The following is a 57,671-nucleotide window of genomic DNA, read 5'->3' as shown; positions in this document are numbered from 1 at the left end:
TAATGCTTTTGATAGAGGCTTTCGTAAAATTTTGATAAGATAGAGATAAATAATTCGCGACACTTCTGCGGGACAGTGAGCCAAGCAAGAAACAACAGATGGTAAAACTCTGTTAAGCTTGAAGAGCGCCCGCAGTGAGGGAGCGAATTTTTTTCTTGAATTCTCTCGTGTCTTTGAGACGAATTAGAAGAGGAGGCTTAACAACCTACCTCTTTCTGAAAGTAGGTGTCGTTAGATTGGAACAGCAACAAGAGGCAAGAATGAGACTTCGAATGCTCTTGCAACAATTAGAATTAACAGATGATGTGTACATGTCATTTTTTGAGGAAGGTGAATTATCACGCCTAACAGTCCATAAAAAGGTTAGACTTTGGCATTTCACCATTAAATTACAAGATATACTGCCGTTTCCGTTATATCAGCTTTTCCGTACACATTTAACGGAGAAATTTTCAGCAATTGCACAAATTAATACTACCTTTGAAACGGTAGAGAAAAATGTGACAGAGGAACTGGTGCAAGCTTACTGGTTAAGTGTTGTGGAACAAATTGATGAGATGGCACCGACGCTTAAAAGCTGTCTCATCTCTCAAGTGCCAATGTGGAATGGCCAAAAAATTACTTTGTCCTGCATGCAGGAAATGGAATTTATGATGCTGAAAACAAAGTATGCTGACAAGCTTTCCGAAAGCTATGGTCAATTCGGCTTCCCCCATATGGTAATCGACTTTGTACTACAAGAAGAGACGGAAGAAATGATCGCGGCACAAGAGGCGTTTATGGAGCAGAAACGTATGGAAGAAGTGGCCCTAGCGCAGCAAGCGATGCAAGATTTCCAAAAACGTGAGCAAGAGAAAAAGGATAACCCGGCATTGGCGAATCTTGGTGACCGTCCATTCCAGCTTGGAATGCATATTAAAGATGATGAAATAGTGGAAATTAAACGGATTGTCGAGGAAGAACGCCGTGTCATTATTGAAGGGTTTGTTTTTGATACGGAGATTAAAGAGCTAAAAAGTGGACGCTCCTTATTACAAATTAAAATTACCGACTATACAGATTCCATCATCGTTAAAATGTTCTCTCGTGATAATGATGATGCAGAATTAATGCAGCATCTGAAAAAGGGCATGTGGGTTAAAGTGCGAGGCTCTGTTCAAACGGATACATTCATCCGTGATTTAATTGTCATGGCGAATGATATTAATGAAATCAAAAAAGAAACACGACAAGATTTAGCACCAGAGGGCGAAAAACGTGTTGAGTTACATTTGCACACACCGATGAGTCAAATGGACGCAGTTACACCTGTTGACCGGCTTGTTGCACAGGCCGCAAAATGGGGGCATCCAGCAATAGCTATTACGGATCATGCTGTTGTGCAATCCTTCCCTGAAGCATATGCAGCAGGAAAAAAACATGGGATCAAGGTCATTTATGGTCTAGAAGCAAATTTAGTAGATGATGGTGTACCGATTGCCTATGCTCCTGAACATCGTTTATTAGCAGACACAACGTATGTTGTCTTTGACGTAGAAACAACAGGGCTATCTACGGCTTACGATACGATTATTGAATTGGCCGCAGTAAAAATTAAAGACGGGCATGTCATAGATAAATACGAAAGCTTTGCCAATCCACATCATCCACTTTCGGCTACTACCATTGAACTAACAGGAATTACAGATGATATGGTTCGAAATGCACCTGAAGTGGAGCAAGTGATTAAAGAATTTCATGCCTTTATTGGTGACGCAATAGTTGTTGCTCATAACGCATCATTTGATATAGGTTTCTTATATACAGGCTATAAGAAATTTGGTCTTGAAGGAACAACCCATCCGGTCATTGATACATTAGAGCTTGCAAGATTGCTTTATCCTACTATGAAAAATCATCGTTTAAACACACTGTGTAAAAAATTCAATATTGAATTAACACAACATCACCGAGCGATTTACGATACAGAGGCGACAGGCTATCTACTATTACATTTATTAAAAGATGCAGATGAGCTAGCGATTAATTACCATGACGACTTCAATAAGCATATTGGTGGTGGCGATGCCTATAAAAAAGGTCGACCAATGCATTGTACGATTTTAGCCGTTGATAATGTGGGCTTAAAAAACTTATTTAAAATCGTCTCACATTCTCATACGAAAACATTCTATCGTGTTCCTCGAGTGACACGGGCTGTACTCGAGCAGTATCGCGAAGGTTTATTAGTAGGTTCAGGCTGCAGTAATGGTGAACTCTTCGAAACGATGATGAATAAGTCACCTGAGGAAGCAGAGCAAGTTGCTCGATTCTATGATTATATCGAGGTACAACCGAAAGCTGTGTATGCGCCACTAATTGAACGCAATGTTGTACGTGATGAATGGACGTTAGAGGATATTATTCGTAAGCTTGTTAAGCTTGGGAAGAAGATAGATAAACCTGTTGTTGCCACTGGAAATGTCCACTATTTAGATCCAACAGATGCCATGTTTAGGCAAATACTTATTGGTTCACAGGGTGGAGCTAATATTTTAAATCGATCCAAGCTACCTGAGGTTCATTTTAGAACAACGGATGAAATGCTCAAGGAATTTGATTTTTTAGGACCAGATCTTGCAAAAGAAGTGGTTGTAACGAATGCGCAAAAAATTGCAGAGAGTATTGGTGATGTAAAACCGATTAAGGATGACCTCTATACACCAAAAATTGAAGGCTCCGATGATGAGGTAACCAATTTAACGTACGAAATGGCCCATCGTATTTATGGTGAGGAGTTACCAGAAATCGTGAAAGCTCGAATTGAAAAAGAATTAAAATCGATTTTGGGACACGGCTTTGGTGTTATTTATTTAATTTCAGCCAAACTGGTGAAAAAGTCATTAGCTGATGGCTATTTAGTTGGTTCACGTGGTTCGGTTGGTTCTTCATTAGTCGCAACTTTCATGGAAATTACAGAGGTTAACCCATTACCTCCTCATTATATTTGTCCTAATTGTAAGCATTCTGAGTTTTTTGATGATGGTTCGGTCAGCTCAGGCTTTGACTTGCCAAATAAAGACTGTACGGAATGCGGCACACCTTATAAAAAAGATGGACAAGATATACCATTTGAAACCTTCCTTGGTTTTAAAGGTGACAAGGTACCCGATATCGATTTGAATTTTTCTGGTGAATACCAACCACAAGCTCATAACTATACGAAGGTGCTATTTGGAGAGGATTATGTTTATCGTGCTGGAACTATTGGTACAGTGGCAGAGAAAACAGCATATGGCTATGTAAAGGGCTATGCAAATGATCATAATTTACATTTCCGAGGTGCGGAAGTCGACCGTTTAGTGCAAGGCTGTACAGGAGTAAAACGTACATCTGGGCAACACCCTGGGGGAATTATCGTTGTACCTGATTACATGGATATTTATGACTTTTCTCCAGTGCAGTTCCCTGCAGATGCACAGGATGCAGAATGGCGGACAACCCATTTTGACTTCCACTCTATTCATGACAATATTTTAAAGCTTGATATACTTGGACACGATGATCCGACGGTTATCAGGATGTTGCAGGATTTATCTGGAATAGATCCAAAAACAATCCCAACCGATGATCCTGTCGTAATGAAAATTTTTAGTTCTCCAGAAACGTTAGGAGTCACAGAAAAGCAAATTGGCTGTAAGACAGGAACATTGGGTATCCCGGAATTTGGTACACGTTTCGTACGTCAAATGCTTGAAGATACAAAGCCTTCCACATTCTCAGAGCTTGTCCAAATTTCTGGACTTTCCCACGGAACCGACGTATGGCTAGGCAACGCACAGGAATTAATTCAAAACGGTACATGTGTGCTGAAAGAAGTAATTGGTTGTCGTGATGATATTATGGTGTATTTAATTTATCAAGGTCTAGAACCATCACTGGCCTTTAAAATCATGGAATCTGTACGTAAAGGGAAAGGCTTATCTGAGGAGTTTGAAGCTGAGATGCTCGCCAATAAAGTCCCAGGCTGGTATATCGAATCTTGTAAAAAGATAAAATATATGTTCCCGAAAGCCCATGCGGCAGCATATGTGCTAATGGCTGTACGTATTGCTTGGTTCAAGGTACATTTCCCAATCCTCTATTACGCAGCGTATTTCACAGTTCGTGCAGATGACTTTGATTTAATTGCGATGGTTCAAGGGTCGCAAATGATTCGAGCACGTATTGATGAAATCAATATGAAAGGTTTAGATGCATCCACTAAAGAGAAGAACTTATTAACGGTGATGGAGCTTGCATTGGAAATGTGTGAACGAGGCATGAGTTTCCAGAAAGTTGACTTATACCGTTCTCAAGCAAGTGAATTTGTCATTGATGGCAATTCATTAATTCCTCCGTTCGATGCGATTCCAGGACTTGGAACCAACGTTGCCAAAACGATTGTAGCCGCTCGGGAAGAGGGAGAGTTTTTATCCAAGGAAGATTTACAGCAACGTGGGCGTGTATCGAAAACACTTATCGAATACATGGACCAACTTGGTTGCTTAGAAGGCATGCCTGATGCCAATCAGTTATCACTTTTTTAGTAAGTGATTTGTGTCGTGGCGAAAGGTCACTGTAGAATTTCAAAATCCTGACACAATATGGTTAACTGTCATGAAGGAAATTTGCATTGTGCCGAGAACTGTGCTATCCTTATGGTAATAATTTGTTGATATTTTTCCAGCAAAAGAGTGGGGCATACCCGCTCTTTTCTGTTGTTATACCGTAGCAAAACAAATTTTGACTAACAGCAGGTAAGACCGTAAAATTTCACCAAAGCAACTGGTGGAATTTCTGTTTTATTATGATTCATTACTGCATTAACTTACAGTGATGAACAATTCATACGCTAGAATTTGATAAATACAGGAGGCAACAATGAGCAAAGTACCATCTTTAATTGAAGAGCTCGCTAAACCAATTGTGGATGAGTTAAATCTTGAGCTAGTGGATATTGAGTACGTCAAAGAAGGACGTAACTGGTTTTTACGTGTTTATGTCGATACGCCTGAGGGTGACATTGACATTGACCAATGTGCTCAAGTTAGTGAACGACTAAGCCTGTTATTGGATGAAAAAGATCCAATTACACAAAACTATTATTTAGAAGTTTCTTCACCTGGAGCAGAGCGCCCCTTAAAAAAAGATACGGATTTTGAAAAAGCAATTGGCAAATTTATTTATGTAAAAACCTATGAACCCATTAAGGACATGAAGGAATTCCAAGGCTACTTAACGTCATACGATGAACATACATTAGTGGTGGAAGTACGTATTAAAACACGTAAAATGACAGTAACAATTGAACAAGAAAAAATCGCATTGGCACGACTTGCCATTGATTTTTCAGCATAATGCATATTTAGGAGTGAAAACAAAATGAGTAGTGATTTGTTAGATGCGTTGAATGCGCTAGAAGAACAAAAAGGAATTTCAAGAGATGTGTTAATTGAAGCCATTGAAGCGGCATTAGTTACAGCTTACAAACGCAACTTTAATCAAGCACAAAATGTTCGAGTGGACTTAAATTTAGATAAGGGCTCTATTCGTGTATTTTCACGTAAAGATGTTGTGGAAGAGGTAGAAGATGATCGTTTGCAAATTTCTTTAGAAGATGCAAAAGTCATTAATCCAGCTTATCAGCTAGAAGATATCGTGGAACAGGAAGTAACACCACGCAACTTCGGACGTATTGCCGCACAAACAGCAAAACAAGTTGTCACACAACGTGTACGTGAAGCGGAGCGAGGATTAATCTATGAGCAATATGTAGACCGTGAAGATGATATCGTAACAGGTGTCGTGGAACGTTTGGATGCTCGAAATATCTATGTAGGTTTAGGGAAAGTAGAAGCTGCATTGCCAATTAATGAACAAATTCAAGGCGAATCTTATCATCCACATGATCGTATCAAAGTATATATTACAAAGGTTGAGCGTACGACACGTGGACCACAAGTGATTGTGTCTCGTACACATCCTGGTTTATTACGTCGATTATTTGAGATGGAAGTACCTGAAATTTATGAAGGTATTGTAGAAATTAAATCAATTGCTCGTGAAGCTGGAGATCGCTCTAAAATTTCTGTCCATGCACATAATGAAGAAGTAGATCCAGTAGGTTCATGTGTTGGAGCTAAAGGTGCTCGTGTACAAACGATTGTCAATGAACTAAATGGTGAAAAAATTGATATTGTAGAATGGTCTGAAGATCCAATTGTATTCGTAGCCAATGCATTAAGCCCATCGAAAGTATTAGATGTTCAAGTGAACGAGGAAGAAAAATCAACTACGGTTGTCGTACCAGACTATCAATTATCATTAGCAATTGGTAAACGTGGGCAAAATGCACGTCTAGCTGCAAAGCTTACTGGTTGGAAAATTGATATTAAGAGTGAAACAGATGCTCGTGAATTAGGTATTTATCCTTCTGCTACAAGCACTTTCATCCCTGCTGAAGATGAAGAAAGTGATTTTGATGACGTGGCAGTTGACTTATATCAAGACGACGAAGAATAAGTAAGAAAGCCCGTGTGACGAGTTAGCTGACAGTATTCAGTGGGCCCCCTACGCCGACTGAATACTGTCAGAGCGTCAAGTAGAGCATGACTTGTCCACCTCTTACGACAAGCTTCAGAGAGGAATGGTGATTCTTATGGCTGTAAACAAAAAGGTACCTCTTCGTAAATGTGTAGCAACTGGAGAAATGCTACCAAAGAAAGAGATGGTACGTGTTGTTCGTTCAAAAGAGGGCGAAGTAAGTGTAGATATCTCCGGAAAAAAGCCTGGGCGTGGTGCATATGTATCTAAATCAGAGAATGCAATCGACATCGCGCGCAAAAAAAATGTATTAGGGCACCAGCTTGATGTTAAAATTCCTGAAGAAATTTATGAGGAACTTATTTTGCTGATTCGTAGGGAGTCAATTTTATGATAAATCAAGCAATATTTAATTTGCTTGGGATCGCAGCAAGAGCACGTAAAGTGATTTCAGGAGAAGAGTTAGTAGTAAAGGAAGTTCGGAATGGCAATGCTAAGCTAGTATTGCTTGCAAACGATGCCTCTAAAAACTCTAGTAAGAAAATTCAAGATAAGTGCACGTACTACAACGTTGAGTATCATGTAATTGGAGATCGCTATGATCTAGGACATGCTACAGGTAAGGAGGCCCGAGTGGCTTTAGCTATTACCGATAAAGGTTTTGCACGTAAATTGTCTAGTCTACTCAACGAAAACTAATCGGGGGTGAGCAGATGACCAAAATCAGAGTTCATGAATATGCGAAGCAAGTGAATAAAACGAGTAAAGAGGTTATTGAAGCACTAAGTAAATTAAATGTGAGTGTAACAAACCATATGTCGATGTTGGAAAAAGATATTGTGGCAAAGTTAAACCAATCATTTAAAGCAACACCTGAGAAAAATGTAGCAGCAAAAAAAACCATTCAAAATATGGGGCAAAGACCTCAATCGAATGGACAGCAAAAACCACAGCATTCGGTGAAAATGCAAGAAGGACAAAGGCAGCAATCTGCTACTTCTAAGCCTAAAGCAAACAATCAGCAACACACACAGCAAAACTCAAATTCGTCTAACGAAAAATCTAAGAATACAAAAGGTAATCAAAATAGAAATATGACACAAAATAATAATAATAACAATAATAATAATAATCGTAGAGGTGGCGGTGGTTACAACCAACGTCCAAAACCAGGCATTCATGGAGGCAAACGTCGCCATCCAAAAACGCATCAACCGTCTATACCAGTAAAACAAAAGGAACTGCCAGAAAAAATTACTTTTGTTGAATCATTATCAGTAGCGGAATTAGCAAAAAAATTACACCGTGAGCCATCTGAAATCATTAAGAAATTATTTATGCTTGGTGTAATGGCAACAATTAACCAAGAATTAGATAAGGATGCAATTGAATTAATCTGCGCAGACTACGGTGTAGAAGTGGAAGAAGAAATTCGTGTAGATATTACGGATTTAGAAACACACTTCGAGCAAACAGAAGAAGTGAACGAAGCAGTATTATCAGAACGTCCACCAGTTGTAACAATCATGGGTCACGTTGACCACGGTAAAACAACATTATTGGATTCTATTCGTAATACGAAAGTGACAGCAGGAGAAGCCGGTGGTATCACACAACATATTGGGGCATACCAAGTAACGGAAGGCGACAAGAAAATTACTTTCCTTGATACACCAGGACACGCTGCTTTCACAACAATGCGAGCACGTGGAGCAAAAGTAACTGACTTAACCATTTTAGTAGTTGCTGCTGACGATGGTGTCATGCCGCAAACAGTAGAAGCGATTAATCACGCTAAAGCAGCCGAAGTACCAATTATTGTAGCTGTGAATAAAATGGATAAACCATCAGCAAATCCTGATCGTGTCATGCAAGAATTAACAGAGCATGGCTTAGTTCCTGAAGCATGGGGCGGCGAAACAATTTTCGTACCGATTTCTGCATTAAAAGGTGAAGGCATTGATACATTGTTAGAAATGATTTTACTTGTAGCCGAGGTTGGTGAGCTTAAAGCGAACCCGGATCGTTTAGCGCTTGGTACAGTTATTGAAGCACAGCTTGATAAAGGACGTGGCTCTGTTGCTACGCTATTAGTACAAGATGGAACATTAAAAGTAGGAGATCCAATTGTTGTAGGTCATACGTATGGTCGTGTACGTGCGATGGTGAATGACAAAGGTCGTCGTGTAAAAGAAGCTGGCCCATCGACACCAGTAGAAATTACAGGTTTAAACGATGTACCTCAAGCTGGTGACCGCTTCGTAGTCTTTGAAGACGAGAAAACAGCACGCCAAGTTGGTGAAACTCGTGCTATGTCAGCAATTCAAGCACAGCGTTCAGAAAAACAACGTGTTACGTTGGATAACTTATTTGAACAAATGAGCCAAGGCGAAATGAAAGAGCTTAACTTAATTGTGAAAGCTGACGTTCAAGGTACTGTTGAAGCAATGGCTGCCTCATTAATGAAAATTGATGTAGAAGGCGTAAATGTGAAAATTATTCACACAGGTGCGGGTGCTATTACAGAATCTGATATTTCTCTTGCAGCAGCTTCCAATGCGATTGTTATTGGATTTAACGTACGTCCAGATGTTAACGCAAAACGTGCTGCAGAAGAAGAGGGTGTAGATATTCGCTTACACCGCATCATCTATAAAGTAATTGAAGAGATTGAACAAGCGATGAAAGGTATGCTTGATCCTGAGTTTGAAGAAAAAATTATTGGTCAAGCAGAAGTTCGTCAAACAATTAAAGTATCAAAAGTTGGTACAATTGCTGGTTCATATATAACAGAAGGAAAAGTAACGCGTGATTCAGGTGTACGTGTAATCCGCGATAATGTGGTTATATTTGAAGGTGAGCTAGATACGCTTAAACGCTTCAAAGATGAAGTGAAAGAAGTAGCAAGAGGATACGAATGTGGTATTACGATTACAAACTTCAACGATATTAGAGAAGGCGATATTATTGAAGCCTATATTATGGAAGAAGTTAAACGCGTCTAATGATCGTTTATGCAGAGGTTGAATTCATCATTCAAACTGCCCATTCGTTAAAGGAAAAACGCGCTGTCTTACAGCGTATGATTACCCGCACAAAGCAGAAATTTAATGTTTCTATTGCGGAAATTGACCATCAAAATGTATGGCAGCGTACGAAATTAGGACTTGTTGCTGTTTCTTCATCAAAAGATGCAGCTGAACGGGAAATAAATCATGCGCTCCATTATTTGCAGTCAAATCCATCATGGGAACAGCTTGATGTGTGGCGAGATTATTTATAAGCAATAGTAGATAGCTGTAAGCTTGATACAGCAATGAAATGCACAGCTATCTGTACATCGAAATAGAGGTGACAAATTATGTCTCTACGTTCAAACCGTGTTGCTGAGCAAATGAAAAAAGAGCTTGGCGATATTATTGGCCGTAAAATAAAAGATCCGCGTGTTGGTTTTGTGACTGTTACAGGTGTTGATGTAACGGGTGATTTACAGCAAGCGACAATTTATATTACATCTTTAGGCAATGAGCGTGAACGTGAAGAAACGCTTAAAGCTTTAGTAAAAGCTTCTGGCTTCATTCGATCAGAAATCGGATCACGCATTCGTTTACGACGTACACCAGAACTACTCTTTGAATTTGATTCATCGATTGAATATGGTAACCGTATTGATTCATTGTTAAGAGGTTTACACAAAGAATAAGCTAAAAAAGTCTGCCACATGCATGTTAATGCAGGCAGACTTTTATCTTTATGGAAAAAGATTATGTCAATACGTAGTCGATGATAGAGAAGGTAACTGGGAGGCACTAATATGAACGGTATTTTACCACTTTGGAAAGAAAGAGGCATGACGAGCCATGATTGTGTCTTTAAATTACGGAAAATTTTGCGCACAAAAAAAGTTGGGCATACAGGGACACTAGACCCGGGGGTAGAGGGTGTGCTACCTATTTGTATTGGCCAAGCAACGCGTATTGCTGAATATTTAACCGATGCAGGAAAGGTCTATGAAGCTATCATTTCAATCGGCCGTACTACAACAACAGAGGATGCAGAAGGCGAAACGGTTGCACAAGATCAGACCACAAAAAGCTTTTCTCGTGAGCAGCTGTTAGGGGTGTTAGCTACATTAACAGGTATTATTGAACAAACGCCACCAATGTTTTCAGCCGTAAAAGTAAATGGAAAACGTCTCTACGAGTATGCCAGAAAAGGTGAAACGGTTGAAAGACCAACACGTCAAGTAACGATTTATGCTTTAGAGCTGCTTGATGAGATTGAACAATATGAGGGGCAAGAGATTACATTTCCGGTCCGTATTGCTTGCAGTAAAGGGACCTATATTCGTACACTAGCTGTGCAAATTGGTGAAGCTCTTGGCTATCCTGCACATATGAAGGAGCTCGTACGCACAGCCTCAGGCACCTTTACTCGTGATAACTGCTTTACATTAGCGCAGGTTGCTGAGCTAATGGATGCAGAGCAAGCAGCTACCTGTATTTTACCTGTCGAGTATGCATTAGCAGACTATCCATATATTGAGATTACTGCCGCCAATGAAAAAGAAATTTTCAATGGACAAGTGCTTCCAGCAGATGCATTATTAAAGAGTCATGATAAAATTGTGTTTGGAATCAATGGAAAGGCAGTGGCGGTTTATCAGGCTCACCCTACGAAGGATGGTTTGATGAAGCCACACAAGATGTTTCCGACGATAGAGTAGGAGGATTTTTCAATGGAGGTCATTCATTTAAAATACCCACATCAATTACAGCAACGAGAAAGCATGCAGCCATATTCGCTTGCTCTTGGCTTTTTCGATGGTGTACATAGAGGGCATCAGGCAGTTATCAAGACAGCGAAGGAAGAGGGAAATAAGCGGCAAATTCCGACTGCAGTGATGACATTTGATCCACATCCTTCATTAGTTCTTGGTGGACGTAATGAAAAAGTTTTTTATATTACACTCTTACAACAGAAATTACAGCTCTTTGAAGAACAGGGTGTGGATACGGTGTTTGTTGTCCATTTCACCTCTGATTTTGCTAAGCTTTCACCAGCAGCATTTATTGATACTTTTATTCGTGGATTAAATATTCAACATGTTACAGCTGGCTTTGATTATTCGTTTGGGGCATTCGGAAAAGGAACTATGGACGATATGCGTGCATTAAGTAATGGTGAGTATGGTGTAACCATTGTGGAGAAGAAAACAGACGATGTTGAGAAAATCAGCTCTACCCGTATCCGGAAGCTACTACAAGAGGGCGATATGGAAGAAGCTACAACACTATTAGGCAGACCATTTGAAATCAATGGGATTGTTGTACACGGTGATAAACGCGGACGTACTATTGGCTTCCCTACAGCAAATGTCCAAGCTTTAGAAGGCACTTTCATTCCAGCAAGTGGTGTTTATGCTGTTCGTTTACTCGTGCAAAATAACTGGTATGATGGTGTTTGTAATGTGGGCTACAAACCAACTTTCAAAGATCCAAATGATAAGCAATTATCGATTGAGGTCCATATTTTAAACTTTGATAAAAATATTTATGGTGAAGAAGTACATGTAGCTTGGTACAAACGGATTCGAAGCGAACGAAAATTCGATGGGATTGAGGCGTTGAAAGCGCAAATCGAAAAGGATAAACAAGAAGCTATCCGATACTTTAACGATTTGTAAGCGTCACAGCATGATGAGATGACAACATTCAAGCCGACGTTTTACTTGCTTGATCAAATGATTTATGGTAACATTCATAAGTGCATAAATGCTTAACCTTAGCTCGGTATATCGATGACTCCAACGTTTACTGTGCTAATGGGGATTCATTATATTTTAGGAGGTCCATTCAAATGGCTATTACAAAAGAACGTAAAAACGAAATTATCGCTGAGTACCGTACTCACGAAAGTGACACTGGTTCACCAGAAGTACAAGTTGCAGTATTAACAGAGGAAATCAACGCTCTAAATGCTCACTTACGTACACACAAAAAAGATTTCCACTCTGAGCGTGGTCTTCTTAAAATGGTAGGTCGTCGTCGTCACTTATTAAAATATCTTCGTGAAACAGACGTACAACGTTACCGTGAACTAATCAACCGTTTAGGCTTACGTCGCTAATTCAAAGCGCAAGTATAGCTGTATTAGACTGTAGACAAATTTTAGTTTGTCTACAGTCTTTTTTTATGGTTGAAACTTGCGACATATATGCAGCGTATTGTTCATAATGCAGGTTTATTCTCGTCTATTATTTTATGTTGTTCAACAATAAGCCATAACTTTATTACACAACGATGAACGAATCACCAAAACAATTTAGTATGGTTGAAAAGGATGGTATATTCTAATCACATTTCGCAACCAAATTCAAAAACTATGCGATAGTCTATCTTTGTTGCTGCTCAATGCATTGAACGAATTGAATAGTGGTTGTTTTTTCGTTTACGAATGAATAGTCATTTATAAAATGTTCACAATCTACGAAGGACAACAGGGTGCAAGTGTGGAGAATAGCTGATCTCTATAGATTTATTGAAGACCGTTGTGAAAAGTAAAAAATAGAGAGTAGGGATTGGTTAATGTTTAATACATTTTTAAGAGAGAATAACATTGTTGCTGCTATTCTAACAGCCGTGCGTATTTACTTGGGCTGGCATTGGCTGACAGCAGGTTGGAGTAAATTGACGAATGGATTTGATGCCTCAGGGTTTTTAACATTTGCATCAGAGAATCCTGTCATGAGTGGAGAAAAAGTGGTATATCCTACATATGTAAAATTTATAGAGTCATTTGCCTTACCAAATGCTGAAATATTTAATGTGGTCATTCCTTGGGGAGAATTCCTTGTCGGTCTTGGCTTAATACTAGGGTGCTTAACTACATATGCAGCATTTTTTGGAATGGTTATGAATTTTGCCTTCTTGCTAGCTGGTACGATTTCTAGTAATCCATTTGATATTCTACTGGCGATCTTTATCGTTGTGGCAGGCTATAATGCTGGGAAATTTGGACTTGATCGCTTCGTAATGCCTATCATAAGCAAAAAAATGAAGCTAGAAAAAAATACAATGCACTCCATGACGAAAACTACATAACTTACGATTTCATAAAATCAAATACCCTGTAGCAAATCGTTACAGGGTATTTGATTATGTTGTTGAAAAAAGGTGATAGCAATAGCAGAAAAAGAACCTTTAGCAAGGCGAGGGGTTGATTTCCGTTCCGCCAGCGTCCTTTCCAGGGGGCGTCCGATGAGCCGCTTCACTCACTACGTTCGCTCCGGGTCTCAGCTATGACGCTAAATCCCTTAGGAGTGACGCTGGCTCCACTCCAATCAACCATTCTACAAAAGTGTCTTTTCCTGAACAAAATTGCCCTTCATTTATATTATTAGAGAGAATAGGCTCTTATTTTCAATGTAGAGAAGTGATGAGTGACAACACCTCTCTGTAAAATGAGTAGTGAACATCTTCACTCGAACCTTCGCTAAAAAGTGAACATTTTTATGGATTGGAGTGGAGGAAGCGACTTGGCGCTCGCCTACAGGAAAGCAAGTAGCCTGCAATGGAAATCTACTTTCACCTTTCACAAAAATGCTCTAGATGGTTTTGTTTTTCAACACTAAGATCAAATACCCTGTAGCAAATCGTTACAGGGTATGATTGATAGTACCTCTATTTTTGTTTTAGCTTTACTTGCTATGTGACTTTCTTTATACTGATAAGATGTTGTATGATGAGCGCAATGTTATCATAAATTGATATTTAAGCTTGTACCTTTTGGTAGGAATCCATTGAAAATCCGTATACCAATGTAAAAAATGCTTTTTCAATAAAATATAGAAATAAATCTTAAATAAATTGGCAATAACTGAATTTAAATGTATGATTATTTCATGAAATATTATTTAGCATAGAACAAGCATTTTTGGTACACTTACTATTAGTACATACAGACGAAGTAAGTGTTTTTATAATAGAGAGGGGTTCATTGAATGAACGAAAAGAAAGTCTATTCCTATGAATGGGCTGGCCGTCCACTTGTAATTGAAGTTGGACAGTTAGCAAAACAAGCAAACGGAGCCGCATTAGTACGCTATGGCGATACTTCTGTACTTGCCACAGCAACAATGTCAAAATCACCAAAACCACTTGATTTCTTCCCATTAACAGTTAACTATGAAGAACGTCTATATGCTGCAGGTAAAATTCCTGGCGGCTTTATTAAGCGTGAAGGGCGTCCATCTGAAAAGGCGATTTTAGCAAGCCGTTTAATCGACCGTCCAATTCGTCCGATGTTCCCAGATGGTTTCCGTAACGAGGTACAAGTCATTTCGATGGTTATGTCCAATGATCCTGACTGTACATCTGAAATGGCAGCGATGGTAGGTTCATCATTAGCGTTAGCTATTTCTGATATTCCATTTGATGGACCAATAGCTGGTGTACAAGTAGGTTATATTGACGGAGAATTCATCGTTAACCCGACAGTGGAGCAATCGAAACACTCAACAATTCATTTATCTGTAGCAGGCAACAAAGATGCCATCAACATGGTTGAAGCGGGCGCACTTGAAGTGCCAGAAGAAATCATGTTAGAAGCTATTATGTTCGGTCATGAAGAAATCAAAAAAATCATTGCTTTCCAAGAACAAATTGTGGCAGAGGTAGGTAAAGAAAAGTTACCAGTGACATTATTTGAGATTGACGAAGCGATTCAAGCCGATATAAAAGCAGCTTGTGAGACTGATATGCATGATGCGATTCAAACTGCGGAGAAGCATGCGCGTGATGAGGCCATTCAAGCTGTAAAAGATCGTGTTATCGCTTCCTATGAAGAGCAAGAAGCCGACGATGAAACAATGAAACAAGTGTATAACATTCTTGATAAAATGGTAAAAGAAGAAGTGCGTCGTCAAATCACGGAAGATAAGATTCGCCCAGATGGTCGTAAGCTCGACGAAATTCGACCACTTTCTTCTGAAACAGGCTTATTACAACGTACACACGGTTCTGGTCTATTTACACGTGGACAAACACAAGCCCTATCTATTTGTACACTAGGGGCGCTAGGTGATGTACAAATTATTGATGGCTTAGGTGTAGAAGAATCAAAACGCTTTATGCACCATTACAACTTCCCTCAATTCTCTGTAGGGGAAACTGGTCCAATTCGTGGTCCAGGCCGTCGTGAAATTGGTCATGGTGCGTTAGGTGAGCGTGCGCTTGAAGCTGTTATTCCAGATGAATCGGCTTTCCCATATACAATTCGTTGTGTATCTGAAGTACTTGAATCAAACGGATCCACTTCACAAGCTTCTATCTGTGCATCTACATTAGCCATGATGGATGCAGGTGTACCATTAAAAGCACCAGTTGCAGGTATTGCAATGGGTCTTATCAAAAAAGGCGAGCACTATTCCATTTTAACGGATATTCAAGGGATGGAAGACCATTTAGGTGATATGGACTTTAAAGTTGCTGGTACAGCTAAAGGTGTAACAGCACTACAAATGGATATTAAAATCGACGGTTTATCTCGCAATATTTTAGAAGAAGCACTGACACAAGCGAAAGTTGGTCGTATGCATATTCTAGAGTCAATGCTTGCAACACTTGCTGAACCTCGTGAAAAATTGTCTGAATTTGCACCGAAAATTGTCATCGTGAAAATTAATCCAGATAAAATTCGTGATGTGATTGGACCTGGTGGTAAACAAATTAACAAAATTATTGAAGAGACAGGCGTTAAGATTGATACAGAACAAGATGGTACAATCTACATTTCTTCTGCAAATGAGGAAATGAATGCTCGTGCAAAACAAATTATTGAAGATATCGTACGGGAAGCAAAAGTAGGGGAATATTACTTATCGACTGTGAAACGTATTGAAAAATTCGGTGCATTTTGTGAGATCTTCCCAGGAAAAGATGGTTTGCTACACATTTCCGAAATTCAAGAGGAACGTACAAAGCAAGTGGAAGATGTCTTAAAACTTGGCGATCAATTACTTGTGAAGGTTATTGAAATTGACAAGCAAGGTCGTGTGAATTTATCTCGTAAAGTAGTAATACAAGAGGAAAAAGAACGCGCTGAACAAGAAAAATAATAATGATTCCAAAGGCTGCGTATGATTGCGCAGCCTTTTTAAATAGTAGCAAAAAGACTAGTAGAGAATTTTTATAATTGGGGGAGATTTTTTGGTTCAAGTACATACATGTCAAAATGGTGTTCGGCTAGTATCAGAGCATATAGATCATGTGAGGTCTGTTGCATTAGGTATTTTTGTGAATGCAGGTTCTCGCTATGAGCTACCAGAAGAAAATGGCATCACACATTTTATTGAACATATGTTGTTTAAAGGAACAACAACTCGCTCAGCCCGTCAAATTGCTGAAGAATTTGATCGAATTGGCGGAGAGTTAAATGCCTTCACATCGAAAGAAAATACATGTTATTATGCAAAAGTTTTAGATCATCATGCAGAGCTTGCTGTCACAATACTAGCAGATATGTTTTTTCATTCTACGTTTGCGGAAGAAGAATTAGAAAAAGAGCGACAAGTGGTATTAGAAGAAATATTAATGAGTGAGGATGCGCCTGATGATGATGTTCATGAAAAACTGTGGAGTGTCATGTATCCGAATGATGCACTTGGTCGTCCGATATTAGGAACTGCTGAGACATTAAAGACTTTTACGGCTGACGCCATACGACATTATATGGACAAACATTATGGTCCAGAATCTGTTGTTATATCCATTGCAGGGAATATTTCAGCTCAGCTTATGCAAACGATTGAAGATTTATTTGGACACTACCAACCTTCTCCACAAGCGATTGCGCCTGTACTGACAAATCCTGCATTTTATCCAGGAGAAATGACGAAAATTCGTGATACCGAGCAAGCACATCTTGCGATTTCATATCCAGCAATTGGTGTGAAAGATCCAGATATGTATAGTTTTATTGCACTGAATAGTATTATTGGGGGCAATATGAGTTCTCGATTATTTCAAGAAGTACGAGAGGAACGTGGGTTAGCTTATTCTATCTTTTCCTACCAATCCTGTTATGCCGATGTTGGCGCGTTTACGATTTATGGTAGTACTAGTCGCCAGCAATTAGCTCAGCTTCAGCATACCATTGATGCTACTTTACTGGACATTGTCGCTGGTGGCATCACAGCAGAAGAGCTTGATAATGCAAAAGAGCAGCTGAAAGGTAGCTTTGTCCTTGGTTTAGAAGGCACGGGGGCCCGTATGAATCGCAATGGGACAAGTGAGCTGGTGCATCGTAAGCATCGTACTGTAGACGAGGTACTTGCATCTATAGATGCTGTATCCATGGAGTCAGTAGATCGACTAATTGCCAAAATTTTAAAAGCCGAACCAGCTATCTCGATTATTGGCCCAAGCGAATAAAAGAGCTTAAAATGATACTAATTATCCAAGTTATAACAATTTATTCATTATAGTAAAAAGGAGAACTTTGAATATTTCCAAGGTTCTCCTTTTAGTGTTGAAAAACAAAACAGTCAATTGAAAGGTAGAAATGGATTTCCGTTGCAGGCTACTTGCTTTCCTATGGGCGAGCGCCCCGAGCCGCTTCCTCCGCTATCGCTCCGTTTAGAGGCTCGCCTGTCTCGTTATCCCACGGGAGTCAAGTAGCCTCCACTCCAACCTACAAAAGTGTTACCTTTTTAGCAAAAGTTTTCAAATAAAGCGAAGGTCTTCACTACTCTTTATGGAGAGGTGTTGTCACGCATCACCTCTCCATATTGAAAATAAGAGCTTATTCCCTCTAAAAATAATGGGCTATTTAATCGCTATATTACTATGAAAAAAAGTAAAGACACTTTGCAGAATGGTTGATTGGAGTGGAGCCAGCGTCACTCCTAGGGGATTAGCGTCACAGATGAGACCCTGGAGCGAGCGTAAGTGAGTGAAGCGGCTCATCGGACGCCCCCTGGAAAGGGCGCTGGCGGAACAGAAATCAACCTCTCACCTTGCAAAGTTGCTTTTTCTGCCTTTGACATGATCTTTTTTCAACAACATGAGGAGAACTTTGAATATTTTCAAAGTTCTCCTTTTTTAATGTTTATTTTCTTCTCAATTAAGCATTGAAATTCTCAATTAACTTTGATAGTATGAATGATATTGAAAATCATTCGCATTTAAATTGGAGGATATTTATCTTATGAAAAAATGGCTTGCTGTCAGTACCCTGACATTATCACTAGCGCTAGCTGGTTGTGCAGATCAGGAAGAAAAGAGTACTGACAAAGAAATAAAAGAAGAAGCAACAACACAACAAGAAACAGCAGATACAGCTGATGTGCAAGAGGATGCATTTCAAGATGGTGTCGATGAGGAAGCATTCCAAAAGGCATTAGCAAGCTTCCCAACAACAGCACCAGAAAAAATTGTCACGACATCGGTGCCTTTAACAGAAATGTTACATCTTTTGGACATCACACCAGTAGGAGTGCCAACATCGACAAACCCTATCCCAGCAGACTTTGATTCTATTACAAAAATCGGCTCGCCAATGTCGCCCGATTTAGAGGTTATTTCAAGCTTACAAACAGACTTAATCCTTGGGGCATCATCATTACAAAGCTCACTTGATCAAGCACTACAGGGAATGAATTTACCGACAGCTTATTTACCAACGGATTCATATGAAGACTTAAAATTAAGCTTTAAAGTGCTCGGTACGTACTTTGGTAAAGAAGAAAAAATGAATGAGGTTTTACAAAATCTCGTAGCAAAAGAAAAAGAATTGGAAGAGAAAGCACAAGGAAAAGAATTACCATCTGTGATGCTTGTCATCGGTACATCTGATTCCTTTATGGTAATGAACGACCAATCCTACTTAGGAAGCTTAGTAGAACGATTAGGTGCAGACAATATTGCGAAATCGGTACTAAAAGCAGAATCAACGTATTCGCCAATGAATTTAGAAGATATTGTTGTAGCTGATCCAGACATCGTTTTTGTTTTAGCATCAGGTGATCATGGAGCAAATGAAGATAAATTTAAACAAGAGATTAAAAAGAATAGTGCATGGCAACAATTATCAGCCTATAAAAATGACAAAATCTATATGCTTGATTATAGTACATTCGGTGTCACATCCATTACAAATGCTGAGAAAGCACTAACAACAATTGCAGATTATTTTTATAAATAAGTTCGTGAGGTAGAGGTATGATTCATACAGCAAGAAGTCGCATGATTATTATCACGACCTTTGTGGTAACGATTTTAGCAGCCATTGTAGCGATCGGGTTAGGCAGTGTTCATATTTCCATACCTGATATTTTATCTACCCTGATCAATGGACGTGATCAAGAGGGTGTTTATACAACCATCATCTGGGATATTCGCCTACCGCGCGTGCTGCTCGCATTAATTATTGGTGCTAGTATCGCCATTTCGGGTGCCTTATTGCAGGCAGTTATGGGCAATCCATTAGCCGATCCTGGGTTAACAGGGGTAACGAGTGGGGCAGCGGCCTTTGTGTTACTTATTCTTTTAGCTAATCCAGAGCTAACGCATTTGATTCCGCTTGCAGCTTTTGTTGGTGGCTTAATTGCAGCAGCCATAGTATATGCTCTTGCATGGAGACGTACAGGCATTACACCCATCACCATTATTTTATCAGGGGTAGCCGTAAATGCATTGTGTGGTGGAGTCATTGGATTCTTATCCATTCTTTACAGTGATCGTTTACCATCAGCTGTGCAATGGATGAATGGTAGTCTTGCAGCAAAAGGAAATGCATCACTGCATATGATTTATGTGTATGCCATTATCGGCTGGATTCTATCCATTTTTGCCATTCGAAAAGCTAATATTATTCGTTTAGGCGATCAGGTCGCAACCAATTTAGGAGAAAGTGTGACCCGTATTCGTATTATGTTATCTATTTTAGCTGTTTTTCTAGCAGCAATTTCGGTTGCAGCAGTTGGCATGATTGGCTTTGTTGGATTAATCGTCCCGCATATGGCTAGGCTACTAGTTGGCTCCGATTATAAGTACATGTTGCCTATGAGTATGGCTATGGGAGCTATTGTCTTATTGATTGCCGATACGGGTGGACGGACATTATTTGCACCACTTGATATTCCAGCAGGTATTTTAATGGCTGTTCTCGGTGGACCTTACTTCTTATATTTAATGAGAAAGAGGGCGTTCTAATGTTAACAATTGATCAGCTATCCATCAGCTATGAACAAAAGGAAGTTGTCCATAATTTTTCATTTGAAGTGAAACAGGGCGAAATTTTATCCATTATTGGACCGAATGGCTCCGGTAAGTCAACGATTTTAAAGGCGATCGCACGGATGCAGCCGTATCATGCAGGAACCATCCTATTTGATGGTGTAAATATGCGTCAATTATCCTCAAAGGAAATCGCACGCAAAATGTGTATGCTGAGTCAACAAAATCAAGCACCGAGCGATATTTCCGTCAAAAATTTAGTCGCCTATGGTCGTTATCCACATAAAAAATGGTTTGAGCGTCTCAATGCAGAGGACGAGGCCATAATTGATTGGGCATTGGAAAAAACCTACCTCTCACATTATAAAGAAAAGCCTATTGCCGCTTTATCTGGTGGGGAGGCGCAACGTGCGTGGATTGCAATGGCATTGGCACAACGGCCCCAAGTGCTATTATTGGATGAGCCCACGACCTTCTTAGATATTGCCCATCAGCATGAAGTGCTAGAATTAGTGCGAGAGCTTAATCGTGATATGGGCATGACTGTTGTGATGGTGCTCCATGATTTAAACCAAGCCTCTAGCTATAGCGATCAAATCGTTGTTGTAAAGGACGGCTTACGAGCACAAATGGGTACACCGGATGAGGTCATGACGGAGCAAATGATCCAACAAATTTATCGTATGGAAGCAGAAATTCAATATGTCACATGGGATAATGCCCCACGGATTCAATTAAAAAATACGGTCAAAGTATAGGAGGAAACAGCATGCCAAAAGCAATTGATATTGAACAAGTAAAACAAAACTATGAAGCATTTATTCAAGGTAAAAAAAATTGTGTATTAAGCTTTGTAGATGGGGAAGGCAAGCCTTTTAGTAGTACAACGCCTTTTATACGTTTGAATGGGAAATTTTATGTGTATATTAGTCGTATTGCCGAACATTACCAGTTAATGGAGCAGTCAGAAGTAGTCGATTTAATTTGTGTAGCAGATGAAGCTGTGACAGCCAATCCATTTGCCACAGAGCGAGCACGCTGGCAATGTCAGCCTAAAAATTTAGGAAATGAAGGTCATGAGGAGATTTTTGCTGCCTTCGATCAACTATTTAATGCAAAAATGATGGAAATGTTACGTTCACTCGATTTCTCATTATTTGAATTAACACCTCTAGACGGACGCTATGTAGTTGGATTTGGCAAAGCCTTTACGATTGATATTGCCAATGACACATTAATCCATGTTGTAATTGATAAAAAATAGGTTGCCAATTGGCAGCCTATTTTTTGATGGAATGATTAGCAAATTTCTCGCGTCGTATATAAATGAAGCCATTTAAGGTTTTTCAAGCCTGAAAGCCTCATTTCCTTCATGTTTAAGTGCTAAAGCCTCGATTCCAAACGCTCCCTGACGTCTTCTCACAATCGCATGCTCTGGCAAATCCCTTACTTCCTCACTATTCCCTTTGAAAATCCCATAATCATAAGAGGGCATCCTTACTTTCGCTCAATAAAATTTCACCTTTATGAATCAACTTAATATAGTCAGCATTTTTTTCTAAATCGCTTGTAATATAGGAAGAAAATAAAATGCTATGTGTTTCATCCTGCATCAATGCTAAAAATAAATCCAAAATTTCAGCCCGAATGATAGGATCGAATCCACTTGTTGGTTCATCTAAAATCAATAATTTTGGATGATGTGACAATGCTAATGCAATTGACAGCTTCATCCTCATACCTCTTGATAGTTCCTTGATCTTCTTCCTCTTTGGGACATTAAATTGAGCTAATCGTTCAAAATAATAGCCTGAATCCCACGTTTGGAATACTTTTCTCATGATTTTGTCGAGTTGCGTCGCATTTAGCGTTTCTGGTACGTGTAAATCGTCAAATACGACTCCGTTGTCGTTTTTTATCGATAGTTCATGTTCGACATGATCTTTATTAAAAAGCAATATTTCGCCATATTCTTTTTTTAGTAAGTTCAGCATGCATTTAATGGTTGTGGATTTTCCAGCTCCATTTTCTCAGATAAAGCCTACACGGTTCCTTGAGGGACTGAAAAGCTTACATCTTTTAAAGAAAAGCCTTCAAAGACCTTATGTAAATCATGAATCTCAATGGCATTCCTCTTAATTGTCCACCTCTACTGTTAAAGATAGGAGTTCCTGCAATTTTTCATTAGAAAGACCGGCTGTTTTCGCTATTTTTACGGCCTTTTGCAAATGCTCCTCAAGCTGTCGCAGAAGTTCCTTGCGTAGAAAATCTTGATTGCGCTCTGTAACAAAGCTCCCTTTGCCTGCAACTGTTTTGATGAAGCCGTCTCGCTCTATATCGGTGTATGCACGTTTGGTCGTCATGACACTGACCTTTAAATCCTTTGCTAGAGCACGGATAGATGATAGTGCATTACCTGCATGTAATTTATTCGCTAGAATGCCCTCTTTGAGCTGTATCGTGAGGTTTATCACTGGCATTACTTAAATGGATATGCACAAATCCTCACCCGTTATAACGGTGTATATACACTATGTACAGATGTCGATGGGAATGCAACACATTCCTACTTTTGGTAGGGGGCACGATTTGCAAAAACTCGCATATATTGAGGTAATGGCACAAGGAGGGAGATGAGGCATGCTACTATCTGAGATGGTGGATAAGGAGTTAATTCAAATTGAGGGTGGCGTACATTTTGGCATCTTGGCACATACAGAATGCCTATTAGATGTGCAAACAGGGAAAATACATGGCTTTGAAATTGTGAAAGATAAACTACCATTCCAAAAAAAGAAAATGAAAGTTAGTGAAATGATACCTTGGCACGAAATTATCTTAATTGGTGAAGATCGGATTTTATTTAATAAAACATCTTCAGTACAGTCAGAATATTTACAGTGAGGTGAGCTTTTGGAAAACGAAAAATGGCTTGTTATCGGTGAGGACTCACGATTAAAGGAATTAGCGACAATGCTAAGAAGTCCATCGAGAACAGTGTTTTATAAAAGAACGACCGTTTGGAACGAGGAGTTAAATAAACTGGTTTTAGAATACCAACCAAATAAAATTATCCTACCAATTCTTCCATTAAAAATAGAAGTTGAGCAGCTCTATGGAATATCACAAGTTAAATTTTATACAGGCCGATTAACGATGCATTGGAAGCAATTACTAGAGAAAAATGAATCCATTTGCTATTTGCAGCAAGAATCGTTTATATGGCAAAATGCTCGGTTAACAGCGGAGGGATTTATCGCCACGTTTTACGGACTCGAGCAAAAATGTATTTACGGACAAAATTTTACAATCGCAGGCTTTGGACGCATCGCCAAAATGCTCGCCTCTTTACTAGTTAAGATGGGGGCGAACGTCCACATTGTTGCACGTTCTGTTGTACAAGTGAGCGAGGCAAAAGCATATGGCTATAAAGCTACGAATTTAGATGATCGTCGATGGTCTATTACGGATGATATTTTCATCAATACAATTCCAGCAAAATGGATTACAGAATCATTTATAGAGCATGTTCCAGCAGTTTTATATGATTTGGCCTCAGAGCCAGGCTGTTTAGATATAGATGCGGAGCAATTACAAACGTATGTACTATTGCCATCATTGCCTGGGAAATACTTTGCACATGACGCTGCTACAATCTTGTGCAAGGCAATAGAGGAGGAAGAAGATTGTTAACGGGGAAACGAATTGGGCTAGGTATTACAGCCTCACATTGTACGTATGAAGATGTCATACCTAAAATTCAAAATTTTATTGATGTCGGAGCAACGGTTGTGCCAATTATTACTCACTCCGTTTTACATGCAGCTACTCGCTTTGGTACTGGAGAGGAGTGGATTGCCAAAATAGAAGCATTAACAGGAGAAAAGGTTATTTCTTCTATAAAAGAGGCGGAACCATTTGGTCCATCCAATCCATTAGATGCAATGGTGATTGCGCCAATGACGGGCAATAGCATAAGTAAGTTTGCGAATGCAGCAACAGATAGTCCCGTATTAATGGCAGCGAAGGCAACATTGCGTAATGGATCACCTGTTGTATTAGGTATTTCAACAAATGATGCACTTGGTTTAAATGGTATAAACATTATGAAGCTGTTGAATGCCAAAAATATTTATTTTATTCCTTTTGGTCAGGATGCCCCCCTCTCCAAACCGAATTCTTTAATTGCTGATTTTGATCAAATGGTGGATACTGTTCATGCAGCAATTACGCAGAAAAAGCAATTACAACCGCTGTTGATACAATATTTCAAATAAATCATAGATTACACACAATTTTCAGTATTTTTGTGATACAATAGCACACATTATGGAACATGTATTCAAGGAGAGATGACAGATGACAAAGCAGTTAACAGTTGCGGTTGTTGGGGCAACAGGAGCAGTAGGTTCGAAAATGATGGAGCAATTAATTAAACGTAAATTTCCGATTGGGCATATTAAATTTCTAGCCTCTGCTCGTTCAGCGGGAAAATCAATCGAATTTAATGGTCAAACATATACAATTGAAGAAGCGACACCTGAAGCTTTCGAAGGCGTCAATGTCGCTTTATTCTCAGCTGGTGGGTCAGTATCAGCTGTGCTTGCACCAGAGGCAGCTAAGCGTGGTGCAGTAGTTATTGATAATACGAGCCATTTCCGTATGGATCCAGAGGTACCGCTTGTCGTACCTGAAGTGAATCGAGGCGACTTAGCGAAGCATAAAGGGATTATTGCGAATCCGAACTGCTCTACAATTCAAATGGTGGCTGCACTTGAGCCAATTCGTAAAGCATTTGGTTTAACGAAAGTAATCGTTTCAACATATCAAGCCGTTTCAGGAGCGGGTATTTCTGCTATTCAAGAATTAAAGGCACAGAGCGCAAATTGGGAAGCAGGTAAAGATGTAGAAGCAACTATTTTGCCGTCTGGTAGTGATAAACGTCATTACCCAATAGCACGCAATGTCATTCCACAAATCGATAAATTCACAGATAATGGATTTACATACGAAGAAATGAAAATGATTAATGAGACGAAAAAAATCATGCATGCACCAGAGCTCAAAGTAGCTGCTACTTGCGTTCGTGTTCCAGTCGTTTCAGGTCACTCTGAATCTGTTTATATTGAGGTAGAGAAAGAAGCGTCAATCCAAGAGATTTTTGACGTATTACGCAATGCACCAGGTGTAGTATTACAAGATGATATTGCAACACAAACTTACCCAATGCCTATTTATGCAGAAGGGGAAGACGCTACTTTTGTAGGACGTATCCGTCAAGATTTAGACAACAATAAAGGATTCCATCTATGGATCGTTTCTGACAATTTATTAAAAGGCGCCGCATTAAACTCTATCCAAATTGCAGAAGCAATGCTTGAGGATAACTTACTATAAGAGGGGTGTAAGGATGAATTTAGGTCGAATTGGGACGGCTATGATTACGCCGTTCAAAGATGATGGCACGATTAATTATCCAGAACTAGAACGTATTATTAATCATTTGATAGACAACGGTACAGACTGTATCGTTGCCTGTGGTACGACTTCTGAAAACCCAACAATGTCTACTGAGGAAAAAATCGAAGTTGTGCGCTTTACAGTAGAGAAAGTAGCAGGACGCGTACCGGTTATTGCAGGTACAGGGGACAATGAAACAGCCTACTCGATAGCGATGACTCATAAAGCAGAAGAAAATGGAGCAGACGGTATTATGCTTGTAGCTCCATATTATAATAAGCCGAATCAACGTGGTATTTTCGCTCACTTTGAAACCATCGCTAAACAAACAAGTCTACCTGTTATGCTCTATAATGTCCCTGGGCGTACAGGTGTCAATGTTGCCTATGAAACTTCTGTTGCTTTAAGCAAGATTCCAAACATTGCTTGGATTAAAGAAGCGAGCGGTAACTTAGATCAGATGGGAGATGTTATAGAGAACATTGATCCAGATGATGACTTCTTAGTGTATAGTGGGGATGATGGTTTAACATTACCGTTAATGGCCATAGGCGGAGCAGGCGTTATTTCTGTAGCAGCCCATGTTGTAGGCAATGATATGCAATTAATGATTAAAGCGTTTGAAGAAGGAAATCATAAGCTAGCAGCCAAAATTCACCGAGCATTATTACCTTTAGTACGTGCGCTGTTCGCTCAACCGAACCCATCGCCTATTAAATATGCGATGACAAAGTTAGGCTTTGATACACTCAATGTACGTCTGCCAATGATGGAAATGACAGATGAAGAAAAAGAGAACTTTGACCGAATTTGGGATACGTACCAAGAAAAAGCGAAAAATTTTCGATAATGAGCAACGAGGCTGATAACTCTATCGGCCTCGTTTTTGTATGCTATAAACATCCATTCATCACTTCTCATCCTTAAAAATACTTGATTAACTCTATTCGTACAAGGTATCCAATATTTGTTTTTCCATCTACTAGCAATCAGCAAATCAAAAGAAAATCTATTTCCTACGTGAAACATGTATTTTTAATTTGTGCAAAAGCTTTGCAAACCGTATAATAAATGTTAAGTGGTTGCTGTTCGGGATATTTTTTAGGAGGAAATAAATTGACAAAAAAGAAAAATGAATTGATTCGTATCATCCCTCTTGGGGGTGTAGGCGAAATTGGGAAAGCAATGTACGTAGTAGAAATTGATGAAGAGCTATTTGTAGTGGATAGCGGCTTAATGTTCCCAGAAGATGAGATGCTAGGTATAGATATCGTGATTCCTGACATTACGTACTTAGAAGAAAATAAAGAACGTGTGAAAGGTATTTTCTTAACACATGGTCATGAAGATGCGATCGGCTCTATTGCCTATGTTTTACAAAAAATAAAGGCACCTGTGTACGGATCGAAATTAACCATTGCATTAGCAAAGGAACATTTAAAAGAATTACCTGCACCACATCAGGTGAAATTTTTCGAAGTAACAAACCGTAGTCGTATGAATTTTAACTCAACGTATGTAACATTCTTCCACACAACACATAGTATTCCCGATTCGTTAGGGGTAGTGTTCCATACATCTGAAGGCGCGATTGTTCATACAGGAGAGTTTAAATTCGATCAGTCAGCGACAGGTAAATTTAAACCTGATTTAGCAAAAATGGCACAGTTAGGGGAAGACGGCGTCTTTATTCTATTATCTGAGTCTTGCGAAGCTGAACGACCAGGCTATACGACATCGGAAATTGTGATTGAAGAGCAATTATCAAAAACATTCCACTCAGCACCAGGTCGTATTTTAGTAGCTGTCTATGCATCGAATTTTATTCGTATTCAGCAAGTTTTTGCCCAAGCCCAAAAATCATTCCGTAAAGTTGTGATTGTTGGTAAGCCATTGGAAAAAGCTGTTGATTTAGGTGTACAGCTTGGTTATTTAACAGTTGAAGAAGAGACAATTATTCCAATTTCAGAAATGCAAAAATATCAAGATGATGAAATTATCATTATTACAACTGGCAATAGAGGAGAGCCTCTAGATGCATTAGAAAAAATTGTCCGTAAGCACCATCGTGACATTAAAATTAAACAAGGTGATACGGTGTTAATTACATTTACACCTTCTCCTGGTATGGAAGTACAAATGGCTAATACGATGAACTCTATGTCAAAAGCAGGCGCTGAAATTTTGACTTCTAGTAAAAATGTCCACGTATCAGGACATGGTAGTCAGGAAGATTTGAAGCTGATGCTGAATTTAATGCAGCCAAAGTATTTTATTCCTGTTCAAGGTGAATATCGTATGCTCATTGCTCACTCGAAGTTAGCGCAACAGCTCGGTATGCAAAAATCACAAATCTTTATCGCCGATAAAGGGGATATCGTAGAATACAAAAATAATAAAATGCGCATGAGTGGTCGTGTACAAGCTGGTAACGTATTAATTGACGGTATCGGTGTAGGCGATGTAGGAAATATTGTACTTCGTGATCGTAAATTATTATCGCAGGATGGTATTTTCATTGTAGTCGTGACATTAAATCGAGCACAAAAGAAAATTGCCTCTGGCCCAGAAATTTTATCACGAGGCTTTGTCTATGTACGAGAATCAGAGGAATTAATGATTGAGGCATCTGACATTGCAAAAAATGTGATTGAAAAATATGTTGGGAAAGATACATTTGAATGGACGAATATTAAACAAGAAATTCGAGATACACTCAATACGTATTTATTCCAAAAAACAAAACGTCGTCCAATGATTATTCCAATTATTATGGAATATTAATTGAACGAGCTCATCGTAAAGGTTTTGAGGAAAAAGTAGATGAAAAGGATTTTCTCCCAATTGCGGTGGAAAATCCTTTTTTTGAAATATTCGAGTTCTACATGTTATGATTCGCTACATATATAAAATGGATCGCAGAAGAAGGTGAAATAGATGGCAGTTAGTAAAAGAAAAAAAGTGACTAAAAGTAAAGCGACAACTGAAAAAAAAGATATGCATCCGCTTATGTATGAAATTTTAGGACTGCTTTTAATCGCATTAGCAGTCATTATGATTTTTGAATTTGGCATGATTGGTCGGATTCTAGAAAACATCGCAATGTTCCTTTTAGGTAATTTACATTTTGCTGTTCCATTTATGCTTATATTTGTTGCATTGTTAATGATGATTGGTCGTAAAAAAGTCAGTATGAAGGATCGATTAATACTTGGCATGGTACTCATTATTATGAGCTTAACGATTTTTAGTCATGGCATATTATTTGAACAGTTATCAAAATCAGGTGGTCTATTATCTGATTCTGTGCTGCGTGAATCGTGGCGAATATTAATCAATACAGATGGCATTATTCACCGCAGCAATGCTCTGGGCGGTGGGATGATTGGCGCCCTTTTATTTAGTGGGCTTCATGTATTATTTGAAGCCTCGGGGGCAAAAGTTGTTGCTTGGGTCATCTTCTTTATTGGGCTCATACTTGTCACTGGCAAAGCATTAGTGCCTTATTTAGCAGAAAAAACACCAGATCTATTTGGCAAATGGAAAAAAAAGCATCATGATAAAAAGAAAAATAAACCGAAAAAACCAAACAATCGCCGCTCAAGGGTAGAAAGTGGAGATGAGGTTGCGGCTGTAAATCAAATTACGGATGTGCCTGAACAAGAGGAAGAAATACCTCATGAGCCGATTATCTCTGCTTTTACGCAAAATGTCTCGCAGGAAAGAGCTGTGTTTGATACGCCTGCTATGGTGGAAAATGAAGTAGAAGAAGCAACGGATGAGGTTCATATTCAAGGTACAGATGCAGTGGAAAATGCAGACTATCAGCTACCGTCTTATAGCCTATTACAACTACCACCTCAACATGATCAAAGTGGTGAATATTCAGTTATCCAGGCGAATGCCAAAAAGCTTGAGCAAACATTACAAAGCTTTGGTGTAAAGGCAAAGGTAACACAAGTGCATTTAGGACCAGCTGTCACAAAATATGAAATTTTGCCAGATATAGGTGTGAAAGTAAGTAAAATTGTCAATCTGCAAGATGACCTTGCATTAGCACTTGCAGCTAAAGATATTCGGATGGAGGCCCCAATCCCTGGAAAATCTGCGATAGGTATTGAAGTGCCAAATAGCGAAGTGGCTATTGTAACACTTCGTGAGGTATTGGAATCGAAGGACGGTGCGAAGCCAGAAGCATTATTACAAGTAGCCTTCGGGCGTGATATTACAGGACAAGCTGTACTAGCCGAACTCAATAAAATGCCACATTTACTTGTAGCTGGTTCAACAGGCAGTGGGAAAAGTGTTTGTATAAATGGCATCGTTGTATCCATACTAATGCGTACAAAACCGCATGAAGTAAAACTTATGATGATCGACCCAAAAATGGTGGAGCTCAACGTTTATAATGGCATTCCTCATTTATTGGCTCCTGTCGTAACAGATGCACGTAAAGCTTCGCAAGCACTGAAAAAAGTGGTATCTGAAATGGAACGTCGCTATGACTTGTTCTCTCATACAGGTACACGAAATATTGAGGGCTACAATGCACATGTTCAAAAAGTGAATGAACAAACAGAGGAAAAAAATCCAAAGCTACCTTATATTGTAGTCATAGTGGATGAGTTAGCAGATTTGATGATGGTCGCATCAAGTGATGTTGAGGATTCTATTACACGATTAGCTCAAATGGCACGTGCAGCAGGAATTCATTTGATTATTGCAACACAACGACCAAGTGTAGACGTTTTGACAGGTGTTATTAAAGCGAATATTCCATCGAGAATTGCTTTTGCCGTTTCGTCAGCCATCGATTCAAGAACGATTTTAGATATGGGTGGAGCTGAGCGCCTACTTGGACGGGGTGATATGTTATTTTTACCTGCGGGCGCTTCCAAACCGAAAAGGGTGCAAGGTGCCTTTTTATCGGATCAAGAAGTAGAAGCAGTCGTTCATTTTGTTATAGAACAGCAAAAAGCGCAGTATCAGGAGGAGATGATTCCTACCGAAGAAGAAACCATTTTAGAGGAAACGGATGAATTATATGATGAAGCTGTCCAATTAGTTGTCAATATGCAAACAGCATCCGTTTCCATGCTGCAACGTCGCTTCCGTATTGGCTATTCAAGGGCTGCACGAATTGTCGATCAAATGGAGCAACGTGGGGTTGTAGGGCCACCAGAGGGCAGTAAGCCTCGTCAAGTACTTGTTCACCAATATGATAACTAAGCAAAAAAGCTAGATGTCGAAATGGTGAGAACTACTGTATATTTGTCCAAATATTTGCAAAGAAAATGAAGAAAGAATGAATTCTATAACAGATTTTATTCAAAACTGTTTATTTCATTCTGCAAAAATGTTATATTTATGAACGATTAGTAGGAATGTTGTACATCAGATGTCTGATCTCTGATTTGGTGGTGATATATGTGACTATTAAAGCAGATCATCGTCATCTCTATCTTCAAGTTATCGATCGTTTAAAATCTGACATTGAGGCTGGCATTTTTAAAGAAAATGAAAAGCTGCCTTCAGAGTTTGAATTATCGAAATCACTAGGAGTCAGTCGAGCTACTCTTAGAGAAGCTCTTCGACTGTTGGAAGAGGAAAATGTGATTGTGCGCCGACATGGGGTTGGGACTTTTGTCAATCCTAAGCCGTTGTTTACATCAGGCATCGAGCATCTATCGAGCATTTCTTCTATGATCGAAACAGCAGGTATGGAGCCGGGTTCCCGTTTTTTAAAGGCAACTGAGCACACACCTTCTGAAGAAGATTTAAAACGCTTCCAATGTGATGGCGACGATAAAATACTCACGATTGAACGTGTCAGAACAGCGGATGGTGAGCCAGTAGTTTACTGCATAGACAGGCTACCCGCAAGCTTCCTGCCTACTGACTTTGTCGAAAAAAAAGAAGTTTCACTGTTCTCTGCTTTAGAGCAATCAGGCAAAATTCATGTAGCCTATGCTGTAACTTATATTGATCCAATTGGGTATCATGAACAAGCCTCACCGATTTTAAATTGCGGACGTGAAACAGCTCTTTTAGTGTTAAAGCAGTTGCATTACGATGACCATGATCAAGTAGTGCTCTATTCAAAAAATTATTTCCGAGCTGATAAATTCAGCTTCCATGTAGTTCGTAAACGGGTGTAGAACATTTCTAAATTTTTTTCCTGCTAATTACAATACCTTTGGGGGGTTAATTAAATGAAAAAACGTAAATTTGGTTTAGTATTAACATCAGTATTAGCGGCAAGTGCTATTTTAGGTGCTTGTGGTACGAAAGACGACGAAAAACCTGCAAAAGACAATGACAATGCTTCAGGCGGCGACAAAACAGAAGAAACTTTCTCAGTAGCAATGGTTACTGATGTAGGTGGCGTTGATGACAAATCATTCAACCAATCTGCATGGGAAGGTGTACAAGCTTACGGTAAAGAGCACGGCTTATCAAAAGGTGATGGTTTTGATTACCTACAATCAAAATCAGATGCAGACTATGATTCAAATTTAAATGCATTACTACGTCGTGACTTCAATTTAATTTTCGGTATTGGTTATATGATGGAAGATGCAATGGCTGCAATTTCTGAGGAAAATCCAGATGGCCAATTTGCAATCATTGATGCTGAAGTAAAAGCAGACAACGTAGTATCAGTAATGTTCAAAGAGCAAGAAGGTGCTTTCTTAGCGGGTGTAGCTGCAGCGAAAATGTCTAAATCAGGTAAAATCGGCTTCGTAGGTGGCGTAGATATCCCAGTTATTAATCGCTTTGAAGCTGGATTCCTTGAAGGGGCAAAAGCTGTAAACCCAGATATCATCATCGAAGATAAATACACAGGTGCATTTGATAAAGCGGATGTTGGTAAAATTACAGCAAGCGGTATGTTCTCATCAGGTGTTGATGTAATCTTCCACGCTGCTGGTGCAACTGGTAACGGTGTATTCTCTGAAGCAAAAGAACGTAAGAAAAAAGATCCAGAGGCAAACATTTGGGTAATTGGTGTAGATGCTGACCAATACGAAGAAGGTAAAGTAGACGATAAAACAAACGTAACATTAACTTCAATGTTAAAAGGTGTTAATACAGCAGTAGTAGATATTTCAAATAGAGCAAAAAATGGTGATTTCCCAGGCGGAGAAACACTTACTTATGGTTTAGCTGAAGACGGTGTTAAACTTGCAGATTCACGCGGTGCGATTCCAGAAGATGTACAAAAAGTAATTGATGAATATAAAGAGAAGATTGCTAAGGGTGAAATCAAAGTTCCAGAAAAAGTGGAAAAATAATTCAACTCTTGATCATCATAAGGGACTTTTAGAAGGACCTTATGATGATTTTTCAATCTATCGTTATATTTAGATTATTCGCAATACTCTATTTAACTAGATTTATAGGAATCTTATAGAGGTAAATCATGATGGTAATAAGTTAATAGAAGAAAGGTTTCTAACGATGACCTTTCCTGTATTAATTTAGCAAAACAACTACCTCTATAGGTGGGTTTAGATCAAGCAATAATTCTAGCCTCTGGTAGAAATTGACTACTGGACGTATGGCTTATCTGTACCATCAATCATGTAGCAGCAGATACTATACGCTAAGGCAAAAATACTTAATAAGTGCCTATTAAGGGAGTGACAATTTTGGAATATGTGATTGAGATGCTTGGAATCCGTAAAGAATTCGGGAGTTTCGTGGCGAATAATAACATCACCCTCCAACTGAAACAAGGCGAAATCCATGCATTGCTTGGTGAAAATGGTGCAGGTAAATCGACTTTGATGAACGTCCTTTTTGGTTTATATCAACCAGAGGGTGGCGAAATTCATGTTCGTGGGAAGGCTGTAAAAATTACAAACCCGAATGTTGCCAATGATTTAGGAATTGGCATGGTGCATCAGCACTTTATGTTGGTAGAAAACTTTACGGTTACAGAAAACATTATTTTAGGCACGGAGCCTACTAAAATGGGGATTGTCAATATAAAAGATGCGGCGAAGAAAGTACACGCACTTTCTGAAAAATATGGATTGGATGTTGATCCAAATGCCAAAATCGAAGACATCACAGTTGGTATGCAACAACGTGTTGAAATATTAAAAACATTGTATCGTGGTGCCGAAATTTTAATTTTTGATGAACCTACGGCTTCATTAACACCACAAGAGATTACAGAATTAATTCAAATTATGCGTCGACTGATTGCAGAAGGTAAATCTATTATTTTAATTACGCATAAGCTAAAAGAAATTATGGAAGTTTCAGATCGTGTGACGATTATCCGTAAAGGAGAAGGGATTGGCACTGTTGTAACCGCTGCCACAAATCCTGATCAATTGGCTGAAATGATGGTTGGCCGTCAAGTTGAATTTAAAACAGAAAAAATTGACGCAAACCCAACTGAAGAAGTGCTATCGATTGAAAAGTTGGTAGTAACGGATTACCGAGATATTGATAAGGTAAAAGGTTTGAACTTAAATGTTCGCAGAGGTGAAATCGTAGGTATAGCTGGTATCGATGGTAACGGTCAGTCCGAATTAATCGAAGCCATTACAGGACTACGTAAAATCAAAAGTGGGACAGTTAAGTTAAATGGCAAAGATATTACCAATATGAAGCCTCGTAAAATTACAGAGGAAGGCGTCGGTCATATCCCACAAGACCGTCATAAACATGGTTTAGTGTTAGATTTCCCGATTGGTCATAATATTGCACTGCAAACGTATTACCAATCTCCAATTGCAAAGGGTTTTGTCATGGATTATAAAAAAGTGTCGGAAAAAGCTCGTCAAATCATTGAAGAGTATGATGTGCGTACAGGTAATGGTGAAATGACACCGGCTCGTGCATTATCTGGAGGTAACCAACAAAAAGCTATTATCGGTCGTGAAATCGACCGTAATCCAGATTTATTAATTGCTGCTCTACCAACACGTGGACTTGACGTAGGGGCTATTGAATTCATTCACTCTCGTCTCATTGAGCAACGTGATAAAGGAAAAGCCGTTCTGTTAATCTCATTTGAATTAGATGAGGTCATGAATGTATCGGATCGTATTGCTGTTATTTATGATGGACAAATAGTAGATGAGTTAAATCCAAAAGAAACAACAGAACAAGAGCTAGGCTTACTTATGGCAGGGCAAAGTAAAAAAAATAATAAGCATGATGCGAAGGAGGGGAACGACTAATGTCAAATCGTGTCATTAATCTACTCGTTCCTATCATCTCTATCATTATCGGTTTAATTGTAGGGGCTATCGTTATGGTAGTCAGTGGCTATGACCCAGTAGAAGGTTATATTGCTCTTTGGACAGGTATTTTTGGAGATTCATATTCAATTGGGAACACAATTCGTCAAATAACACCTTATATTTTGGCAGGTCTTGCAGTAGCATTTGCATTCCGCACAGGACTGTTCAATATTGGGGTTGAGGGTCAGCTGATTTTAGGTTGGCTAGCAGCAGCTTGGGTAGGATACGCATTTGAGCTACCTAAAGTTATTCACTTACCATTGGCATTACTTGCTGCTGCAGCTGCAGGTGCATTTTGGGCCTTTATTGCAGGTTTCTTAAAAGCGAAATTTAAAGTCCATGAAGTTATTGCGACAATTATGCTCAACTATACTGCGCTTTATATTGCCAACGCAGTGATTAAAAAATTGTCCGATGGAAGCTTTAAAACAGAACGTATCCATGAATCAGCTTCTTTACGTTCTCCGTTTTTAAGAGAGCTTACAGACAATTCAAGTCTTCACTATGGGATCATTGTTGCACTATTAATGGTAGTAGTTATGTGGTTCATTTTAGAAAAAACAACACGTGGATACGAGCTAAAAGCAGTAGGCTTTAACAAAAATGCTGCCGATTATGCAGGTATGAGTGTTAATAAAAATATTATTTTAGCGATGACGATTTCAGGAATGTTTGCAGGTCTTGGTGGTGCGATGGAAGCTTTAGGTACATTCCAAAACGCATCTATTAAACCTGGCTTTACAGGAATCGGTTTTGACGGTATCGCCGTTGCGCTACTTGGTGCGAATACACCACTTGGGGTAGTGTTTGGAGCATCACTATTCGGTTCATTAAAATATGGTGCATTAAATATGCCAAATGCTGCGGGTATTCCAGAAGAAATCGTATCAATTATCATCGCATTGATTATCTTCTTCGTTGCATCAGGCTACATTATTCGAATAGGCTTGCAAAAGCTGAGCAAGAAAAAGGAGGGACAATAACATGAGCTTTTTAGAAATGTTATATTTCATCATCCCTTCAGCGATTCTTTATGCAACACCTTTGATTTTTACTGCTATCGGTGGAGTATTCTCTGAACGCTCTGGTGTAGTCAACATCGGGCTAGAAGGCTTAATGATTGTTGGTGCTTTTGTTGGTATTTTTGTCAATTTAGAATTCGCTTCGTCATTAGGTGTGGCAACGATTTGGGTAGCGATGTTAGCAGCTATGATTATTGGTGGGATTTTCTCTCTTTTCCATGCTGTTGCTTCGATCTCTTTCCGTGCCGATCAAACAGTTTCAGGTGTAGCCATTAACTTACTTGGCTTAGCTGCTACAGTTTTCTTAGTTAAAATGATTTATGATAAAGGTCAAACGGATATGATTACACGTCCAATCGACCGTTTCGGTATTCCTTATTTAGAGGATATTCCATTCTTTGGTCCTTTATTGTTCCATGATGTTTACAGCACATCTATTTTAGCATTTGCGGTAGCCATTGGTGCTTGGTTTATTATCTATAAAACACCATTCGGCTTGCGTTTACGTGCTGTGGGTGAGCACCCAATGGCAGCAGATACAATGGGGATTAATGTTAATAAAATGCGCTATATTGCCGTTGTTATTTCTGGGGCATTAGGTGGTCTTGGTGGTGCAGTCTATGCACAAACAATTACACATGACTTTTCGCATGCAACAATTGCTGGACAAGGTTTCATGGCCATTGCCGCTATGATTTTCGGGAAATGGCATCCAATTGGTGCATTAGGAGCAGCCTTATTCTTCGGTTTAGCGCAAACTTTAAGTATTGCAGGAAGTCAAATTCCATTCATCGAGAATGTACCAGCCGTTTATCTGCAAATTTTACCATACGTCTTAACAATCCTTGCTTTAGCAGGCTTTATTGGTAAAGCGAATGCTCCAAAAGCAAGTGGACAGCCTTATATTAAAGGTAAACGTTAAGAAAAATGAATCAAAAAGACTGAGTGAACGATGCTCAGTCTTTTTTTACATATGAAATTGGTGTATTTTTTAATTTTTCCCATACATACTTTGGATTCTTTTTGCAATTATAGACAATAGACATGTATAGTATGTGTAGTACATCGTTATATTAAGAAGGATAGGAGGGTTTCATATGTTTAAAACAATACCTTTTGCAAAAGGTGTCAATTTGCATATCCGACAAACAACCCAATTTAAAACCGTAAATTTTTCGATTAAATGGAGAAGAGCATTAACTGCAAAAAGTGCATCGGAACGTACAGTGTTAACCAATGTACTACAGCATAGTAATGCTAAATATAAAACAACTGCTGCTTTCCGTAGCTTTTTAGATGATTTATATGGTACTGTTTTATATTTTGATACATCAAAACGAGGTAATGAACATACGGTGCTAATGAATGTGGAGACTGTGAATGATCATTATCTAGCAAATACAAGTGTCTTAAACGACGTACTTGGTTTATTGCACACAGCTATTTTTGAGCCTAATTTAGAAAACGGTGTCTTTAAGGAATCGATTGTAGAACGGGAGAAGAAAACAGTCATTCAACGGATTGAATCTATTTTTGATGATAAATCTCGTTTTGCTCAGTTCCGTTTACAACAAATCTTGAGACCAAACGAGCCTGCATCGATTTCGGCTAATGGTAGCGTAGAAGAAATTCAAAAAATTACGCCTGCTTCTTTATTTGAGGCATACCAATCCATGCTCGCTAACGACAAAATAGATATTTATGTTGCTGGAGACATTAATGAAGAGGAACTTGTAGCGAAATTAAAAAAAGCGCTACCATTTAATGATCGCACACCAGAGGAAGTGCCAGCAGTATTACCACAACAGCATCCTGACAATGATTACGTAAGAGAACAGCATGAAATGAAACAAGGTAAGCTTCATATTGGCTTTAGCACGCCTATTCGATTTGGAGATGCTGATTTTGCTAAAATGCAGATTTTTAATGGCATTTTTGGAGGCTATCCTCATGCTAAATTATTTATGAATGTGCGTGAGAAAGAGAGTCTTGCTTATTACGCATCAAGCTCCTATGCATCGCATTACGGTCTTCTGTTTGTTGTTTCTGGGATTGAAGCTAAAAATGAAGAAAAAGCATTGTCTTTAATTAAAGAACAACTTGCTGTCATGCAGGCTGGAGACATTACAGATTTAGAGCTGGAGCAAACAAAGGCTATGCTGACAAATCAGCTAAAAGAGTCCTTGGATTCTGCGCGTGGACAAATTGAAATTTTTGACCAATATAAAGATTTACCTGAGGAATTCTCTGTTGAAGTCTGGGCAAATAAGTGGAAAGCTGTAACAAAGGAAGACGTTGTTGCAATGGCTAAGCAAGTGCAGCTTGAAGCGGTCTATTTCTTATGTGGAAAGGAGCAAGCCGCACAATGAAAACAATTGAATTTAAACAACTAGATGAAACACTTTACTATGAAAAACTAGACAATGGCTTAGATGTATATATTTTACCAAAAAAGGGCTTTTCCAAAACATTTGTAACATTTACAACAAAGTACGGCTCTGTTGATCGTACGTTTGTACCAATCGGTGAAACGGAAAGTATTACAGTGCCAGATGGTATTGCACACTTTTTAGAGCATAAAATGTTCGAAAAAGAAGATGGTGATGTTTTTCAAAAATTTAGCGAATATGGTGCTTCGGCGAATGCCTTTACGTCGTTTACACGCACAGCTTATTTATTTTCATCTACTGACAATATATATAAGAGCACAGAAACTTTATTGAATTTTGTGCAAGAGCCATACTTTACAGAAGCTACTGTCAACAAAGAAAAAGGAATTATTGGGCAAGAAATTACGATGTATGATGATCAACCAGACTGGCGTCTATATTTTGGTACGATTGAAAATATGTATCATCAACATCCTGTAAAAATTGATATAGCAGGAACGATTGAATCGATTGACGGCATTACAGCAGAGCATTTATATACGTGTTACAATACGTTTTATCATCCTTCAAATATGTTATTATTTGTCATTGGCGCTGTAGAGCCAGAGGAAATGATGACTTTTATTCGTGACAATCAAGGTAAAAAAGAGTTCCCAGAGCCAACACCAATTCAACGTTTCTTTGATACAGAACCAACAGACGTAGCGATTAAAGAACGTACATTAAATATGGATGTACAAAAGCCGAAAATTTATGTTGGTTTGAAAGCAAAGGATACGAATTTATCAGGACAGGATATGTTAAAGCATGAGCTGTCTGTTCAAATCGCGCTTGAACTTATTTTTGGACGTACATCTAATTTTTATGAACGTGTCTATGAAGAAGGTTTAATCGATGAGACATATGCATTTGATTTTACGTTAGAAAATGGCTTTGGTTTTGCCATGATTGGTTCGGATTCAGCAGAGCCTGATAAATTGGCCCAAGCGATAAAAGAAGAATTAGTGAAATATGAGGGGAATAGCCAATTGGATAGTGCTGGTTTAGAACGTATAAAACGTAAAAAAATTGGCTTCTTCCTACGAGCATTAAATTCGATTGAATTCATCGCAAACCAATTTACACGTTATTCCTTTAATGATATGAATTTGTTTGATGTGGTACCAGTTCTTGAAACATTAACAATAGAGGATTTACACAAAGCCTTTACTTCTATTCAAGGAGAATCCCAACAAACAGTCTTTAAAATTTTGCCAAGCAAGCAGGGAGCACAGTGAAAAAATTTGCCCTTGTTTTAGGCGCATCAGGTGAGATTGGTCGTGCCATTTGTCAAAGTCTTGCAGAAGATGGATGGTCCATCTATGTGCATTATTCGAATAATAAAAATGCGGCACATAAATTATGTGATTCGCTTTCTAAAACCTTCCCTGCACAAGAGTTTATGCTTGTGCAGGGGGATTTTTCTATTTTAACAGGAGCGGAAATGGTAGCCGCGCAAATTTTTAATGTGCAGGCCATTGTCTTTGCAAATGGGCAGGCACATTATTCGCTGCTCGAAGATACAACAGTGGAGGATATGGATGCTTTATGGCGTGTCCACGTTCAAAATCCAATGCGACTGACAGCTTTACTATCTGAGAAATTGCGTAAGCATGAGGTGAGCTATGTATTATTCATTGGCTCCATTTGGGGAGAGGCTGGCTCAGCGGGTGAGGCACTTTATGCAACCGTTAAGGGAGCACAACATGCTTTTGTCAAATCCTATGCAAAAGAAGCGGCACTATCCCGTATTCGAGTAAATGCTGTTGCTCCAGGGTTTATAAATACGTCAATGAACAGCCATTTAAATCAAGAAGAACTTAATTATATTTTAGAAGATATTCCTTTAGGTACCATTGGTCAGACAAAGGATGTAGCTGAAATGGTACGTTTTTATTTGTCTGGTAAAGCAGATTATGTGACAGGACAAATCATACGATTAAATGGCGGTTGGTACATATAATATTCTTTTTTGCACATACTACATGTGTAAAGGAGGAGGAAATATGACCATTTTAGAAAACTGGCAAAAATGGACATCGTTTTTAGGACAAAACGTTATGCAAGCTGAATCGAGTGGTATGCCGAAGAAAATGATTCAAACGGCTGCTGTCCAAATTGGGGAATATTTAGCGACAAATGTCGATCCTAAAAACGAACAAGAGCGAGTGCTGTCGGATTTATGGGGCGTTGCCTCTGAAGATGAGAAGCATGCATTAGCGAATTGTGTCATTAAGCTTGTACAAAATAAGCATGTGCAGTAAATAAAAGAGGAGAGCCAATCTCCTCTTTTTTCTATATAAAAAAGCTATTTATCTACGAAAAAGGGAACGTATGTAAGCCTAATCTACATGCATCAAAAAAAATTAGTAAATAACGCCGTAATTCCATGTATTCTAACTTTCCATTACATAAAAAATCAGCTATGATGGAACTTATAAAGGATTTTTTACGTTAACTAATAGGAAGGGAACGAGTGTGTTGAGCGATTGGTACTTTGAATATGAAATTCAGGTGAATCGCCCTGGATTATTAGGAGATATTGCTTCACTTTTAGGGATGCTTCGTGTCAATATTATATCAATAAATGGTGTCGATGAGGACCGACGTGGTATGTTAGTGCATACAGACAATGATGAGGCGATTGAACGTTTTCGTACAATTGTTTCGACAATGGAACATATTAACGTAACCAAATTTCGACAACCAAAACTTCGTGACCGCCTAGCTATTCGGCATGGTCGTTATATTCCTCGAGATGCAGACGAAAAAAACACTTTCCACTTCGTAAGAGACGAACTTGGTATTTTAGTCGATTTTATGGCAGAGCTTTTTAAAAAAGAAGGACATAAGCTAATTGGTATTCGTGGTATGCCACGCGTTGGAAAAACTGAATCCATTGTAGCTGCAAGTGTTTGTGCCAATAAAAAATGGATTTTCTTATCGTCTACAATGATTAAACAAACTGTTCGTAATAAACTTGTGGGAGACGAATTTAGTCGTAACAATATTTTTATTTTAGATGGTATTGTGACTCGGCGTTCATCTGATGAGCGACATTTGCAATTAGTGCGTGAAATGATGAATATGCCTTGCATTAAAGTTGTTGAGCATCCAGATATGTTTGTGCAGCATTCAGAATATAAAATAGAGGATTTTGATTATATCATTGAATTACGTCATCACACGGATGAAGAAATTACTTATGAAATAATGGAAAAAAATCACATGTCCGAATCCGATTCATTTGGAGGATTTAATTTTTAATTTGATGTTAAAGTAGGTGTTATTAGTGGCAGAATTAGGTACTCGACTGAAAGAGGCGAGACTGTCTAAAGGCTACAGCTTAGACGATTTACAAGAAATAACGAAAATTCAAAAGCGTTATTTAGTAGGAATTGAAGAAGGCAATTATTCCATTATGCCTGGTTCGTTTTATGTACGAGCTTTTATTAAGCAGTATGCAGAAGCTGTTGGTTTGAACGCAGAGGAAATTTTAGAGACTTATAAAAAAGAACTACCGAGTACTCCAAATGACCAAGTAAGTCAATCGATGACGAATAGTCCAAGTAGAAGAAAAGTTACGAAAGGCCCTTCGAATAAAATGATGGAGGCTATGCCAAAAATCATTGTAGCTTTATTTATCGTTGTAATCATTGTGGCCATATGGATACTATGGCAATCTAAAAATAGTTCAGGGACAAGCGAAGTAGAAAATACTACTCCTGAAATGGAATATGATACTAATATTCAACCAATTGATAGTGAAAAGGATAAAAAAGACAAAGAAAATAAAGATGCACAGAAAAAAGATAAAGAAGATACAAACTCTACAGAGGAAACACCAACTGATGAAGATCAAACTGATCAAACAGAAGAGATGAAGCAAACAATTTCCGCGGGGACGGTTGAGGCGGATGGGGCGACGACTTCTTATACCTTAACAGGTACAGATACAATGAAAATTAAAATCGAAGTATCAGGTCCTACATTTGTGGGTATTCGCAACCAACAGCAACAAGAATTATTAACGGACACACGTGTCTATAATGCTGGAGAAGTAGTTGAGTTTGATGCTACAACACAAAACTATGTACGTGTCCGTCTTGGTAATTCAACGCAGGCTAAAATCTATATTAATGACGAACTTCTACCGTATGCACAGCAGATTGTAACGCAAAATATCGTCATCAATTTCAATAAAGAACAGTAGTCATCAGGTGATGGCTACTTTCTTTCATCATGAAAGGTGTTAGAAAAATGAACATTCCAAATAAAATTACCATCTCTCGAATTTTGCTTATTCCATTTTTTGTCATTGTGATGATGTTTGATTTCGGCTGGGGAACTTTGACACTATTTGGCGCTGAGATGCCGATCCACCATTTTATAGGTGCACTTATTTTTATCTTTGCTTCAACAACAGATTGGGTGGATGGTTATTATGCACGTAAGTATAATCTTGTGACAACATTTGGGAAATTTTTAGATCCCTTAGCTGATAAATTACTGGTTTCAGCAGCCTTCATTTTAATGGTAGAACTTGATATGGCACCTGCCTGGGTAATCATCATTATTATTAGCCGTGAATTTGCCGTAACTGGCTTACGTTTGATTTTGGCAGGTGAGGGAGAAGTTGTTGCTGCTAATCAGCTCGGTAAAATCAAAACTTGGGCACAAATTGTAGCGATTGCAGCTGCTCTTTTACACAATACAATCTTTACACTGTTTGGTATTCCATTTGATACGATCATGCTCTATATTGCATTGTTCTTTACGCTTTGGTCTGGGTGGGATTATTTCTATCTAAATCGACGTGTTTTACTTGAGTCTAAATAAGAAAGGTCTTGTGAATCATGAATGCTGAAATTCTTGCGGTTGGCTCAGAACTATTATTAGGTCAAATTACGAATACAAATGCGAGATTTATCTCAAGTCAATTATCCGAGCTTGGTATCAACGTTTTTTATCATACTGTAGTAGGCGATAATACGAAACGTTTAGAACAGGCTATTGAAGTGGCGGAGACTCGTGCCGATTTAATTATTTTTTCGGGAGGACTTGGACCTACGAAAGATGATTTAACGAAGGAAACGATTGCTCGTCATCTTGGTGTTTCGCTTGAGTCTGATGATGTAGCATTAACGTATATTGAGCAATTTTTTGCCAAACGAGGACGTCCAATGACGGAGAATAATCGGAAACAGGCATTAATTTTAGCTGGCAGTGAAGTGCTAGCCAACCACCATGGAATGGCGCCAGGTATGATTTTCACAAAAAATGACCGCACCTATATTTTACTTCCAGGACCACCAAAAGAGCTGGAACCTATGTTTCAATTTGAAGCGAAACCAAAGCTTGCTGCGATGCTTAATGATGGAGGGATCATTGCATCACATGTGATGCGTTTCTATGGGATTGGTGAAGCAGAGCTTGAAGTACGAGTTCAAGATATTCTAGATGCCCAAACAAATCCTACAGTTGCCCCACTTGCCTCTGATGGAGAAGTAACATTACGTGTTACAGCTAAAGCGGCTACAGAGCAGGAAGCTCAACAGCTTACAGCTACAAAGGTTGCTGAGATACAGGCACTTGTGGGAGATTATCAATATGGTGTAGATGACGACTCTCTTGCCTCTAAAACGGTAGAAATGCTACTTGATAATCAGTTAACCATTGCTGCCGCAGAAAGTTTAACAGCTGGGTTATTTCAATCTGAGCTTGCGGAAATTCCTGGGGTAGGCAATGCACTGATTGGTGGCGTTGTTACCTATGCTGCTGATGCAAAGATAAAACAGCTTGGCATTTCAAAAGAATTAATTGATACACATGGTGTCGTTAGCAGTGAGTGTGCGGCGGCAATGGCAAGTGCTGTTCGCGAAAAGTTTGCTACTAATATTGGAATTGGTCTTACAGGAGAGGCTGGTCCGACAGCGCATGATCACCAGCCAGTAGGTACGGTTTGGATTGGTATTGCTATCAATGATGAGGAGCCACTTACTTATTTACTGCATTTATCAGGCATGCGAAATACAAATCGACTACGTGCGGTGAAATTTACATGTCATTATTTAATGCAGCTTTTAGAAGAACGCGGTTATACAAAACGATATTAAATAGAGTGAAATAGAAATTTGGGTAGAGGAAAACTATCCAAATTTTTATTTTGAAGAAAAATCGAATAAATGTTCGCTTTTTTCTTGCGCGTTTTCTTAAAAACAAGTATAGTAGAGATAGATAAAAACAGTGAACAGTTTTCGAAGGAGGAAAATGAATGAGTGATCGTAAAGCAGCCTTAGAACAGGCTCTAAAACAAATTGAAAAGAATTTTGGTAAAGGTTCCATCATGAAACTTGGTGAAAGAACCGATTTAGAAATTGCGACATCTTCAAGTGGTTCGCTAGCACTTGATGCAGCATTAGGCGTAGGTGGTTATCCACGTGGACGTATTATCGAAGTATATGGTCCTGAATCATCTGGTAAAACAACAGTTGCTCTACATGCTATTGCAGAAGTGCAGGCAACAGGTGGACAAGCAGCATTTATCGATGCAGAGCATGCATTAGACCCAATCTATGCACAAAAATTAGGTGTTAATATTGATGAGCTATTATTATCACAGCCAGATACAGGGGAGCAAGCACTTGAAATTGCAGAAGCATTAGTGCGTAGTGGTGCTATTGATATTATTGTTATTGACTCTGTCGCTGCCTTAGTGCCAAAAGCAGAAATTGAAGGCGATATGGGTGACTCTCATGTCGGCTTACAAGCACGTTTGATGTCTCAAGCATTACGTAAGCTTTCAGGTTCGATTAATAAATCAAAAACGATTGCTATTTTCATTAACCAAATTCGTGAAAAAATTGGTGTCATGTTCGGAAACCCAGAAACAACACCAGGTGGACGTGCGCTGAAATTCTATAGCTCTGTCCGTTTAGAAGTGCGTCGTGCAGAAGCAATTAAACAAGGTAATGATATTGTTGGTAACCGTACAAAAATTAAAATTGTTAAAAATAAAGTAGCGCCACCTTTCCGTACAGCTGAGGTAGATATTATGTATGGAGAAGGAATTTCTAAAGAAGGCGAAACAGTTGATTTAGGTGTAGAATTAGATATTGTGCAAAAAAGTGGTTCTTGGTATGCATATGGTGACGAACGCCTAGGTCAAGGTCGAGAAAATGCTAAACAGTATTTAAAAGAAAATGTCGCTGTTTTAGAAGAAATCGCTAATAAAATTCGAGCTTCTTATGGTATCGCGGCTTCTTCTTATACAATTGCGGCACATGATGAAGAAGAGATGGATGACGAATTAATGTTGCTTCTTGAAGAAGAAAAATAAACGATTGCATTGTTCCCGCTTTATTTAAGGGGACAATGCATTTTTTTGTCTATAATCTTCAATTTTTACACATAATAAGAGAGAGGCTCTAAGCCTTAGACGTGTTATTTCTAATGTACTGTTTTTATGGTAATTGTTTTGAAGGTGAATTTTTTTCTAGTGTAAAAGTAATAGGGAAAAAATTCACTGAATGGATAGGACTTACTTTTTTTTATCCGATGGGACGAGCAGACGCCTGACTAACCTTGACAGAGTTTGAGGCTAGCTATACAATTAAATATGTATAATTTCTGAATTATGACTTTAAATAGGCAGTACATTTTGTCTTCATTTAGCAAATGTTTATAGTGAAATGGACATTACACTTTTTAAGATTTCCTTGTTATGGGTGGTTGTTGTTCCTTTTCAATAGATGTCTAAACACCTACTGAATGAAGCGAAAGCTTTGGCTAATAAAACGGATTTTGCACAAGTAAAATCTAGCACATTTTTGCCAAAGTGACATAGATGTATGCGCCGACTGAAACTGTAATACCCAAATAGCAAGAGGAGGTGTTCATATGGATGGAATTACTATCATCTCCGCTTTGCTTGGACTCATCGTTGGTGCCGCTGTTAGCTATATCTACATGAAAAAAGTGAATGACTCAAAAATCACTGGTGCTAAACATGTCGCTGAAACAATCGTTGAAGAAGGAAAACGAGAAGCGGAGGCAATGAAGAAAGAAGCACTACTTGAAGCCAAAGATGAAACTCACAAATTTCGTACTGAAGCCGAAAATGACATTCGTGAACGTCGTTTAGAACTTCAAAAACAAGAGAACCGTTTATTGCAAAGAGAAGAGAATCTTGATCGCAAGGATGATGCTCTAAATAAGAGAGAAGCAAGCTTAGAGCGTAAAGAACAAGCTCTAGCTGAAAGACAACAGCATATTGAACAGATGGAGAGCAAAGTGGATGAGCTCGTTGCATCACAGAAAACAGAGTTAGAACGTATTTCTGCTTTAACTAGAGAAGAAGCTAAATCAATTATCCTCAATGAAGTAGAAAAAGAACTGACAACTGATATAGCTGTGATGACGAAGGAAGCTGAAACACGTGCAAAAGAAGACTCAGATAAAAAAGCACGTGAAATTTTATCATTAGCACTACAACGCTTTGCTGCAGATCACGTAGCAGAAACAACTGTCTCTGTTGTGAACTTGCCGAATGATGAAATGAAAGGTCGTATTATTGGTCGAGAAGGCCGTAATATCCGTACTTTGGAAACGTTAACAGGCATTGATTTAATTATTGATGATACGCCAGAAGCCGTTATTTTATCAGGCTTTGACCCAATTCGTCGTGAAACGGCTCGACTTGCACTTGAAAAACTTGTACAAGATGGTCGCATTCATCCAGCTCGCATTGAGGAAATGGTGGAAAAAGCTCGTCGTGAAGTGGATGAACAAATTCGCGAAACAGGTGAGCAAACTACATTTGAAATTGGTATTCATAACTTACATCCGGATTTAATGAAAATTTTAGGCCGCATGAAATATCGTACAAGCTATGGACAAAACGTCCTAAAACATTCAATTGAAGTCGCACATTTAGCAGGATTACTTGCTGCTGAACTTGGTGAAGATGTAGCATTAGCTCGTCGCGCAGGTTTATTACATGATATTGGGAAAGCAATTGACCATGAAGTTGAAGGTAGCCACGTTGAAATCGGTGTGGAATTAGCAACGAAATATAAGGAACATCCAGTCGTTATTAACAGTATTGCTTCGCATCATGGTGATACAGAAGCAACATCTGTCATTGCGGTATTAGTCGCAGCAGCTGATGCATTATCAGCAGCTCGTCCAGGAGCACGTAGTGAAACACTTGAAAACTATATCCGCAGACTTGAAAAGTTAGAGGAAATTTCAGAAAGCTATGATGGCGTAGAAAAATCTTATGCAATTCAAGCTGGACGCGAAATTCGAATTATTGTACAACCTGAAAAAATTGATGATTTAGCCTCCCATCGTCTTGCGCGAGATATCCGCAAACGTATTGAGGAAGAATTAGACTATCCAGGTCATATTAAAGTAACAGTCATTCGCGAAACACGTGCTGTGGAGTACGCGAAATAATATTGAAAGTTAGAGGTTTCTTTAGATTCATATCTAGAGAGCCTCTTTTTTACTTTCAGTAGAGTCATGTTTAAGGAGCTCTTATCATAAAAAAGAACAAGGCTATATTTTGATTAACGATGAAAGATGTGATGATCCTGATTGATCTCCATGCACATGTATTATACGGTGTAGATGATGGACCCCAAAATGAAAGAGATTCCTTGAATATGTTAAGGCAAGCTGCTAAAGAAGGAATTACAGAAATCATTTGTACATCCCATGCCATGCACCCACAATATCATGTCCCATATAAAAAAGTCGAAGAGCGAGTCAAGAGTTTACAACAATTGTTACAGCATGAGCAAATACCAATTACACTCCATACTGGCCACGAAATACGCTTACATGATGAGCTTCCTACACTACTTCAGCAACAACAGCTCCATACATTAGCAAAGTCCAACTATATTTTATTGGAACTTCCTTCTAGCACTATCCCCGCCTATACGGTAGAAATGATAAGACAATTAAAAATAGCGGGTTATAAACCCATTTTGGCCCATCCTGAACGAAATATGGCTATTAGAGAAAATCCAAAAAGGCTGAATGCCCTCATTCAACAAGGGGTATTTACACAATTGACGGCGGGTAGTTTAACCGGATTGTATGGTAAGGAAGTACAGCGATTATCACTTGCTTTAGTGAGGGCCAATTACATTCATATGATAGGCTCTGATGCCCACGATCTACGCACAAGATGCTTTTATTATCAAGCAGCACTGCAATATCTGGAGAGAAAGAAAGAGGGAGATTCGATCAATCGCCTCTTAACGAATAATGCAAGCATTTTAGCAAATAAGCCAATTTTGCCACTCGAATTGGATGATATGGCTTTAAGGAAACGATGGTATTTCTTTCATATGTCTTTGTAGGATTTGAGCGTGACAATCACATGAAAATATTCTACACATTAATGTTTAGCACACTTATTTTTATGAGTCTCATGCAGCCAGTCGCTGGTATTTATCATAAATTATCTTTAGTAATCGGCTTGTTCATCATAGTGATATCTGTACTCCTGCATAAAAAAATACATATTCACAATGTACAAGCCTGTGTTTTCTTTAGTCTGTATACATTTTTTTGTGTCATAGCAGCAGGTATGAATCAGGACATGATTTTATTGAAAAACAGTTTACAATTGATGTGCCTGTTTATAGCTGTTTCTATTTTTTTTAATGATCTTGTGAAAGCACAAGTATTAGAAATCGTGTTAAATAGTGTGTTAATCGCCTATATCCCATTTTTAATGCTATGTTTTCAGCAAGCACATTATATGTTTGAAGCTTTTGCTGGTGTATTTGAAAATCCAAATACAATGGGGTTTTCTATGATTGGTTTAGTGATAGTAGTATTAATGAAACTGTATAACGTGACAATACAGATGTTACATGGGCAACAAAAGGTAAAATACATGCTGTCTTTTATACTTTATACGGTCGTCTATTTAATTAGTTTGTATGTTATTTTGCTATCAAATGCGCGTACATCATTATTAACCGTTGCTCTTGCCACAGTTGTTGTCATGGTTTGGATTGTTAAAAGCATGAACAAAACCTTCCTGCCCTTCATAAAGTTGGTCACATTGTTTACATGTTTAGGTGTAGTTGTAGTAATGGTGATGATGAAAATGGACATGATGCAAGAGGCGGTACAAAGTATTCTATTAAAAATGGAGAAAAAATCTACGAACATAACAGATGGTCGCCTTGAAATTTGGCAATATGTTTTTGAGCATTTTCATTTTTGGGGACACGGTGTTGAATCATTGTGGTCTATAGGTGTTTCCCATGCACATAATACATTGATTAATATTTTACAGGAGGCAGGCTTGCTGGCACTGGTTAGCTACTGTTTGTTTCTTTTTGCCATTGCCAAGGGTTATCGTCAGATGAATGAACAGCTTATCGTTTTTACAGCCTTGGTCGTGGTTGCCGTATTAGGGGTTTCTACATTTGAAATACTTTATTTTAATATGCTTCATCTCCTTGTATTTGTTGTAAGTGGAAGTATGAGGGATAGGGGCAAAAGCGCGACTTTGTCCGAATAACCAGTAGGCTTGTTTAATATACTTTATTAATATTGTGCACGATTTGCCTATTAGGAGGGGATCCATTTGTGAATGAAGAAATGACAATACAAAGTCTCATAAAAGTATTGCTAAAACGCTGGTTCTTCATCCTCATGCTCATGATTCTATCTATGGGCATCGCTATATTGATAAGTTATTATATTCAAACGCCGATATATGAAGCGGAAACGCAATTATTGGTCAATCAAAAAAGCTATGAAAATCAGCAACTAGTAGGTGCACAAAATGTTGATACGGATCTGCGACTCATTAATACGTACAATGTGATTATTAAAAGTCCTGTTATTTTAGCGAAGGTTATTGATGTACTGTCACTTGATACGACACCAGATGAATTAATGAAGCAAATAGAGGTTTCAAGCGCCAATAATTCCCAGGTGGTGAATATTCGCGTACAGGATAAAAATGAAGAGAATGCAGTGAAAATCGCCAATTCAATTGCCGAAGTGTTTAAAGAGGAAATTCCTGTCTTGATGCATGTAGACAATATTAATATTCTTTTTGTTGCCCAAAGCAGTGAGCAGCCAGTACCAGTAAAGCCAAATAAAATGCTGAATCTTATTATAGCTGCTATTTGCGGCTTCGCTTTGGCTATTGTGCTAGCGTATTTTTTAGAAACGATTGATAGGACCATTAAAACAGAGCAAGATATCGAGGAGATTTTATCATTACCAGTGATTGGGGTCGTCAGTAATATCGAATTACAGACGAGAAAAAAACTGAGGGTCAGGGGGCCATCCTAATGTTTTTTAAGAGAAAAACAAAGAAAATACCAATGGCTCGAAAGCTGATCACCGTTTCCGATATGTCGTCGATTCCATCAGAGCAATATCGAACAATTCGCGCAAATATTAAGTTTTCACAGCCTAATCGAGATGTGAAGACGATTTTAGTAACCTCTTCCATTGCTGGCGAGGGAAAATCTACAAATGCGGCGAATATTGGTGTGGTATTTTCGCAAGAGGGTAAAAGCGTGCTGATTGTAGATGCTGATATGCGTAAACCTACTTTGCACCATACGTTCTATCTAGACAATATTTTAGGGCTTTCCTCAGTATTATCACGGCAATCTGCACTACAAGAGGTGATTCAAGAAACTTTCGTCGAAGGAGTAGATATCATTTCGAGTGGGCCAATTCCTCCCAATCCGACAGAGTTATTAGCTTCAGAAACGATGACCTCCCTCCTGGCTGAAGTGAAAAATATATACGATATCATTATTTTGGACGCACCACCGTTACTTTTTTTATCGGACGCACAAATTTTATCGAATAAATGTGATGGCACCCTTTTAATTGTCAATACAGGGGCGGTTGGGCAAGCAGACGTTATCAAATCGAAGTCAATCTTAACAGTTTCTAAGGCTAATATTTTAGGTGTTATCTTGAATAACTATAAGATCAAGGGCAATACGTACGAGCATTATTATGGCAAAGAATAAGGATGGAAAATAGCTTTGAAAAAAATTTTGCATATTATTCCAACAACAGATTTCGGCGGTATTACATCGATGGTTGTCGACATTTGGACGAATACGAATAAATCAATGTACCATTTTGATTTTCTATCGTTTAATAAAGGGCAATACCATGAGACATTAGTTCAACAGGGCTCCAAGATATTTTACGAAACATACATTACCCAGCAAGGACCACTTGCTTATATGAGGAAACTTTATCGAATCCTAAAGCAGCAACAATATGACGCAGTTCACGATCATACAGGCTATCGAGCGGTCTTTACATTGCTGGCAGCTCGTTTAGCGGGTGTTCAATGCCGTGTTTTACACAGCCATACGAATGTTGCTGAGGAGTGGAACAATAAGATTATGTTAGCATTGTTGAAAAGACTAAGTGTTTACAATGCAACAAAATTGGTGGCATGTAGTCAAAAGGCGGGGGAATTTTGTTTTAGTAAAAGGCCTTTTGAAGTAATAGCAAACCCAATTGAACTTCAAAAAGTAAAATGTATATCATTTGAAGAGAGAAAAAAATGGAGAGAAGAACTAGGGATAAAAGATGATGAATTAGTGTTAGGGCATATTGGACGCTTTGTACCAGTGAAAAATCATTCTTTTTTAATTGAACTCTCCGTCTATTTAAAACAGCGAGGTATCCCTTTTCAACTATTTTTGATAGGGGATGGGCCTTTAGAGCAAGAAATTCGACAGCTCGTCCAACAAAAAAATGTAGAGGACTGTGTACGAATTTTAGGACAGCGTGCAGATATACTCACGCTCCTTCAACTCTTTGATAAATTTCTCCTGCCATCACACTTCGAGGGCTTTGGGATTGTCCTTTTAGAGGCACAAGTTTGCGGGACACCTGCTATTGTTTCTTCCTCTTTACCGAGAGAAGTAGATTTACATATTGGTTTAGTGCATTATCTAGATCTACATGGAGAGATTGATAGTTGGCTTCAGGCCATTGTAACTCAGAATGGTCAAGTGGATCACCAAATGATTCATGACCATATTAAAATGAAAGGACTTGATGCACAAGCGATTGCAAGCAAATTGTGCACGCTCTACATATAACGAAACTACATCAAAGGATGAGACTATTCAAAAGAAGATTAAAATTACGCATATCATCACGACCATTGGCCTTGGTGGAGCAGAGGCCATGCTTTATCGTCTCTTAGAAAACATGGATCGGGATGGTTATGAGGTAGAGGTCATCTGTTTAACGGAGATGGGAACGTATGGTGAGTTAATAGAAAAGCAATTAAATATTAAGGTAACGATATGCGATCTGCGTAGCAATCGTGTCAACGCGTTTATGAATTGCTATCGTTTATGTCAAGAAAGCGACATTATTCAAACATGGATGTATCATGCTAACTTACTAGGATATATCCTAGCGATATTGCTAAAAAAGAAATTAATTTGGGGAATTCACCATAGTAATCTCAATAAACAAGATAATAAACGCCGGACAATTTTTATTGCCAAGCTTTGTGCAAAATTGTCAAAACGTGTAGATGCTATTATTTCATGTGGACCAAAAGTAAAAGAAATCCATGAAGCGATTGGCTACAGTGGTAAGCAGCATCGTGTCATTGTTAATGGCATCAACACAGATCAATATCAGCCAAGCACGAAGAGGCAATATTTTGTAGAACAATTTGACATCATCAATCAACCCATTTTATTGCATGTTGGCAGATGGGACCCATTAAAGGATTATGAAAATTTGATGGCTAGTGTAAAAAAGCTAAGGCAGCAACGGCAAGATTTTTATTTGTTTTTAGTAGGCTTTGAAATTGATGATGCCAATAGGGATTTACTACAACTGATTGAGTCGGCCCAGTTAGAGGAAGTGACGTTCTTATTAGGCAGTAGAGAGGATATTCCACAATTAATGGCAGCAGCTGATGTATTCGTTTTATCCTCAGTAGGAGAGGGGCTACCGAATGTGCTAGTGGAGGCATTGGCAAGCGGCACATGCTGTGTCACAACGAATGTTGGAGATTGTGCTTATTTGGTCGGGAATAGTGGTGAGGTTGTAGCTGCCAAGGATGCAGAGGCTTTAGCAAGTGGAATTAATACGGCTTTAAATTACAGTTCACGGCAATATGCACAAAAAGCGAACCTTGGTCGTGAACATGTGTTAGCAAATTTTCAAATTCAACAGGTTGTTGCGCAATATCAATCATTATATCCAGCAATTCTAAAGGAAAGTCCATCCTAACTAATAGAAAGGTGTGCTCATGAAAGAAATAAAGATTGGAGCCATTCTTTCTTATATAACAATCGGCTGTACAATGCTCTCTTCACTCATTTTCACACCTATTATGATATCACTCCTTGGTCAGAAAGAATTTGGTCTATATTCCTTAATGATTGTACTTGTAGGTTATCTCTCCATTTTAGATTTGGGGTTAGGTAATGCTATTGTACGCTATATTGCTAGAAATCGAGCAGCAGCAGATCCAACATTAGAAGCAGCATTAAATGGATTTTTTCTGAAATTATTTGTTGGTATCGGCTGTCTTACTTTATTAATAGGATTTTTCTTATTTTCTCATGTGGATATTATTTTTGGGCAAAGCTTATCTGGGGAACAATTAGAAAAGGCCAGGTTAATGGGCTTTATAATGACGATTAGTTTAGCAATGCAATTTCCGCTAGGTGTCTTCACTTCCATCTTACAAGCATATGAAAAATTTATTTTTATTAAATTAACGACATTATTACAGGTGATTGTGCAGCCCCTGACAATGTTGTTTTTTCTTTTACAGGGAACAGATGCGGTGACATTGATCTATATTATTGCTATTTACAACATACTTTTTTTACTGTTAGATGCCATTTATTGCATGAAGGTGCTGTCCATCCAATTCACATTTAGTCTCCAAAATACAACTCTCATAAAGGAAATTTTCATCTATTCATTTTTTATTTTTATTACTGTGATTGTTGATAAAATTTATTGGCAAACAGATCAAGTGTTATTAGGCATATTTAAGGGGATCGAGGATGTTGCCATCTATGCAGTAGCGATTCAAATTGTGTTGATCTTTATGTCACTGGCTTTAGCGATTAGCGGATTGTTTTTACCTCGTATTTCTATGCTAGTGACAAAAGAAGATGGCTTAGTAGAAATAAATCAGCTATTCGTAAAAGTTGGCGCGATTCAATTTTTAGTTGTGGGCTATATATTAGGGGGCTTTTTTCTTTTTGGTCAAGAGTTTCTAGTATTATGGCTAGGTCAAGAGTTTATTGCCATTTATGCGATTGTCCTCATTATTATGGTGCCGTTTAGTATTGATCTCATACAAAATCTGGGTCTTAATGTGTTGAAGGCAAAAAATTTGTTTAAATTTAGAACCATTTTATTAATCATTGTTGCCGTTGCAAATATTTTTGTATCAATACCGGCTATTTACTTTTATGGCAAAATCGGTACCGCGATTGTTACAGCTTGTTCATTATTTATTGGAAATGTAGTGATTATGAATATGTATTACCACAAGAAAATTGGCTTGGATATCTTTAGGTTTTGGCGTACTATTGGCAGGCTAGTACTGGCCTTTGTTGTTGCTATTTGCTGTAGTGAACTTTTATGGGAACTAACAAACCCTTCAGTTACTTGGCTATCTATTAGCCTATCTATTTTTTACTACACGCTACTGGCAGGTATCAGTCTATTTTGTATTGCTTTGACGAAAAAACAAAAATCAAAGTGGCTAAAGCTTTTTCGTAAAGGAGGCGCAATATTTTGGCGTCCAAAATCTTAGTGAGCGTTATTGTACCTGTTTACAATGCTGAGCCCTATTTGGAGAAATGTTTAACAAGCATTTGTCAGCAAACATTAAAGGATATTGAGATAATTGTCATTAATGATGGCAGTGAAGATCAATCATTAACGATCTTACAAAAGTTTGCACAAATTGATGCACGTATGACCATTTTTACGAATGCCAATAGTGGTGTTAGTAAAGCAAGAAATGTTGGAATAGACCATGCCAACGGTCAATATGTTACCTTTGTTGATGCAGATGATTGGCTAGAGCTAACGATGCTTGAAGAATTGTATCAAGCATGTAAGCTGACAGGCTCTGCTATTGCAAAATGTGATTTATTTTGGCAAGCAGCGGAGGGCAGCAGGTCGTTATATTATCCATCCAACAGTTACTGTACTTACAGTGCCATTGATTGTTTACACAAATTATTTACTGAAATAGGAGAAACACATTTTGGTTTTGCCAGCTGTAAATTGTATAAAAAATCCTTTTTAGATTTCCATAGGCTACAGTTTGATGAAGCGATGAGCTTTGCAGAGGATACAGTGTTTCTGACAAGGGCTGTCATACAAAATCAGTCCATCTGTTATGTTCCAAGACAGCTTTATTATTATAATGTGGCGAATGAAAGCTCCTTAACAAAAAAAGCCATGGTCCATTTACGACACAATTATGATGTATTGTATAAAAAGCTTTTGAAGGAATTACAGGATGGCGAGGTTTATGCGGAAGTGAAAAATAGCTTTCTGAATTACCAATTGGAGGGGCTATTGATTATTCTTCATCAAAGTGCTACTGCACAAGAGATGAAGTATGAGATTCAATCCTTTTTAAAGGCTTATCCAGACGTATTAAAGGTTAAGTTAATGAAACGAAAGATGAAACAAATTGTTTTTTTAAAGCTTATCAAAAACAATTGGCTTACACTATCTTCAACACTAATTTATTTAAATGTGAAAAAGCATCAAGTGATTTCGCGTTGTTAGATTGATCTTGATTTAGCCGATGTTTTTTGCAATGAAGACGCCAACTGAAATAGGGAGACACCAAAAGGAGCAATAACGGTGTGACCAATATCATGTTGCTCCAAGGATACTGGTGGAGGTTATTGATATGGAAGAAAGCCTGCACGATGCAGGTCAGTTAATTGTTGTCACAGGTCGTGACGGTCTTAGGTTAACTTCTACTTGTTAGCTCGAAAAAATCTGGAAGCATTGTTTATCTGCGCAAAGGCGAAGTATCAGCGGCAATGACGCCGAGGCGTCATTGATATTTTATTTTGCGTAATCCTCCTCCTAGCGTTACAATTAGTGATGGTATTCAGGTGCGAAGTTAAAGTCTCTGAAGCATAATGATATAGAGGCGTAATGGAAAGAAAGAGTGGTTAAAAAATGAAGGTTTTATTTATTGGCGATATTGTAGGTTCAATTGGTCGAGATGCGGTGGAAAAATATTTACCTCGCTTAAAAAAGAAATATAATCCAGACGTTGTCATTGCCAATGGTGAAAATGCTGCGGCAGGACGTGGCATTACTCATAATATTTATAATAGCCTGCTACAAATAGGTGTAGATGTAATTACAATGGGTAATCACACATGGGACAATAAAGATATTTTCGATTTTATCGATGATGCGGATTATTTAATTCGTCCTGCTAACTTTTCAAGTGAGGCACCTGGTAAAGGTATGGTGCAAATTTCTAAAAACGGTGTGACATTATCTGTCATTAATTTACATGGTCGTGTATTTTTACCTCCTCATGAGGACCCATTCGCAATGGCAGATAAGCTAATAGAGGAAGCCCGTCAAACGTCACCACTTGTTTTCGTAGATTTTCATGCGGAAGCGACTAGT

At 38.5% G+C, this 57,671-nt stretch carries 52 protein-coding genes (1 of these 52 cut by a window edge); 50 read left to right on the top strand and 2 right to left on the bottom strand.

Annotation, left to right across the window (positions count from 1 at the left end):
- Positions 1-236 precede the first annotated feature (236 nt).
- From MHI34_RS01690 to MHI34_RS01600, 19 genes are all read left to right on the top strand, one after another.
- On the top strand, positions 237-4,568 hold the full coding sequence (locus MHI34_RS01690) for a PolC-type DNA polymerase III (RefSeq protein ID WP_089932000.1): 4,332 nt from the start codon (positions 237-239) through the stop codon (positions 4,566-4,568).
- Positions 4,569-4,902: 334 nt separating this feature from the next.
- Entirely contained in the window at positions 4,903-5,379 is a 477-nt protein-coding gene (rimP, locus tag MHI34_RS01685; protein WP_036121405.1) for a ribosome maturation factor RimP, read from the top strand.
- A gap of 24 nt (positions 5,380-5,403) precedes the next feature.
- A complete protein-coding gene (gene nusA, locus MHI34_RS01680; RefSeq protein ID WP_058843511.1) occupies positions 5,404-6,543 on the top strand; it encodes a transcription termination factor NusA in 1,140 nt (379 codons plus the stop codon).
- Between the two features lie 136 nt (positions 6,544-6,679).
- Complete coding sequence (locus MHI34_RS01675) at positions 6,680-6,958, top strand: YlxR family protein (protein ID WP_036121399.1); 279 nt, start codon at positions 6,680-6,682, stop codon at positions 6,956-6,958.
- Complete coding sequence (locus MHI34_RS01670; protein ID WP_036121397.1) at positions 6,955-7,263, top strand: YlxQ family RNA-binding protein; 309 nt, start codon at positions 6,955-6,957, stop codon at positions 7,261-7,263. The genes MHI34_RS01675 and MHI34_RS01670 overlap by 4 nt, the downstream gene beginning before the upstream one ends.
- 14 nt (positions 7,264-7,277) lie before the next feature.
- Entirely contained in the window at positions 7,278-9,569 is a 2,292-nt protein-coding gene (gene infB, locus MHI34_RS01665; RefSeq protein WP_036121394.1) for a translation initiation factor IF-2, read from the top strand.
- Positions 9,569-9,847 (top strand): DUF503 domain-containing protein, encoded by a 279-nt coding sequence (locus MHI34_RS01660; RefSeq protein WP_036121391.1) that lies wholly within the window; start codon positions 9,569-9,571, stop codon positions 9,845-9,847. Before infB ends, MHI34_RS01660 begins: the two co-directional genes overlap by 1 nt.
- Before the next feature lie 78 nt (positions 9,848-9,925).
- Positions 9,926-10,267, top strand: a complete 342-nt coding sequence (gene rbfA / locus MHI34_RS01655; RefSeq protein ID WP_036121387.1) for a 30S ribosome-binding factor RbfA — start codon at positions 9,926-9,928, stop codon at positions 10,265-10,267.
- Between the two features lie 111 nt (positions 10,268-10,378).
- On the top strand, positions 10,379-11,290 hold the full coding sequence (truB, locus tag MHI34_RS01650) for a tRNA pseudouridine(55) synthase TruB (RefSeq protein ID WP_342504057.1): 912 nt from the start codon (positions 10,379-10,381) through the stop codon (positions 11,288-11,290).
- A gap of 12 nt (positions 11,291-11,302) precedes the next feature.
- The gene (ribF, locus tag MHI34_RS01645; RefSeq protein WP_036121380.1) at positions 11,303-12,250 is read left to right on the top strand and encodes a riboflavin biosynthesis protein RibF; all 948 of its coding nucleotides are present in this window, start codon (positions 11,303-11,305) and stop codon (positions 12,248-12,250) included.
- A 173-nt stretch (positions 12,251-12,423) separates the two neighbouring features.
- Complete coding sequence (rpsO, locus tag MHI34_RS01640; protein ID WP_036121378.1) at positions 12,424-12,693, top strand: 30S ribosomal protein S15; 270 nt, start codon at positions 12,424-12,426, stop codon at positions 12,691-12,693.
- A gap of 458 nt (positions 12,694-13,151) precedes the next feature.
- Positions 13,152-13,667, top strand: a complete 516-nt coding sequence (locus tag MHI34_RS01635) for a DoxX family protein (protein ID WP_036121376.1) — start codon at positions 13,152-13,154, stop codon at positions 13,665-13,667.
- A gap of 899 nt (positions 13,668-14,566) precedes the next feature.
- A complete protein-coding gene (gene pnp, locus MHI34_RS01630) occupies positions 14,567-16,681 on the top strand; it encodes a polyribonucleotide nucleotidyltransferase (RefSeq protein ID WP_036121371.1) in 2,115 nt (704 codons plus the stop codon).
- A gap of 91 nt (positions 16,682-16,772) precedes the next feature.
- Positions 16,773-17,996, top strand: a complete 1,224-nt coding sequence (locus tag MHI34_RS01625; RefSeq protein ID WP_141903482.1) for a pitrilysin family protein — start codon at positions 16,773-16,775, stop codon at positions 17,994-17,996.
- A 516-nt stretch (positions 17,997-18,512) separates the two neighbouring features.
- Complete coding sequence (locus tag MHI34_RS01620; protein ID WP_342504056.1) at positions 18,513-18,698, top strand: hypothetical protein; 186 nt, start codon at positions 18,513-18,515, stop codon at positions 18,696-18,698.
- Between the two features lie 73 nt (positions 18,699-18,771).
- A complete protein-coding gene (locus MHI34_RS01615; RefSeq protein ID WP_058843934.1) occupies positions 18,772-19,767 on the top strand; it encodes an ABC transporter substrate-binding protein in 996 nt (331 codons plus the stop codon).
- A 17-nt stretch (positions 19,768-19,784) separates the two neighbouring features.
- The gene (locus MHI34_RS01610; protein ID WP_342504055.1) at positions 19,785-20,777 is read left to right on the top strand and encodes an iron ABC transporter permease; all 993 of its coding nucleotides are present in this window, start codon (positions 19,785-19,787) and stop codon (positions 20,775-20,777) included.
- Positions 20,777-21,559: an ABC transporter ATP-binding protein gene (locus MHI34_RS01605; protein ID WP_089932007.1), complete on the top strand. Its 783-nt coding sequence runs from the start codon at positions 20,777-20,779 to the stop codon at positions 21,557-21,559. The genes MHI34_RS01610 and MHI34_RS01605 overlap by 1 nt, the downstream gene beginning before the upstream one ends.
- A gap of 11 nt (positions 21,560-21,570) precedes the next feature.
- On the top strand, positions 21,571-22,065 hold the full coding sequence (locus tag MHI34_RS01600; protein WP_036121345.1) for a pyridoxamine 5'-phosphate oxidase family protein: 495 nt from the start codon (positions 21,571-21,573) through the stop codon (positions 22,063-22,065).
- Between the two features lie 217 nt (positions 22,066-22,282).
- On the opposite strand, the gene MHI34_RS01595 is transcribed toward MHI34_RS01600, so the two are convergent.
- Positions 22,283-22,795, bottom strand: a complete 513-nt coding sequence (locus MHI34_RS01595; RefSeq protein WP_342504054.1) for an ATP-binding cassette domain-containing protein — start codon at positions 22,793-22,795, stop codon at positions 22,283-22,285.
- Between the two features lie 141 nt (positions 22,796-22,936).
- On the bottom strand, positions 22,937-23,275 hold the full coding sequence (locus MHI34_RS01590; protein ID WP_340833817.1) for a GntR family transcriptional regulator: 339 nt from the start codon (positions 23,273-23,275) through the stop codon (positions 22,937-22,939).
- Between the two features lie 166 nt (positions 23,276-23,441).
- Here MHI34_RS01590 and MHI34_RS01585 point away from each other — a divergent pair, with 166 nt between their 5' ends.
- From MHI34_RS01585 to MHI34_RS01435, 31 genes are all read left to right on the top strand, one after another.
- On the top strand, positions 23,442-23,705 hold the full coding sequence (locus MHI34_RS01585) for a sporulation protein, YlmC/YmxH family (RefSeq protein WP_036121342.1): 264 nt from the start codon (positions 23,442-23,444) through the stop codon (positions 23,703-23,705).
- 9 nt (positions 23,706-23,714) lie between these two features.
- Positions 23,715-24,494, top strand: coding sequence for an NAD(P)-dependent oxidoreductase (locus MHI34_RS01580; RefSeq protein WP_036121339.1), 780 nt, complete (start codon positions 23,715-23,717; stop codon positions 24,492-24,494).
- Positions 24,488-25,078 carry a dipicolinate synthase subunit B gene (locus MHI34_RS01575; protein WP_089932009.1) on the top strand — a complete coding sequence of 197 codons (591 nt, stop codon included), beginning with the start codon at positions 24,488-24,490 and terminating at the stop codon, positions 25,076-25,078. Before MHI34_RS01580 ends, MHI34_RS01575 begins: the two co-directional genes overlap by 7 nt.
- 82 nt (positions 25,079-25,160) lie before the next feature.
- A complete protein-coding gene (locus MHI34_RS01570; protein WP_058843933.1) occupies positions 25,161-26,198 on the top strand; it encodes an aspartate-semialdehyde dehydrogenase in 1,038 nt (345 codons plus the stop codon).
- 13 nt (positions 26,199-26,211) lie between these two features.
- Positions 26,212-27,111, top strand: coding sequence for a 4-hydroxy-tetrahydrodipicolinate synthase (gene dapA, locus MHI34_RS01565; protein ID WP_058843932.1), 900 nt, complete (start codon positions 26,212-26,214; stop codon positions 27,109-27,111).
- A 266-nt stretch (positions 27,112-27,377) separates the two neighbouring features.
- Positions 27,378-29,045 (top strand): ribonuclease J, encoded by a 1,668-nt coding sequence (locus MHI34_RS01560; RefSeq protein WP_058843931.1) that lies wholly within the window; start codon positions 27,378-27,380, stop codon positions 29,043-29,045.
- Positions 29,046-29,198: 153 nt separating this feature from the next.
- The gene (locus MHI34_RS01555) at positions 29,199-31,490 is read left to right on the top strand and encodes a DNA translocase FtsK (protein ID WP_271912527.1); all 2,292 of its coding nucleotides are present in this window, start codon (positions 29,199-29,201) and stop codon (positions 31,488-31,490) included.
- Positions 31,491-31,690: 200 nt separating this feature from the next.
- The gene (locus MHI34_RS01550; RefSeq protein ID WP_036121324.1) at positions 31,691-32,419 is read left to right on the top strand and encodes a GntR family transcriptional regulator; all 729 of its coding nucleotides are present in this window, start codon (positions 31,691-31,693) and stop codon (positions 32,417-32,419) included.
- Between the two features lie 54 nt (positions 32,420-32,473).
- Positions 32,474-33,556 carry a BMP family protein gene (locus MHI34_RS01545; RefSeq protein WP_058843929.1) on the top strand — a complete coding sequence of 361 codons (1,083 nt, stop codon included), beginning with the start codon at positions 32,474-32,476 and terminating at the stop codon, positions 33,554-33,556.
- Positions 33,557-33,913: 357 nt separating this feature from the next.
- Positions 33,914-35,461 carry an ABC transporter ATP-binding protein gene (locus tag MHI34_RS01540; protein WP_089932014.1) on the top strand — a complete coding sequence of 516 codons (1,548 nt, stop codon included), beginning with the start codon at positions 33,914-33,916 and terminating at the stop codon, positions 35,459-35,461.
- Positions 35,461-36,507: an ABC transporter permease gene (locus MHI34_RS01535; RefSeq protein ID WP_340810064.1), complete on the top strand. Its 1,047-nt coding sequence runs from the start codon at positions 35,461-35,463 to the stop codon at positions 36,505-36,507. The genes MHI34_RS01540 and MHI34_RS01535 overlap by 1 nt, the downstream gene beginning before the upstream one ends.
- A gap of 1 nt (position 36,508) precedes the next feature.
- Positions 36,509-37,468: an ABC transporter permease gene (locus MHI34_RS01530; RefSeq protein ID WP_036121312.1), complete on the top strand. Its 960-nt coding sequence runs from the start codon at positions 36,509-36,511 to the stop codon at positions 37,466-37,468.
- Positions 37,469-37,643: 175 nt separating this feature from the next.
- Positions 37,644-38,915 (top strand): pitrilysin family protein, encoded by a 1,272-nt coding sequence (locus MHI34_RS01525; RefSeq protein ID WP_342504053.1) that lies wholly within the window; start codon positions 37,644-37,646, stop codon positions 38,913-38,915.
- Entirely contained in the window at positions 38,912-40,213 is a 1,302-nt protein-coding gene (locus MHI34_RS01520) for a pitrilysin family protein (protein ID WP_058843926.1), read from the top strand. Before MHI34_RS01525 ends, MHI34_RS01520 begins: the two co-directional genes overlap by 4 nt.
- Entirely contained in the window at positions 40,210-40,938 is a 729-nt protein-coding gene (locus tag MHI34_RS01515; RefSeq protein ID WP_036121304.1) for an SDR family oxidoreductase, read from the top strand. The genes MHI34_RS01520 and MHI34_RS01515 overlap by 4 nt, the downstream gene beginning before the upstream one ends.
- Before the next feature lie 43 nt (positions 40,939-40,981).
- On the top strand, positions 40,982-41,239 hold the full coding sequence (locus MHI34_RS01510; protein WP_004224939.1) for a DUF3243 domain-containing protein: 258 nt from the start codon (positions 40,982-40,984) through the stop codon (positions 41,237-41,239).
- 217 nt (positions 41,240-41,456) lie between these two features.
- On the top strand, positions 41,457-42,242 hold the full coding sequence (locus MHI34_RS01505; RefSeq protein ID WP_008178931.1) for a DUF3388 domain-containing protein: 786 nt from the start codon (positions 41,457-41,459) through the stop codon (positions 42,240-42,242).
- 16 nt (positions 42,243-42,258) lie between these two features.
- Positions 42,259-43,188: a RodZ domain-containing protein gene (locus tag MHI34_RS01500; protein WP_170829781.1), complete on the top strand. Its 930-nt coding sequence runs from the start codon at positions 42,259-42,261 to the stop codon at positions 43,186-43,188.
- Positions 43,189-43,235: 47 nt separating this feature from the next.
- Positions 43,236-43,814 carry a CDP-diacylglycerol--glycerol-3-phosphate 3-phosphatidyltransferase gene (gene pgsA / locus MHI34_RS01495; RefSeq protein WP_036121302.1) on the top strand — a complete coding sequence of 193 codons (579 nt, stop codon included), beginning with the start codon at positions 43,236-43,238 and terminating at the stop codon, positions 43,812-43,814.
- Between the two features lie 17 nt (positions 43,815-43,831).
- On the top strand, positions 43,832-45,091 hold the full coding sequence (locus MHI34_RS01490) for a competence/damage-inducible protein A (protein ID WP_342504051.1): 1,260 nt from the start codon (positions 43,832-43,834) through the stop codon (positions 45,089-45,091).
- Between the two features lie 158 nt (positions 45,092-45,249).
- Positions 45,250-46,314: a recombinase RecA gene (gene recA, locus MHI34_RS01485; protein WP_036121272.1), complete on the top strand. Its 1,065-nt coding sequence runs from the start codon at positions 45,250-45,252 to the stop codon at positions 46,312-46,314.
- Between the two features lie 560 nt (positions 46,315-46,874).
- Entirely contained in the window at positions 46,875-48,434 is a 1,560-nt protein-coding gene (rny, locus tag MHI34_RS01480) for a ribonuclease Y (protein WP_036121270.1), read from the top strand.
- 131 nt (positions 48,435-48,565) lie between these two features.
- Positions 48,566-49,348: a CpsB/CapC family capsule biosynthesis tyrosine phosphatase gene (locus MHI34_RS01475; RefSeq protein ID WP_249646035.1), complete on the top strand. Its 783-nt coding sequence runs from the start codon at positions 48,566-48,568 to the stop codon at positions 49,346-49,348.
- Between the two features lie 20 nt (positions 49,349-49,368).
- Positions 49,369-50,526 carry an O-antigen ligase family protein gene (locus tag MHI34_RS01470; protein WP_101966486.1) on the top strand — a complete coding sequence of 386 codons (1,158 nt, stop codon included), beginning with the start codon at positions 49,369-49,371 and terminating at the stop codon, positions 50,524-50,526.
- Positions 50,527-50,594: 68 nt separating this feature from the next.
- The gene (locus MHI34_RS01465) at positions 50,595-51,311 is read left to right on the top strand and encodes a Wzz/FepE/Etk N-terminal domain-containing protein (protein ID WP_342504050.1); all 717 of its coding nucleotides are present in this window, start codon (positions 50,595-50,597) and stop codon (positions 51,309-51,311) included.
- Entirely contained in the window at positions 51,311-52,009 is a 699-nt protein-coding gene (locus tag MHI34_RS01460) for a CpsD/CapB family tyrosine-protein kinase (protein ID WP_036121265.1), read from the top strand. The genes MHI34_RS01465 and MHI34_RS01460 overlap by 1 nt, the downstream gene beginning before the upstream one ends.
- A gap of 15 nt (positions 52,010-52,024) precedes the next feature.
- The gene (locus MHI34_RS01455) at positions 52,025-53,104 is read left to right on the top strand and encodes a glycosyltransferase (RefSeq protein WP_244504797.1); all 1,080 of its coding nucleotides are present in this window, start codon (positions 52,025-52,027) and stop codon (positions 53,102-53,104) included.
- Positions 53,061-54,260, top strand: coding sequence for a glycosyltransferase (locus MHI34_RS01450; protein ID WP_330493464.1), 1,200 nt, complete (start codon positions 53,061-53,063; stop codon positions 54,258-54,260). The genes MHI34_RS01455 and MHI34_RS01450 overlap by 44 nt, the downstream gene beginning before the upstream one ends.
- 19 nt (positions 54,261-54,279) lie before the next feature.
- Complete coding sequence (locus tag MHI34_RS01445; protein ID WP_330493465.1) at positions 54,280-55,809, top strand: oligosaccharide flippase family protein; 1,530 nt, start codon at positions 54,280-54,282, stop codon at positions 55,807-55,809.
- Positions 55,791-56,801 (top strand): glycosyltransferase family 2 protein, encoded by a 1,011-nt coding sequence (locus MHI34_RS01440; protein WP_330493466.1) that lies wholly within the window; start codon positions 55,791-55,793, stop codon positions 56,799-56,801. Before MHI34_RS01445 ends, MHI34_RS01440 begins: the two co-directional genes overlap by 19 nt.
- Positions 56,802-57,206: 405 nt before the next feature.
- Positions 57,207-57,671, top strand: partial view of a TIGR00282 family metallophosphoesterase gene (locus MHI34_RS01435; protein ID WP_058843922.1) — the 5' portion only. The gene runs 333 nt beyond the window's last position; the window shows 465 of its 798 coding nt (coding positions 1-465); it begins with the start codon at positions 57,207-57,209; the stop codon falls past the right edge of the window.

This window comes from Lysinibacillus sp. FSL L8-0126, from assembly GCF_038630385.1.
Lineage (GTDB): Bacteria > Bacillota > Bacilli > Bacillales_A > Planococcaceae > Lysinibacillus > Lysinibacillus fusiformis_D.
This window is presented reverse-complemented; position numbering and strand designations above follow the sequence as displayed.

Coding starts and splice junctions, on each gene's coding strand:
- rimP (WP_036121405.1), top strand. CDS start 4,903: ATGAGCAAAGTACCATCTTTAATTGAAGAGCTCGCTAAACCAATTGTG.
- nusA (WP_058843511.1), top strand. CDS start 5,404: ATGAGTAGTGATTTGTTAGATGCGTTGAATGCGCTAGAAGAACAAAAA.
- MHI34_RS01675 (WP_036121399.1), top strand. CDS start 6,680: ATGGCTGTAAACAAAAAGGTACCTCTTCGTAAATGTGTAGCAACTGGA.
- MHI34_RS01670 (WP_036121397.1), top strand. CDS start 6,955: ATGATAAATCAAGCAATATTTAATTTGCTTGGGATCGCAGCAAGAGCA.
- infB (WP_036121394.1), top strand. CDS start 7,278: ATGACCAAAATCAGAGTTCATGAATATGCGAAGCAAGTGAATAAAACG.
- MHI34_RS01660 (WP_036121391.1), top strand. CDS start 9,569: ATGATCGTTTATGCAGAGGTTGAATTCATCATTCAAACTGCCCATTCG.
- rbfA (WP_036121387.1), top strand. CDS start 9,926: ATGTCTCTACGTTCAAACCGTGTTGCTGAGCAAATGAAAAAAGAGCTT.
- truB (WP_342504057.1), top strand. CDS start 10,379: ATGAACGGTATTTTACCACTTTGGAAAGAAAGAGGCATGACGAGCCAT.
- ribF (WP_036121380.1), top strand. CDS start 11,303: ATGGAGGTCATTCATTTAAAATACCCACATCAATTACAGCAACGAGAA.
- rpsO (WP_036121378.1), top strand. CDS start 12,424: ATGGCTATTACAAAAGAACGTAAAAACGAAATTATCGCTGAGTACCGT.
- MHI34_RS01635 (WP_036121376.1), top strand. CDS start 13,152: ATGTTTAATACATTTTTAAGAGAGAATAACATTGTTGCTGCTATTCTA.
- pnp (WP_036121371.1), top strand. CDS start 14,567: ATGAACGAAAAGAAAGTCTATTCCTATGAATGGGCTGGCCGTCCACTT.
- MHI34_RS01615 (WP_058843934.1), top strand. CDS start 18,772: ATGAAAAAATGGCTTGCTGTCAGTACCCTGACATTATCACTAGCGCTA.
- MHI34_RS01610 (WP_342504055.1), top strand. CDS start 19,785: ATGATTCATACAGCAAGAAGTCGCATGATTATTATCACGACCTTTGTG.
- MHI34_RS01605 (WP_089932007.1), top strand. CDS start 20,777: ATGTTAACAATTGATCAGCTATCCATCAGCTATGAACAAAAGGAAGTT.
- MHI34_RS01600 (WP_036121345.1), top strand. CDS start 21,571: ATGCCAAAAGCAATTGATATTGAACAAGTAAAACAAAACTATGAAGCA.
- MHI34_RS01595 (WP_342504054.1), bottom strand. CDS start 22,795: ATGCTGAACTTACTAAAAAAAGAATATGGCGAAATATTGCTTTTTAAT.
- MHI34_RS01585 (WP_036121342.1), top strand. CDS start 23,442: ATGCTACTATCTGAGATGGTGGATAAGGAGTTAATTCAAATTGAGGGT.
- MHI34_RS01570 (WP_058843933.1), top strand. CDS start 25,161: ATGACAAAGCAGTTAACAGTTGCGGTTGTTGGGGCAACAGGAGCAGTA.
- dapA (WP_058843932.1), top strand. CDS start 26,212: ATGAATTTAGGTCGAATTGGGACGGCTATGATTACGCCGTTCAAAGAT.
- MHI34_RS01555 (WP_271912527.1), top strand. CDS start 29,199: ATGGCAGTTAGTAAAAGAAAAAAAGTGACTAAAAGTAAAGCGACAACT.
- MHI34_RS01545 (WP_058843929.1), top strand. CDS start 32,474: ATGAAAAAACGTAAATTTGGTTTAGTATTAACATCAGTATTAGCGGCA.
- MHI34_RS01535 (WP_340810064.1), top strand. CDS start 35,461: ATGTCAAATCGTGTCATTAATCTACTCGTTCCTATCATCTCTATCATT.
- MHI34_RS01530 (WP_036121312.1), top strand. CDS start 36,509: ATGAGCTTTTTAGAAATGTTATATTTCATCATCCCTTCAGCGATTCTT.
- MHI34_RS01525 (WP_342504053.1), top strand. CDS start 37,644: ATGTTTAAAACAATACCTTTTGCAAAAGGTGTCAATTTGCATATCCGA.
- MHI34_RS01520 (WP_058843926.1), top strand. CDS start 38,912: ATGAAAACAATTGAATTTAAACAACTAGATGAAACACTTTACTATGAA.
- MHI34_RS01510 (WP_004224939.1), top strand. CDS start 40,982: ATGACCATTTTAGAAAACTGGCAAAAATGGACATCGTTTTTAGGACAA.
- pgsA (WP_036121302.1), top strand. CDS start 43,236: ATGAACATTCCAAATAAAATTACCATCTCTCGAATTTTGCTTATTCCA.
- MHI34_RS01490 (WP_342504051.1), top strand. CDS start 43,832: ATGAATGCTGAAATTCTTGCGGTTGGCTCAGAACTATTATTAGGTCAA.
- recA (WP_036121272.1), top strand. CDS start 45,250: ATGAGTGATCGTAAAGCAGCCTTAGAACAGGCTCTAAAACAAATTGAA.
- rny (WP_036121270.1), top strand. CDS start 46,875: ATGGATGGAATTACTATCATCTCCGCTTTGCTTGGACTCATCGTTGGT.
- MHI34_RS01475 (WP_249646035.1), top strand. CDS start 48,566: ATGATCCTGATTGATCTCCATGCACATGTATTATACGGTGTAGATGAT.
- MHI34_RS01470 (WP_101966486.1), top strand. CDS start 49,369: ATGAAAATATTCTACACATTAATGTTTAGCACACTTATTTTTATGAGT.
- MHI34_RS01460 (WP_036121265.1), top strand. CDS start 51,311: ATGTTTTTTAAGAGAAAAACAAAGAAAATACCAATGGCTCGAAAGCTG.
- MHI34_RS01450 (WP_330493464.1), top strand. CDS start 53,061: ATGCACAAGCGATTGCAAGCAAATTGTGCACGCTCTACATATAACGAA.
- MHI34_RS01445 (WP_330493465.1), top strand. CDS start 54,280: ATGAAAGAAATAAAGATTGGAGCCATTCTTTCTTATATAACAATCGGC.